This is a genomic window from Gloeobacter violaceus PCC 7421 (assembly GCF_000011385.1).
GTDB classification, from domain to species: domain Bacteria; phylum Cyanobacteriota; class Cyanobacteriia; order Gloeobacterales; family Gloeobacteraceae; genus Gloeobacter; species Gloeobacter violaceus.
In genome coordinates this window covers 3,617,949-3,675,619 of record NC_005125.1, presented here as the reverse complement: position 1 = coordinate 3,675,619, position 57,671 = coordinate 3,617,949, and the positions used below count along the sequence as shown (strand labels likewise).

At 62.9% G+C, this 57,671-nt stretch carries 47 protein-coding genes and 1 pseudogene (2 of these 48 cut by a window edge); 24 read left to right on the top strand and 24 right to left on the bottom strand.

Annotated features, from left to right (window positions below; translation table 11 throughout):
• The 3 genes from GLL_RS17875 to GLL_RS17865 form a co-directional block, all read left to right on the top strand.
• On the top strand, positions 1 to 150 hold the end of the coding sequence (locus GLL_RS17875; protein ID WP_011143455.1) for an ester cyclase. Its footprint begins 231 nt before the window's first position; only the last 150 of its 381 coding nucleotides appear in the window; its start codon lies off the left edge, out of view; the stop codon is at positions 148 to 150.
• Between the two features lie 98 nt (positions 151 to 248).
• Positions 249 to 977: a RadC family protein gene (gene radC, locus GLL_RS17870; RefSeq protein WP_011143454.1), complete on the top strand. Its 729-nt coding sequence runs from the start codon at positions 249 to 251 to the stop codon at positions 975 to 977.
• 202 nt (positions 978 to 1,179) lie between these two features.
• Positions 1,180 to 3,093, top strand: coding sequence for a transketolase C-terminal domain-containing protein (locus GLL_RS17865; protein WP_164929297.1), 1,914 nt, complete (start codon positions 1,180 to 1,182; stop codon positions 3,091 to 3,093).
• Between the two features lie 85 nt (positions 3,094 to 3,178).
• Here the strand turns inward: GLL_RS17865 and GLL_RS17860 are convergent, their stop codons facing one another.
• Positions 3,179 to 3,967 carry a Uma2 family endonuclease gene (locus tag GLL_RS17860; RefSeq protein ID WP_164929296.1) on the bottom strand — a complete coding sequence of 263 codons (789 nt, stop codon included), beginning with the start codon at positions 3,965 to 3,967 and terminating at the stop codon, positions 3,179 to 3,181.
• A 144-nt stretch (positions 3,968 to 4,111) separates the two neighbouring features.
• Here GLL_RS17860 and GLL_RS17855 point away from each other — a divergent pair, with 144 nt between their 5' ends.
• The 3 genes and pseudogenes from GLL_RS17855 (at position 4,112) to GLL_RS17845 (ending at position 6,240) form a co-directional block, all read left to right on the top strand.
• The gene (locus tag GLL_RS17855) at positions 4,112 to 4,594 is read left to right on the top strand and encodes a GNAT family N-acetyltransferase (protein WP_011143451.1); all 483 of its coding nucleotides are present in this window, start codon (positions 4,112 to 4,114) and stop codon (positions 4,592 to 4,594) included.
• Positions 4,567 to 4,932 (top strand): annotated as a pseudogene (locus GLL_RS23790) (glutathione binding-like protein); the annotation flags it as partial. The gene GLL_RS17855 and the pseudogene GLL_RS23790, both read left to right, overlap by 28 nt.
• A 228-nt stretch (positions 4,933 to 5,160) precedes the next feature.
• Entirely contained in the window at positions 5,161 to 6,240 is a 1,080-nt protein-coding gene (locus GLL_RS17845) for an aldo/keto reductase (RefSeq protein ID WP_164929295.1), read from the top strand.
• A gap of 132 nt (positions 6,241 to 6,372) precedes the next feature.
• Here GLL_RS17845 and GLL_RS17840 read toward each other — a convergent pair whose 3' ends face one another.
• A complete protein-coding gene (locus tag GLL_RS17840; RefSeq protein WP_011143448.1) occupies positions 6,373 to 7,806 on the bottom strand; it encodes a TrkA C-terminal domain-containing protein in 1,434 nt (477 codons plus the stop codon).
• A gap of 248 nt (positions 7,807 to 8,054) precedes the next feature.
• Here GLL_RS17840 and GLL_RS17835 point away from each other — a divergent pair, with 248 nt between their 5' ends.
• The 5 genes from GLL_RS17835 (at position 8,055) to GLL_RS17815 (ending at position 13,284) form a co-directional block, all read left to right on the top strand.
• Positions 8,055 to 8,555, top strand: coding sequence for a hypothetical protein (locus tag GLL_RS17835; RefSeq protein ID WP_164929294.1), 501 nt, complete (start codon positions 8,055 to 8,057; stop codon positions 8,553 to 8,555).
• Entirely contained in the window at positions 8,552 to 10,270 is a 1,719-nt protein-coding gene (locus tag GLL_RS17830; RefSeq protein WP_164929293.1) for a VWA domain-containing protein, read from the top strand. The genes GLL_RS17835 and GLL_RS17830 overlap by 4 nt, the downstream gene beginning before the upstream one ends.
• 2 nt (positions 10,271 to 10,272) lie before the next feature.
• Positions 10,273 to 12,081 (top strand): substrate-binding domain-containing protein, encoded by a 1,809-nt coding sequence (locus GLL_RS17825; RefSeq protein ID WP_011143445.1) that lies wholly within the window; start codon positions 10,273 to 10,275, stop codon positions 12,079 to 12,081.
• Positions 12,082 to 12,524: 443 nt separating this feature from the next.
• Entirely contained in the window at positions 12,525 to 13,061 is a 537-nt protein-coding gene (locus GLL_RS17820; RefSeq protein ID WP_011143443.1) for a hypothetical protein, read from the top strand.
• Between the two features lie 19 nt (positions 13,062 to 13,080).
• Entirely contained in the window at positions 13,081 to 13,284 is a 204-nt protein-coding gene (locus GLL_RS17815; RefSeq protein WP_011143442.1) for a hypothetical protein, read from the top strand.
• Positions 13,285 to 13,344: 60 nt separating this feature from the next.
• Here the strand turns inward: GLL_RS17815 and GLL_RS17810 are convergent, their stop codons facing one another.
• The gene (locus GLL_RS17810) at positions 13,345 to 15,141 is read right to left on the bottom strand and encodes a sodium:solute symporter family protein (RefSeq protein ID WP_011143441.1); all 1,797 of its coding nucleotides are present in this window, start codon (positions 15,139 to 15,141) and stop codon (positions 13,345 to 13,347) included.
• 128 nt (positions 15,142 to 15,269) lie between these two features.
• On the opposite strand from GLL_RS17810, the gene GLL_RS17805 reads away from it, so the two are divergent.
• Positions 15,270 to 15,461 carry a hypothetical protein gene (locus tag GLL_RS17805; RefSeq protein ID WP_164929292.1) on the top strand — a complete coding sequence of 64 codons (192 nt, stop codon included), beginning with the start codon at positions 15,270 to 15,272 and terminating at the stop codon, positions 15,459 to 15,461.
• A gap of 40 nt (positions 15,462 to 15,501) precedes the next feature.
• On the top strand, positions 15,502 to 16,155 hold the full coding sequence (locus GLL_RS17800) for a glutathione S-transferase family protein (RefSeq protein ID WP_011143439.1): 654 nt from the start codon (positions 15,502 to 15,504) through the stop codon (positions 16,153 to 16,155).
• A gap of 4 nt (positions 16,156 to 16,159) precedes the next feature.
• Here GLL_RS17800 and GLL_RS17795 read toward each other — a convergent pair whose 3' ends face one another.
• Together GLL_RS17795 and GLL_RS17790 are read right to left on the bottom strand one after the other, a co-directional pair.
• Positions 16,160 to 16,615 carry a VOC family protein gene (locus GLL_RS17795; RefSeq protein ID WP_164929291.1) on the bottom strand — a complete coding sequence of 152 codons (456 nt, stop codon included), beginning with the start codon at positions 16,613 to 16,615 and terminating at the stop codon, positions 16,160 to 16,162.
• Positions 16,616 to 16,699: 84 nt separating this feature from the next.
• Positions 16,700 to 17,479 carry an ABC transporter permease gene (locus GLL_RS17790; protein ID WP_011143437.1) on the bottom strand — a complete coding sequence of 260 codons (780 nt, stop codon included), beginning with the start codon at positions 17,477 to 17,479 and terminating at the stop codon, positions 16,700 to 16,702.
• A gap of 163 nt (positions 17,480 to 17,642) precedes the next feature.
• Between GLL_RS17790 and GLL_RS17785 the strand changes: the two genes are divergently transcribed.
• On the top strand, positions 17,643 to 19,919 hold the full coding sequence (locus GLL_RS17785; protein WP_164929290.1) for an FG-GAP repeat domain-containing protein: 2,277 nt from the start codon (positions 17,643 to 17,645) through the stop codon (positions 19,917 to 19,919).
• A gap of 150 nt (positions 19,920 to 20,069) precedes the next feature.
• Here GLL_RS17785 and rsgA read toward each other — a convergent pair whose 3' ends face one another.
• The 5 genes from rsgA to GLL_RS17760 all read right to left on the bottom strand — a co-directional run bounded on the left by rsgA (position 20,070) and on the right by GLL_RS17760 (position 25,577).
• The gene (rsgA, locus tag GLL_RS17780) at positions 20,070 to 21,128 is read right to left on the bottom strand and encodes a ribosome small subunit-dependent GTPase A (RefSeq protein WP_011143435.1); all 1,059 of its coding nucleotides are present in this window, start codon (positions 21,126 to 21,128) and stop codon (positions 20,070 to 20,072) included.
• A gap of 415 nt (positions 21,129 to 21,543) precedes the next feature.
• Complete coding sequence (locus GLL_RS17775) at positions 21,544 to 22,650, bottom strand: alpha/beta hydrolase family protein (protein WP_011143434.1); 1,107 nt, start codon at positions 22,648 to 22,650, stop codon at positions 21,544 to 21,546.
• Complete coding sequence (locus tag GLL_RS17770) at positions 22,647 to 23,495, bottom strand: MerR family transcriptional regulator (protein ID WP_011143433.1); 849 nt, start codon at positions 23,493 to 23,495, stop codon at positions 22,647 to 22,649. Before GLL_RS17770 ends, GLL_RS17775 begins: the two co-directional genes overlap by 4 nt.
• A gap of 260 nt (positions 23,496 to 23,755) precedes the next feature.
• Positions 23,756 to 24,544 carry an ABC transporter permease gene (locus GLL_RS17765; protein ID WP_011143432.1) on the bottom strand — a complete coding sequence of 263 codons (789 nt, stop codon included), beginning with the start codon at positions 24,542 to 24,544 and terminating at the stop codon, positions 23,756 to 23,758.
• Between the two features lie 46 nt (positions 24,545 to 24,590).
• Entirely contained in the window at positions 24,591 to 25,577 is a 987-nt protein-coding gene (locus GLL_RS17760; protein ID WP_011143431.1) for an ABC transporter ATP-binding protein, read from the bottom strand.
• Positions 25,578 to 25,695: 118 nt separating this feature from the next.
• Between GLL_RS17760 and GLL_RS17755 the strand changes: the two genes are divergently transcribed.
• Positions 25,696 to 26,613, top strand: coding sequence for a sigma-70 family RNA polymerase sigma factor (locus GLL_RS17755; protein WP_011143430.1), 918 nt, complete (start codon positions 25,696 to 25,698; stop codon positions 26,611 to 26,613).
• Positions 26,610 to 27,479 carry a hypothetical protein gene (locus GLL_RS17750; RefSeq protein ID WP_164929289.1) on the top strand — a complete coding sequence of 290 codons (870 nt, stop codon included), beginning with the start codon at positions 26,610 to 26,612 and terminating at the stop codon, positions 27,477 to 27,479. Before GLL_RS17755 ends, GLL_RS17750 begins: the two co-directional genes overlap by 4 nt.
• Before the next feature lie 59 nt (positions 27,480 to 27,538).
• Here the strand turns inward: GLL_RS17750 and psaB are convergent, their stop codons facing one another.
• Both psaB and psaA read right to left on the bottom strand, forming a co-directional pair.
• On the bottom strand, positions 27,539 to 30,157 hold the full coding sequence (gene psaB / locus GLL_RS17745; RefSeq protein WP_011143428.1) for a photosystem I core protein PsaB: 2,619 nt from the start codon (positions 30,155 to 30,157) through the stop codon (positions 27,539 to 27,541).
• A 12-nt stretch (positions 30,158 to 30,169) separates the two neighbouring features.
• Positions 30,170 to 32,521 (bottom strand): photosystem I core protein PsaA, encoded by a 2,352-nt coding sequence (psaA, locus tag GLL_RS17740; protein WP_011143427.1) that lies wholly within the window; start codon positions 32,519 to 32,521, stop codon positions 30,170 to 30,172.
• A 368-nt stretch (positions 32,522 to 32,889) separates the two neighbouring features.
• On the opposite strand from psaA, the gene GLL_RS17735 reads away from it, so the two are divergent.
• Positions 32,890 to 33,468 carry a hypothetical protein gene (locus tag GLL_RS17735; protein WP_011143426.1) on the top strand — a complete coding sequence of 193 codons (579 nt, stop codon included), beginning with the start codon at positions 32,890 to 32,892 and terminating at the stop codon, positions 33,466 to 33,468.
• Here the strand turns inward: GLL_RS17735 and GLL_RS17730 are convergent.
• Positions 33,443 to 36,388, bottom strand: a complete 2,946-nt coding sequence (locus GLL_RS17730) for an FAD-binding and (Fe-S)-binding domain-containing protein (protein WP_011143425.1) — start codon at positions 36,386 to 36,388, stop codon at positions 33,443 to 33,445. The two genes, GLL_RS17735 and GLL_RS17730, sit on opposite strands and share 26 nt — an antisense overlap.
• 113 nt (positions 36,389 to 36,501) lie before the next feature.
• Here GLL_RS17730 and GLL_RS17725 point away from each other — a divergent pair, with 113 nt between their 5' ends.
• Positions 36,502 to 37,611 (top strand): aromatic ring-hydroxylating oxygenase subunit alpha, encoded by a 1,110-nt coding sequence (locus tag GLL_RS17725; RefSeq protein ID WP_164929288.1) that lies wholly within the window; start codon positions 36,502 to 36,504, stop codon positions 37,609 to 37,611.
• Positions 37,612 to 38,216: 605 nt separating this feature from the next.
• Here the strand turns inward: GLL_RS17725 and GLL_RS17720 are convergent.
• From GLL_RS17720 to GLL_RS17710, 3 genes are read right to left on the bottom strand one after another with little or no spacing between them, the layout of a single operon-like run.
• Positions 38,217 to 40,130, bottom strand: coding sequence for a hybrid sensor histidine kinase/response regulator (locus GLL_RS17720; protein ID WP_164929287.1), 1,914 nt, complete (start codon positions 40,128 to 40,130; stop codon positions 38,217 to 38,219).
• A 5-nt stretch (positions 40,131 to 40,135) separates the two neighbouring features.
• The gene (locus GLL_RS17715; RefSeq protein WP_011143422.1) at positions 40,136 to 40,585 is read right to left on the bottom strand and encodes a response regulator; all 450 of its coding nucleotides are present in this window, start codon (positions 40,583 to 40,585) and stop codon (positions 40,136 to 40,138) included.
• Complete coding sequence (locus tag GLL_RS17710) at positions 40,582 to 42,282, bottom strand: ATP-binding protein (protein ID WP_011143421.1); 1,701 nt, start codon at positions 42,280 to 42,282, stop codon at positions 40,582 to 40,584. The genes GLL_RS17715 and GLL_RS17710 overlap by 4 nt, the downstream gene beginning before the upstream one ends.
• Positions 42,283 to 42,933: 651 nt before the next feature.
• Between GLL_RS17710 and GLL_RS17705 the strand changes: the two genes are divergently transcribed.
• The 3 genes from GLL_RS17705 (at position 42,934) to GLL_RS17695 (ending at position 45,268) form a co-directional block, all read left to right on the top strand.
• Complete coding sequence (locus GLL_RS17705) at positions 42,934 to 44,499, top strand: sulfatase family protein (RefSeq protein ID WP_011143420.1); 1,566 nt, start codon at positions 42,934 to 42,936, stop codon at positions 44,497 to 44,499.
• 106 nt (positions 44,500 to 44,605) lie between these two features.
• Positions 44,606 to 44,770, top strand: coding sequence for a metallothionein (locus GLL_RS17700; protein ID WP_011143419.1), 165 nt, complete (start codon positions 44,606 to 44,608; stop codon positions 44,768 to 44,770).
• A 120-nt stretch (positions 44,771 to 44,890) separates the two neighbouring features.
• Positions 44,891 to 45,268, top strand: a complete 378-nt coding sequence (locus GLL_RS17695) for an ArsR/SmtB family transcription factor (protein ID WP_011143418.1) — start codon at positions 44,891 to 44,893, stop codon at positions 45,266 to 45,268.
• A gap of 52 nt (positions 45,269 to 45,320) precedes the next feature.
• On the opposite strand, the gene GLL_RS17690 is transcribed toward GLL_RS17695, so the two are convergent.
• From GLL_RS17690 to GLL_RS23520, 3 genes are read right to left on the bottom strand one after another with little or no spacing between them, the layout of a single operon-like run.
• Positions 45,321 to 46,199, bottom strand: coding sequence for a 4-hydroxybenzoate solanesyltransferase (locus tag GLL_RS17690; protein WP_011143417.1), 879 nt, complete (start codon positions 46,197 to 46,199; stop codon positions 45,321 to 45,323).
• Entirely contained in the window at positions 46,196 to 49,828 is a 3,633-nt protein-coding gene (locus GLL_RS17685) for an AsmA family protein (RefSeq protein ID WP_011143416.1), read from the bottom strand. Before GLL_RS17685 ends, GLL_RS17690 begins: the two co-directional genes overlap by 4 nt.
• A gap of 50 nt (positions 49,829 to 49,878) precedes the next feature.
• Entirely contained in the window at positions 49,879 to 50,484 is a 606-nt protein-coding gene (locus GLL_RS23520) for a prepilin-type N-terminal cleavage/methylation domain-containing protein (protein ID WP_197530036.1), read from the bottom strand.
• Positions 50,485 to 50,663: 179 nt separating this feature from the next.
• Between GLL_RS23520 and mrdA the strand changes: the two genes are divergently transcribed.
• The 3 genes from mrdA (at position 50,664) to cobD (ending at position 53,959) form a co-directional block, all read left to right on the top strand.
• On the top strand, positions 50,664 to 52,457 hold the full coding sequence (gene mrdA / locus GLL_RS17675) for a penicillin-binding protein 2 (RefSeq protein ID WP_197530035.1): 1,794 nt from the start codon (positions 50,664 to 50,666) through the stop codon (positions 52,455 to 52,457).
• An 83-nt stretch (positions 52,458 to 52,540) separates the two neighbouring features.
• The gene (locus GLL_RS17670; protein ID WP_011143413.1) at positions 52,541 to 52,831 is read left to right on the top strand and encodes an HU family DNA-binding protein; all 291 of its coding nucleotides are present in this window, start codon (positions 52,541 to 52,543) and stop codon (positions 52,829 to 52,831) included.
• Entirely contained in the window at positions 52,832 to 53,959 is a 1,128-nt protein-coding gene (gene cobD, locus GLL_RS17665; protein ID WP_011143412.1) for a threonine-phosphate decarboxylase CobD, read from the top strand. It abuts the gene before it with no gap.
• Here cobD and GLL_RS17660 read toward each other — a convergent pair.
• From GLL_RS17660 to GLL_RS17640, 5 genes are all read right to left on the bottom strand, one after another.
• Positions 53,880 to 55,424: a hypothetical protein gene (locus GLL_RS17660; protein WP_011143411.1), complete on the bottom strand. Its 1,545-nt coding sequence runs from the start codon at positions 55,422 to 55,424 to the stop codon at positions 53,880 to 53,882. The two genes, cobD and GLL_RS17660, sit on opposite strands and share 80 nt — an antisense overlap.
• Positions 55,421 to 56,161, bottom strand: a complete 741-nt coding sequence (locus GLL_RS17655) for an ABC transporter ATP-binding protein (RefSeq protein ID WP_011143410.1) — start codon at positions 56,159 to 56,161, stop codon at positions 55,421 to 55,423. Before GLL_RS17655 ends, GLL_RS17660 begins: the two co-directional genes overlap by 4 nt.
• A gap of 61 nt (positions 56,162 to 56,222) precedes the next feature.
• Entirely contained in the window at positions 56,223 to 56,534 is a 312-nt protein-coding gene (locus GLL_RS17650; protein ID WP_011143409.1) for a DUF29 family protein, read from the bottom strand.
• Between the two features lie 78 nt (positions 56,535 to 56,612).
• Complete coding sequence (locus GLL_RS17645) at positions 56,613 to 56,897, bottom strand: hypothetical protein (RefSeq protein WP_164929284.1); 285 nt, start codon at positions 56,895 to 56,897, stop codon at positions 56,613 to 56,615.
• A gap of 170 nt (positions 56,898 to 57,067) precedes the next feature.
• Positions 57,068 to 57,671, bottom strand: the 3' portion of a protein-coding gene (locus tag GLL_RS17640; RefSeq protein ID WP_164929283.1) for a hypothetical protein. 17 nt of this gene lie beyond the right edge of the window; only the last 604 of its 621 coding nucleotides appear in the window; its start codon lies off the right edge, out of view; its stop codon occupies positions 57,068 to 57,070.

The following is a 57,671-nucleotide window of genomic DNA, read 5'->3' as shown; positions in this document are numbered from 1 at the left end:
GTGGCGGTGCGCTGGACGGGCAGCGGCGTGCAGGTCGGTGAGTTCGGCGGCATGCCCGCCACAGGTCAGCCGGTGGAGTTCTCGGGCATGAGCTTCTACCGGCTCGCGGATGGCAAGCTGGTAGAAACGCGCAACGCCGTCAATTTGTAATCCACCCGTGCCGCCCCCGGCAAGAACGTTCTTTTTTGATGCCGTGCGGTCTTGTGCGGCGAGGCGGGGCGGCTCGCCCGAGGTGCAGGCGGGGCAGTATGCTGCCTGCCATGCATACGCCGCGCATTGCCGAATTGCCCATTGCCGAACGCCCCCGCGAACGCCTGCTGACCCATGGCGCGCGGGGACTGGCCACCGCCGAACTGCTTGCGGTGCTCTTCGGCGGCGGCCAGGCCGCTGTGCGCTTGAGCGCTCTGGGGCTTGCCCAGCAGGTGCTGCACACCCTCGGTCGCGCCGGGGGCGAACCACTGGTGCACCTGCGCGATGTGAGCGCGGCGGAGTTGATGCTGCAGCCGGGGGTCGGTCCGGCCCGAGCGGCGGCGGTGCTTGCGGCCATCGAACTTGGGCGGCGGGTGTTCGTGGTCCGCAGCAGCGGGGAGCGACCGGTGATCGACGGGCCGCAGGCGGTGGCGGCGGTACTCGGGGGCGAACTGGCTTTTGCCCGCCAGGAGCAGTTCGCGGTGCTGCTGCTCGATGTCAAAAACCGGCTCATCGCCCACCGGATTGTGAGCGTCGGCACGATCGACGAGACCCTCGCCCATCCGCGCGAAATCTTTCGCGAGGCGATCCGTCAGGGGGCGGCGGGGATCATCGTCGCCCACAACCACCCGTCCGGGGTGACCGAACCTTCGCCAGAGGATCTGCGCCTCACCGGGCAACTGATCGAGTGCGGTCGCACCCTGCAAATTCCCGTGCTGGATCACGTCATCCTCGGCCAGGGCAACTTCACGAGCCTCCGGCGGCTCACCGCCCTGTGGCGGGCGTGAGCGGTGTGCGCACTCGCCTTGCTTTCGGCCAGTCTCTGCACTTACTATGAGCGTGACCGGGGCAAAAACTCCGTAGGCGGGGGCGCGCAGGACCGAGGTTTTCCTGGAAACCGATGCTTGATACGCGGGCGCAAATCCGCTCAGCGAGAGCATCGCAATCGTCACATCCCCGACTGACGGCACCTTAAATAGGATGTGGATCATGACAACAACCACCGTTCGCTTTCCGATCGATATCAGTGCCTACAAGCCGCTGGCGCTGGATTTTGCCAATCCGGTGCTGAGCGCCGAACAGCGCGAGACGCTCAGAGCGAATATCCAGTTTTGTCGCGATGCGATTGTGTTCTTCACCGCCACCGGGGCGGCCCGGGGAGTGGGCGGCCACACCGGCGGACCCTACGACACGGTGCCCGAGGTGATGATCCTCGAAGCGCTCTTCCGGGGCAATCCCGACAAGTTTGTGCCCATCTTTTTTGACGAAGCCGGTCACCGGGTGGCCACCCAGTACCTGATGGCGGCCCTGCACGGCGAATTGCCCTTCGAGCAACTGCTGCAGTACCGCGCCGCCGATTCGCACCTGCCCGGTCACCCCGAACTGGGGCTCACCCCCGGCGTCAAATTCAGCTCCGGACGGCTCGGGCACATGTGGCCCTACGTCAACGGCGTGGCGATGGCCAATCCCGATAAGGTCGTCTTCTGCCTGGGTTCGGACGGTTCGCAGCAGGAGGGCAACGACGCGGAAGCCGCCCGCCTTGCTGTCGCCCAAGGGCTCAACGTCAAGCTCATCGTCGACGACAACGACGTGACAATCGCCGGACACCCGTCGAAGTACCTGCCGGGCTTCAGCGTCGCCAAGACCCTGGCGGGCCACGGACTCGCCATCGATGAAGGGGACGGCGAAGATCTCGACGGGTTGTACGCCCGCATTTGTACGGCGATCACCGCCGCCGGCCCGGTCGCCGTCGTCAACAAGCGCCCCATGTGCGTGGGCATCGACGGCCTCGAGGGTTCGACCCACGGCCACGACGTCATTTCGGTGGATCTGGCGGTTGCTTATCTTGAAAAGCGCGGCCAGAGCGAGGCGGTGAAGTTCCTCAAAAACGTCGCCAAACCCAAGCAGAGCTACACTTTCCTGGGCTCAGGCACCCAGATGGGTTCCAACCGCAACGTCTTCGGCGAGGCGGTGGTGGCGGTGCTGGGCCGCATGGACGCGGCGGAGCGCAAGGCGCGGGTCATGTGCATCGACAGCGACCTCGAAGGCTCCTGCGGTCTGAAGAAGATCCACGACACTTTCCCGGAAATTTTCGTCGCCTCTGGGATCATGGAGCGGGGCAATCTTTCCGCCGCCGCCGGTTTCGGCATGGAGAAGGGCAAGCAGGGCATCTTCGGGACCTTCAGCGCCTTTTTGGAGATGTGCATTTCAGAGATCACCATGGCGCGGCTCAACTACTCGAACGTGCTGTGCCACTTCTCCCACTCCGGCATCGACGACATGGCCGACAACACCTGCCACTTCGGCCTCAACAACTTCTTTGCCGACAACGGCCTGGATGACGGCTACGAAACCCGGCTCTACTTCCCGGCGGACGCGGCCCAGATGAAAGCCTGCGTGGAGGCGGTCTTCCACCAGCCGGGTTTGCGCTTTATCTTCTCGACGCGCTCCAAGACCCCCAACATCCTGGATGCCGACGGCAAGGACCTGCACGGCGAAGGCTACACTTTTACTCCGGGTGCCGACGAGGTGGTGCGCGAGGGCACGGCGGGCTACATCGTGAGCTTCGGCGAATCGCTTTACCGGGCGCTCGATGCGGTCGAACGCCTCAAGGAGGAGGGCATCGACGTGGGTCTCATCAACAAGCCGACCCTCAACGTCATCGACGAAAAGATGCTCGCCAAAGTCGGCAGTTCCCCGATGGTGCTGGTGGTTGAATCGTTCAACCGCCGCACGGGCCTCGGTAGCCGCTTCGGCTCCTGGCTGTTGGAGCGCGGTTACGCCCCCAAATTCGCCCACCTGGGCACCCACAAAGAAGGCTGCGGCGGCCTGTGGGAGCAGTTCCCGCACCAGGGTATCGACCCGGTGGGGATCATAGCCAAGGTGAAGGAACTGGTGGGCTAGGGGACTTTTGCGAACCGATTTACTCGTGTCGCGCAAATCGGTTCGCGAATTACTCATCTCATCCAGATAGAAGGCCGACGGTAACTCAAAGGTTGTCCGGGTCGACGCCCAGAGCCCGCAACCGTTCCGCCAGTGCCGCAGCACGCTGCTCGGCCTGTTCTTTGCCCAGTCTGTCTAATTGCGCTTGTTGCCCAGCTTGTTCAGCACGTTGCTCGGCTTGCTCGGCGCGTTGCTCGGCCAGTTGTCTGGCAAGCTGCTCCTGCTCCAATCTTGCGGCGGTGGTGCGCAGCTCGACGGCCAGTTCGGTTGGGATTAGCAGCTTTTCCCCAGTATCGAGACGGTAGAAGCCGATCAGCGCTCCTTCGACCTGCAGCCGCAGTCCCAGAACCTGGGAGCAGCCATCGGTGATCGGGAGGAATATCGGCGTCAGTTCGTCGTCCACCTCGACGGTGAGGCTTCGGTAGCCCTCCAACTGCTCCGGGATCCACTCGCCCTTGGGATCGAACAACCAGTACTCCTGTACCCCCAACTGGACGTAGAGATTTTTCTTGAAGTCTTTGTCTTTTGTCCGGGTGCTGGGAGAAGTCATTTCGAAAATGACAGCCGGTACCTGTCCTTCTTCCCAGACTTTGTATTTGTCGCGTCCGCCCGGCTCGACCCCGAAGATGACCATCACATCCGGGGCGACTCTAGCGGTCGGAATGCCCTGGGAGTAGTAGAGAAACTGGTTGGCCAGCACCGTGGCCTGTTGCCCTTCAAGGTACTGCTTGAGCACTTCAAGCGTCACCAGGATGGCATAGAGATGCACATAAGTTTCGGCCACAGGTGAGCCATCTCCGCTCGGGTAGTGAATTTGTGAAACTAGCGTGGTCATCGGCGGCACAGGTAATGGGCTTTGCTGCCATTGTCTTTCAGCTCAGTTCCGTTGGGTAGTGGCCGGCAACTGGATTTTCTACACCGGAGTAATCTGGGAGCATGCCTTGAGAGGCTGTACACCGAAGTTTGTTGAGAAAACTCGATGACCAGCGATGCTTTCCTGCGGGATACGACAGAAGACGACCTCCCCATTTTCTTCGAGCAGCAACTGGATCCGGACGCCAACTATATGGCCGCCTTCACCTCCGGAGATCCGACGGACAGGGATCATTTCATGGCGCGCTGGACCAGGATTTTTGAAGACGACGCTATTGCAACACAAACCATTCTCTGCGACGGGCATGTGGCGGGCTACGTCGCGAGCTTTGAACAGTTCGGCAAACCGTCCATCAGCTACTGGCTTGGGAAGGAATACTGGGGCAAAGGATTTGCCACCAAAGCAGTTTTGGGGTTTGTGGGCCATATAAACACCCGCCCTCTTTATGCCCGTGCCGCCAAAGACAACATCGCCTCCATCCGGGTTCTGGAAAAATGTGGGTTCACAATTTGCGGCGAAGATAAGGGGTTTGCCAACGCCCGCGGCGAGCAGGTCGAAGAATTTATTATGCGACTGGGAGCGAGTTGAAGCTGGTTTTCGACCGCGTCGAGCAGGGACCGATGCCTTTTTTCGTGCGGCCGATTGCACGGGCTATCTCCAAAGGTGTCAAGAGTGCCTTCATCGACCCGCAGCTCACATAGCACCTGGATTATCTGGAGGCGGAGATCGCCAAAAGCTTGTGGTTTGCAGGTGGCGAATTTACTGCAGCCGACATTCAGATGAGCTTTCCGTTGGTGGCAGCCACCGTGCGGGCGGGTTTAAACGCAAGCCGACCCAAACTCATGTCCTTCCTCGACCGCATCCACGCGCGTCCGGCCTATCGGCGCGCACTGGAGCGAGGCGGCGAGTACAAGCCTTCGAGTTGAACATAGCGTTGCTGGAATCGAATTTTATGCGTTGGTTATGTATAATTCCCGGAAAGACACGTACAGTAATCTATAAGGCGAATATAGATGTAGAACCTGTCTGTGGTTCCTCAATCTATCCGCCTTAGGGCAGTCGCTACTCCTCACCCGGCTTCGTTAAGCTTCAGCATATCTCGCGGTCTTTGTTGTCGCGAGCAATATTTATTGATTTACCTTCAGGGGAGCGTCATGCGCTACAAATTGCTGGGTAGAAGCGGATTGCGGGTTTCGGAGCTGTGCCTGGGCACGATGACCTTTGGCGACGAGTGGGGTTGGGGCGGTTCGAGCGAGGAGAGCCGCAAAATGTTCGACATCTTTGCCAATGTCGGCGGCAACTTTATCGATACGGCCAACGCCTACACCAACGGCACCAGCGAAAAACTGGTGGGCGAATTTATCGCACCGGAGCGCGACCGGTTCGTGGTAGCCACCAAGTACACCGCCAACACCCGCCCCGGCGATCCCAATGCCGGCGGCAACGCCCGCAAGAGCCTGGTGCAGGGAATCGAGGGCAGCCTCAAGCGCCTCGGTACCGAGTATATCGACCTGTTGTGGGTGCACGCCTGGGACTTCATGACCCCGATCGAAGAGGTGATGCGCTCGCTCGACGACGCAGTGCGCCAGGGAAAAGTGCTCTACATCGGCATCTCGGACACGCCCGCGTGGATTGTCTCCCGAGCGAATACCCTCGCTCAGTGCTACGGCTGGACCCCTTTCATCGGCTTGCAGATCGAGTACAGCCTGATCGAACGCACCCCCGAACGCGACCTGGTGCCGATGGCCAACGCCCTTGAGCTCGGCATTACTCCCTGGAGCCCGCTGGCGGGCGGTGTGCTCTCGGGCAAGTACAACAAAGGCAAAGACTCGGAAGCGGCGCAAGAAGAAGGAGACGACAACGGCGGAGGCTCCAAGCGCAAGGATCAAGGCGGCATCAGCGCCGAACTCACTGAACGCAACCTTAACATCGCGGCGGAAGTTGGCAAGATCGCCGAGGAAGTGGACCGCACCGCGCCCCAGGTGGCGCTCAACTGGCTGAGGCAGCAGCCAGGCACGGTGATTCCGATTATCGGGGGGCGCAAAGCTTCGCAGATCGAAGACAACCTGGGCTGTCTGGAATTCACCCTTACCCCCGAGCAGATGCAGCGGCTCGAAGCGGTCTCCGGGATCGAACTGGGCTTTCCGCACGACTTTCTGCAAGGCGAAATGCTCAACAACTTCGTCCACGGCGGCACGCTCGATCAGATCGATCGACCGCTGCTGCGCCGTTAGTGGACCGACAAGGAGGAATGCCGCCCTTGTCGTCCCCTGGCCGTCGGTTGCACCAGAGGCTTCTCGCGCAAGGGAGCTTTGCGGTCGCCGGTCGGTGCTTGCGAGACAGCTTCGAAGTGGGGCATCAGGCTCTCACCGGGCGATATTGTGCGCCATGGCGCCCCACCACCCGTGGAAGGCATGCAGAGCCGCGGGCGAACCCTCCAGGTGGACGATGTCCCCTTGAAGTAACCGGGTCTCGGCAGTGGGGCACTCCATGAACGCGCCGCCGCGCTCGATGGCGACGACGGTCGCCCCTGTGCGGCTGCGGATGTCCGCCTCGGCCAGGGTCATGCCCACCAGCGGGCAGGCGGCCGTCAACTCTCTACAGCAACCGTCCGCGACCCGCGATTGTGCACTCAGAAGCTTGCGGAAGCCGGCCAGGGCGAGTGGGGTTCCCACCACTTCCAGGCAGTCACCGCCCAACAGCCGCGCGCGGGAGATGGGCCGCTCCAGTAGCGGCCTGCCCTTGCGTTCGACGCAGAGGACCGTGATGCCGGTGTGGGTGCGCACCCCCGCCTCCGCCAAGGTCTTGCCGACAAGAAAACAATCGTCGGGCAGCCTCAGCCGTTCATCCACCCGGGTGACCTCCGCCTCGCGATCGAGGAGTTTACGGAAGCCCGCAAGGGCGAACGGCGTGCCCATAATTTCCAGACAATCGCCCGCCAATAGCCGCGTGCGCGGGGTGGGATACTCCAGCAGTTTTCCCTCGCGGCGGATGGCCAGCACCGTCGCCCGCGTCCGGTTACGGATGTCCGCCTCGGCGAGGGTTTTGCCGACCAGCGGGCAGGCGTCGGGAAGAGCCACCCAGGCGGTGACCTGCTCGACTGCGAGCTTGCCCTCAAGAAGCCTGTGAAAGTCGGCCAGTTCCCGGGAATTCCCCGCCAGCTCCAAACTATCCCCCCGCAGCAGACGGGTCTCAGGCGGCAAAGGATCCACCGGGCCGCCAGCGCGCAACACCGCCCGGACGCTCGCCCCCGTGAGTCGGGACGCCTCCTCCAGCGTCATGCCGATGATGTAAGGGCATATATCCGGCACCGTCACGGTATCGACGCGCAGATCGCTTGCCGCTTCGGCCCCGGACCCCGGTTGCGCGAAAAGGGTGCTCAGCCGCTGCATTCGCTCGCCCTCAGCGTCGAGGTGCACTTCGAGGGATTCGGCTCCGCTCGGCTCAAGCCGGTACAGCCGCCGCCTGGCGCCCCGCCGATTGCCGGGGCGGTCTTCTCCCCAGCGCGCCTTGATGTACCCATTTGCTTCGAGCTTGTACAGCGCACCGTACAACGAACCGCTGGCAACCTCCAGACCGCATTTTTCGAGTTCTTCCTGAATGCGCAGCCCCCAAAGACCGGGTTCGCGCAACCACTCCACCTCCTGCGGCGAGCGCTGCGGTTGCGGCCGACCCTCGACGGCGTGCAGGGCCGCCTCGTAGGACCGGAGAATCGTGAGGATATACTTCTCCAAATTGGAGAGGTGGAGCGCACGGTCCGGCGCGCGTCCGGACCTCGTGTCCGCGATTTTGGAGCCCATGGAGGTATGGCACCTCGAAATTCAAATATTTAAAGCAGTACATATCATAATTTAGCTCATAAATAATAATTACTCAATAATTGAGATAATTCAAACACTGTGATAATCTGCAGGTGAGGGGAAATAACCCCCGAGGCAGGGAAGATAGAGTCGGCGAAGTAAGCAAGCCGCCGCACGTCCAAACAGGGATCTGCAGCCAAGAAGAGCCCGGTGGTCGGGTCGTGCGTTGTGTACATAAATGCGGCATTTTGGAAATCACTGAAGCAGGCAAGAAGCCCGATATTCGCCTCATCAAGGAGGAGTCATGTTCAGCCGGTTTTTGGCCTCTATTGCCAGAGGTTGCAGGCAGTGGGCTGCGCAGCGGCGCAGGCAGCAGGCTATGGAGATGGAGCTATCGCGTGGGCGTTTCGGCGCAAACCCAAACTTCGACTCAATGGACGGTTTTTTCAGAAGCAAAGGATTTGAAGCCCAGGACTCCAGCGGGGGGTTCGACGGCGGCGGCGACGGCGGCGGCGGCGATTGAGGTGCAATGCGAAAGCCGCCCCGGCATTTTTGATGAAAGAAGATACGCCTTGATTTTGCTGGTTCGATTGCAACCGCAAGAACGCCTGGCTCGAGACGTTTCCGGTTTTGGGCGTTCGCTTGCGCAACAGTCTGGGGCTTCTTTCGGCGGGTGGTTGCATGCATCGCGCATTGTGCGTCTACAAGGATACATTGCACGTTTACTTTCTCACGGGAGTTGTTCATGAGTGAGACAGCATCGACCATAAAACGATGTTTGGCTGCTTCCGGTATTCTGTTGCTTATCGGCGGCTGCGGTCGCGATTTGCCAAATGCCCCCGCCGACACTTTTTCTGGGCTGAACGTCACGGTGCACGTCGGCAGTGCCCTGGGCGGCTTCTGCCGCAAGGCGGTCGAACGGTTCAACGCTACCCGGCCCGCCCTCGCCGACGGCACGCCCTTTCGGGCGTCGTGCACCGCCGCGGGCAGCGGCGATGTGGTCGCCACGTTCGTCGATTTGAACAGGCAACTAAAAGCCGGCTCGATCCGCGCCGACGACCCGCGCTTTGCGACGGTGCTTTCGCTCGACGGTGAAATCTACCACAGCCAGCTTATCGATCAGATCGACGGGCTTTTTCCAGGTAAGGACTACATTCCCGCCATCACCGACGCGCCGCTGCTGGCGAGCAGTCCAATGGTGCTGATGACCCGCGCGGATCTGGCGGGCGGGCTGCGCGCCCAGGCCGAACCTTTCGCCGCCCTCGCCCGGGCCAAGGTGCACCGCGACCTGGCTGCGGGTGCCCCCGCCCTGCCCGTCCACTTCGTGCAGACAGCCCCCACCCGCTCCAACTCGGGCCTGCAGACGCTGGTTGCCCAGTTCGCCGCCATGGCTCGCAAGCGGCCCGAAGCTCTCGACGCGGCGGACGTGGCCCGTTACCAGGACGCAGTCAAGCAGTTGCAAAGCAAAGTGACCCGCTACGGCACCTCCACCGATTCCCTCGCCCAGGCGATGGCCCGCAACGGCCCCTACTGGGCCTCGGTCGGCTCCGTCTACGAGGCGTCGGTGATCGCTGCCAACGGCGATTTAGGCTCCGACGAACCGCGTTTCGAGGCGGTCTATCCGAAGGCGACGTTCACTTCGAACATGCGGGCGATCCTGCCCTCCGGCCCCTGGGTGAGCCCCCAGGAGCAGGCGGCAGCCGAGCAGATCCTCGCGTACCTGCGCACCCCCGAAAGCCAGAAGCTCGCGGCCGAGCATGGCCTGCGTCCGGGGGTACCGGGGGTACCCCTGGGTGAGAAATTCACAGCCCAGTACGGTGTGGATCCGAATGCGCGCTATGATTCGCTGCGGTCCCCGAAGCCGGAAGTGGTCGCGGCCATGCTCGACTCCTGGCGCTCCTACACCAAGAAGCCCTCGCTGGTCGTCCTGGTGATCGATTCCTCGGGTTCGATGAAAGGCGACAAACTGCCCGCCGTTCAGCAGACACTGCAGGCCTACATCGATGGCCTCGGCCCCAAGGAGACCATTGCCCTCATCGATTTCGACAGTGATATCCGCGATCCGATGCTTGCCGATGCCTCGCCGGCAGGACGCGAACGGGCCGAGCGCTTCATCGCCGGTCTGGAGGCCGAGGGCGGTACCAGACTGTACGACGCGGCGCTTTACGCGCGCGACTGGCTGGTGAAGCACCGCCGGGCCGGAGCGATCAACGCCGTCGTGGTCCTGACCGACGGGAAAGACGACGGTTCAACCATCGACCTCAACCGGTTGGGTGCCGAGCTGCAAAAAAGCGGATTCTCCTCGGACGAGCGCGTCGCCTTTTTCACCGTGGGCTACGGCGGAGAAGGCCAGTTCAACCCAGAGGCGCTCAAGGCCATCGCCGAATTGAATGGCGGCTATTACATCGAGGGTGAGCCCGGAACGGTCCGGCGCCTGATGGCGGATCTACAGGTGGAGTTCTAACCATGCGCCCCCTCAATCCCCTTTCGGTTCCACTGGCGGTCCTCGCCGCGGCGGTCGTCCTTGTTGGTCTGCGCTTGGCCGGTTTGAGCCCCTGGGTAGCCATCCCCCTGGGCGTGCTTGCCGCCTGGGTGTTCGCGCCCCTGCTTGCAAAGCGCCGAGGTGGGGTAAATCCTGCACTGGAACGCGAACTCGAAGCGGCCCGCACCCGCGCCAGGGAGTTGGCCCAGAAGGCGGACGGCCTGTACACCGAAGCCTTTGGGCTGCTTGCCGCCCCCGCCCAGGTGGAGGCGCTCGGGATCGTGCAGCACGCCTGCAACCGCGTGCGCGACCTGCCTGCCCGGGTCGAGCAACTGAGCGCTCGTCTGCAAGGCGAGGATTCGCTGTTGTGTGCGGAGGAACTCGAAGCGCAGTTGCGCGAAGTCGAGCGCCGGGCCGAGGGCCGCCGCGGTGCTGCCCGCGAGCAGCTCGACGGGCTCTCTGTGAGCCTGCGCCGCAATATCGGGCTGGCCCGCGAAGGCCGGGATGTGCGCCTCGGTCAGGTCGCAGCCCTCGCGACGCTGATTCTCGACACGGCCGGGGCGCTCCAGGCGATCCAGAACCGTCTACGCACCGCCGATCTCCCGCAACTGGACGACCTGCGCTCGCTCGACGAGCAGTTGAGCGCTCTGGCGCAGAATGTCGAACTGCTGGTGGCCGAGCCGGAACCGGCCACCCAACTTCAACCGAAGCAGGAGCGCCGGACTTTTCTGGTCTCAGCGGCCATCGCCGGGGCGGCTTTGGCGCTGAGCTTCGCTCCTCTGCCGGGTCCGAAGCGCACCCTGATCGTGGTGAGCGGCACCGAACTTGCAGAACCTCTGCAAGCGCTCAAAGCCGCGTTCGAGCGCGAACGCCCGGATATCGCCTTGGAGCTGAAATTCCAGGGCTCCCAGGACATCGTCAACCGCTTCATCGATGAAAAGAACACTTTCACCCCGGCCGTCTTGATCCCCGCCAACGGCGAGGTTCTCGAAGAACTGGCGGAGCGCCGGCGCGCCCAGGGGGGTGAGGAGGTCTTCTACGAACCGCCCCGGCCGGTGGCGAAGACGGTGCTGGTGGCCATCGCCTGGCCGGAGCGCGCCCGGGTGCTCTTCCCGGACGGCCGTTTCGGGTGGGATCGTCTGGAGCGGGCGCTTGCGGCGAAAAGTTGGGCGCAACTGGGGGCTCCCGCCGCCTGGGGAAGCTTCGACTTTGCGATGAGCGATCCGACCCGCTCCAGCTCCGGCCAGCTCACCCTGGCCTTGTTTGCGGCCGATAAAACAGCGATTGGCCCTGGCAGCGCGGCTGTGCAGGAGCGCGTTGCCCTTCTCAGGCGATCGGTGTACCAGCCGCCGCGCTCGACCGACGTGCTGTTGCAGGAATTTATCGCCCGCGGACCCAACGACGCCGACGTGGCCACCGTCTACGAGAGCGTTGCTCTGTACCGCTGGGAGCAGTCGGCTGCGAACCAGGGCAAGCCCTACGGGATCTTCTACCTCGATCCGACTTTTGAGACCGTCTCCACCGCCGCGATCGTCCGTCGGGACGTAGACAGCGGCGCCGCCGAGGCCGCCCGCACCTTTGTAGACTTCCTCGTCCAGCCCAAGCAGCAGGCCGTCTTCGTGCGCCATGGCTTTCGCCCGGTCGCCGGAAATCTCGATGTCGGCTCCGTGGACGGCAGCCCCTGGCGCCAGGGGATTCCCGGCGCCCAAAGCCGACTGCAGGCGCGCGTCCTTCCCCCGCCCAATTCGGCGGTTCTGGCCGAGCTTCGCCGCCTATGGGAACGGGCGCAATGACGGGTAGAACCGTCTTTACCTGTCAAGTCAATGCCGTTGCCCGAGCAGTCACTCCTCGCCCGCGAGCGGCTCGGGCAACGGCTCCGGTTCCGGCGAGAAGCCCTGGAAAGTGAGAACCAACAGCGCCCCGGCCACCAGACCCAGCGTCAGATACAAACCGCCTGCCCGCCATTCTTGAAGATCAGTCTGTCCACGCCGAACAGAACGCCGTTGACGCGACAATTTAAAAAAGATTACGCTTTGGCGATCACGTTTGAAGGAATGACAATCTTTAAACTTACTTAGATGATTATAATCGTTGTGAGCGATTGCACTCCGCGAATTTCTCTCACTAATTTCGTGTAAATTCGAGCTTACCATATAATTGCAAGCATGCTTTGTAAAGCATTACCTTGAATTTTGTCTTACCTGTATTTATATCCTGAGATCTCCAAACTGAGATCGTGGAAAGTCAAAAAGTACATAGTCTAAACATCATTGGTTATCACGGCACCAGCGTAACTGCTGCTATGTCAATTCTTGGAACGGGATTTCGCTACAGCCGCAACGAATATGACTGGCTTGGCGATGGCGTTTACTTCTTTCAAGATGCGCCTCTACGCGCTCGGGAATGGGCCACCCGGCGGTACGGTGATGACGCCGCTGTGATCGGCTCGGTCATCCGCCTCGAAGGCTGCATTGATCTGCTTGATATTGGATGGGTAGAGGTCTTGACCGAAGCATTTGAGGAATACCAGGTACAACAGCTGCAACTCCGGCAGCCACTTCCACGCCAGAGCACGGGTGCCCGTCGCCTGGATCGAGCCGTTGTCAATTATGTGGTGGATGTACTGGCTGAAGCTGGTGAAATTGTGCGCACCGTTCGGTCTACTTTTTCAGAAGGCCGCCCGATCTTTCCCGATTCCGCCTTACTCGACCGCTCCCATGTGCAGGTAGTTGTCCGTGATATGGCAGTCGTCGAGGATGTCTGGTTGATATGATCCAGAAAAGGAGTCTGTTATGCTTGATCCCCAAATAGCTCGCCAGATCCTGCACCAGCACTTTCGGGAGGTCACCCCCGAAGAGTTTTTGCAGCGGCTGTGTCGTGTCAGTCCCGAATTGCTGGGGGCAGAGTCTGATTCAGATTCTGCTCGGGATAGAGTTCAGGAAATAGCTTTATCTGAAGATCAAACACCACCGACGCCGAGCCACATCGGGGAATGACTTGGTGCATTGCCCACCAACGCGGGTCGTCGGCCGAAAAGTTATCCGTGTTGGGCAATGTCACTCCTCGCCCGCGAGCGGCTCGGGCAGCGGCTCCGGTTCCGGCGAGAAGCCCTGGAACGTGACGACCAACAGCGCTCCGGCTGCAAGACTCACCGCCAGATACAGCCCACCTGCCAGCCACTCTTTGAAGATCAATTTGCCCACGCCGAACAGCGCCCCATAGACGAGCACGACTCCGCACAGCCAGTTAAACGCCAGGGGCCACAACGAAGCGCCCGGACCGGCTCCCAACCGTTCGCGCACGACTCGCCAGCCCGGTCCTTCCGGACGCACCTGCCGGTAAAAGCGCTCCAGCACCGCCGGGGCCTCCGGTTGGGTCAAGAAAGTGACCGACAGCCAGCAGACCGTGGTGACGGCGACCGAGACCACCAGCGAAAGGGCCAGATCGTTGGGGTCATTGGTGTCAAGGCGCATCTGCACCGGCAAAAAGTAAGTGAGCACAACGTAGCTTGCGAGCGCGCACAGTTGCGCTGAGATTTCCGACCAGGCGTTGAGGCGCCACCAGTACCAGCGCAGCAGATAGACCGGTCCGGTTCCCGCACCCAGGGCCAACAGCAACTGCCAGGCGCCGCTAATCGAATTGATGTTGAGGGTAGCGATCCCGGCCAGCACCATCGCCAGCACCGTGGCAAGCCGCGCCGCCCAGACGTAGTGGCTGTCGGAAGCCTCCGGCCGCAAGAAGCGTTTGTAAAAGTCGTTGATGAGATAGGACGTACCCCAGTTGAGGTGGGTCGAAATCGTCGACATGTAGGCGGCGGCGAAGGCGGCGAGCATCAATCCCCGCCAACCGGTGGGCAATACGTCGATCATCACTTTGATGTAGCCGGTCTCAGGGTCGGCCTTCGGTTCAGTCAGCCCCGGATAAAGGGCCATCGCCACCAGCGCCACCACAATCCACGGCCAGGGCCTGAGCGCGTAATGGGCAACAGTAAACCAGAGCGTCGCCAAAAGCGAATCGCGCTCGCTGCGCGCCGAGAAAACCCGCTGGGCCACATAGCCGCCCCCTCCCGGTTCCGCTCCCGGATACCACGACGCCCACCAGCCGATACTCAGCAAAATCAAGAACGTGGCAATGGGCATCCAGGGCGAATCGACCGCCGGGGTGAGCGCCAGGATCGGATCGGCGTCGCCGAAGCGACTGCCCAGGGTCGCTTTGAGGCCGTCGATGCCCCCCACCGCCTCCAGCCCAAAGACAGCCAGGGCGATGCAACCGACCATCGCAATCACAAATTGAAAGGCGTCGGTGACCAGGATCCCCCATAACCCGGAAAGGGTTGTGTAGAGCGCCGTCACGACAAAGCACAAAATCACCGCCTGCCACTTGTCGATCCCCAAAGTCAGCCCGAGGATCTTGACCATGGCCAGGGTGACCCAGCCCATGATGATCGAGTTGATGGCGATCCCCAGATAGAGCGAGCGAAAGCCCCGCAGCAGTGCCGCCGGTTTGCCGCCGTAGCGCAACTCGGTAAATTCGATGTCGGTGAGCACCCCGGAGCGCCGCCAGAGGCGGGCAAAGAAAAAGACCGTGAGCATGCCGCCCATCACGAAGCTCCACCACAGCCAGTTGGCCGCCACGCCGTTTTTGATCACCAGACCGGCGACGGCCAGGGGGGTGTCGGCTGCGAAGGTGGTGGCCACCATCGAGGTGCCCGCAAGCCACCAGGGCACGTTGCGCCCGGAGACAAAATATTCGCTCAGGCTTTTACCGGCGCGCCCGGTGAAGGCAATCCCGATCAGCAGCGAGCCCAGAAAATACGCAGCAATAATCGCCCAGTCGATCCATTCCAGTTGCATAAACGGCGCATCAAAACTGCAGACATAATACGGGCAAACGCAGCGCCAGTGTGCTCGCCGATACCCTACTGCCGCTGCCGTCGATTCTGCAAGGGGGTACAGTGATCCTAGACCTTGCGAGGCAAGCCATGGGTCCAGCCTGGATCGCTTTGTCGCTGGTCGTCTGGGCGGCGGTCGCGGTGTATCTATTGTTTACGGGTATTCCCCTGGTGCAGGCGTTGCCCGCTATGCTGCTGGCCATCTTGCTGTATGTCATTGGTGTGGTGTGGATCTGGCTGAAGGGCCGCAAACAGTCGCCTTCCCAGGACACCCAAAAGTAAATCCCGCCTCGATTTGTAAAATCTTTGTGGAGGTGACCCGATGGCTCTTCCCCTTCTGGTGATCGGCAACAAAAACTATTCCTCCTGGTCGCTGCGCCCCTGGCTCGCCCTCAAGCAGGCCGGTTACGCCTTTGAAGAGCTGCGCATCAGCCTCGACACCGCCGAGACCCGCGCCCAGATCCTCACCCACTCGCCCTCCGGGAAGGTGCCCGTGCTCATCGACGGCGGCCTGCGCATCTGGGAATCGCTTGCCATCTGCGAGTATGTCGCCGAGCAGTTGCCCGAAGCCGGGCTGTGGCCTGCGGATCCGGCGGTGCGGGCGGTGGCGCGCTCCGTCAGCTGCGAGATGCACGCCGGTTTTGCCGCCCTGCGCGCCGGGATGCCCATGGACACCCGCGCCCGCCACACCGGTTGGCCGATGTCCCCCGCCGTCATGGACGACATCGACCGCATCGCCAATCTGTGGCGCTGTTGCCGCATGCAGTACGGCGGCGGCGGCGACTTTCTGTTCGGCCGCTTCACGATCGCCGATGCGATGTACGCGCCGGTAGTCACCCGCTTTATGACCTACGGCGTTCTGCTCGACGAAGACCTTGGACGGTACTGCCAGGCGCTGTTGGCCCTCGCCCCTTTTCAGCAATGGCTGGAGGCGGCCCGACAGGAGCCTGAGACTCTGGCCGTCCTCCGTCCCTGAGGTTTCAGGAGTGCACCCCGGCGGGCTCGGGCTTGTCGGATTTTCCGCCCGCCTGCTCGACGGTAAAGGTCACTTCCTGGCCGAAGGACAACTCCAGTGTGTGACCGTCGGGGTCGGCCAGAAACGCCCAATAGCCCACCGGCGGGCCGTAATCGTCCGGGCCGTCGCGCAGGCAGCCTTCCTCCCTGGCCTGGACGCAGAGGCGATCCACCTGCTCGCGGCTCTCGCAGGCCACCCCCAGATGGGCGGGCGGGAGCAACCGGTGCTCGACTTCCGGTTTTTGCAACAGCACGATCACAAACGGCCGCGTCTGGTCGGTGATCCAGGCCACTTCGTCGCCGCTTTTCGGGTCGCTGCGGCGGTGCACCACCTGCATGCGGGCGTAGCGGGCGTAAAAGGCGATGGTGGCATCAAGATCGCTCACGGGTAGCGCAATGTGGGTAAAACCTTGGTCGCTCATCGGTTCTCCTCGCTCGTAGACTTTCCTGGCACCACTATCCACCGGACCGTCCGGGCCGGGTTCTGCCAGCGGGAGGAACCGCAGCTAGCTGGAGGCACTGGTGTAGAAGCGCAGCGCGAAGCGCCAAAAAAATCCCGATGCGACCAGCAAGCCCGCCGCGAGCGCTCCGGCGGCAAACAGCCAGCCGACCTCGCCGCGGCCCAAAAGCGCTTCCGCCGGAATGGTGGTCAAAAACGCCACCGGGATCACGAAGGTAAAGAAGAAGCGGTAGGGGACCGGATAGGCCACCATCGGATAGCGCCCCGCCTCCAGAAGTCCGTTGAGCACCTCGGTGACGTTGTAGATTTTCACAAACCAGATGCTCGTCGCCCCGAGCATGAACCAGAGGCTGTAGAGAATCGCAAAACCGCAGGCCAGCGGCACCGCTGCAAGTAAGTAATCGAGCGGCTCGATGCCCAGTTGGGCGCCCGCGTAGAAAATCAAAAGCATCCCAAACAAGAGATCCGGCAACCCCCAGGGCGAGACGGTACGCGCCGAGAGCCAGAACTGGCTGCTGATGGGCTTAAGCAGCACAAAATCGAGGGTGCCCTGCTGCACCTGCTGCACGATCCGGTTGAGATTGGGGCTCAAAAAAGTCGCCGAAAAGCCCTGAAAAACGGTGAAGATGCCCAGCACCACCAGCGCCTCCTCCCAGCGCCAACCGGCGAAGGTGTAGTCGGCCCGATAGAACAGAAAGAGCCCAAACAGGCTCCCGGCCAGATTGCCGAGGCTGTTGACGGCGGCGAGCAAAAAGTTGGCGCGGTACTCCGCCTCGGCGGCGATAGCCGTGGACCAGAACAGCTGCAGCACGCGAACGTAGCGCATAGACCAATTATGGCGGGGTCGAGGAGCAAAATCCGACAGCTCTACAACCGCCATGCCATGCCACCCGAATATCCACGTTTCACTGCAAGTGCAAGAGAATACACGACTATTCGAAGTATGTCAGGTATGCTTCTGTCACCTTTTTAGTGAGATCGGTGTTGCCATGGAACAGATTTGCCGCTATTTCGCCAAGCTTTCCAGCCAGGTACTCGAAGAAGCCCCCCTGTCTAAGGCCCATGCCCGTCTACGACTGTCGATGTCTGTGTCGCTCGCTCGGGCTGCGGCCGTCGGTATCGGCTGGCTGGCTTTGAGCACCGGTCTTGCCCAACCGCTACCGGCCGCCATCGAATTTGCCGAAGCGCCCACCGTGGCGGTGGGCACTGCTCCTGAGGCGGTGGTCAAGGGCGATTTCGACGGCGACGGCGATCTGGATCTGGCTGTGGCCAACAACGGCTCCGATAACGTCTCGATTCTGAGCAACAACGGTCGGGGGCGGTTCAGCCGCTCGGCCACGGTGCCGGCCGGTGACGGACCGAGTGGGATCGAAGCTGCCGATCTCAACGGCGACGGCCGGGTGGAACTGGCCGTCACCAACGCCGACTCCGGCACCGTCAGCGTCCTGGTCAACAACGGCAGCGGTGGATTCAGCCCTGGGGCCACCGTCGCCGTGGGCGAATATGCGCGGGGGATCACCAGCGGCGACCTGGACGGCGACGGCGATCTGGATCTGGCGGTGACCAACCAGTTCAGCTCCAACGTTTCGATTTTGCTTAATAGCGACGGCACCCTCGCCCCGGCCGTGAACGTGAGTACCGGTCCTTATACAAATCCGAGCGACGTGGTGGCGGGCGACTTCGACGGCGACGGCGATCTCGATCTGGCCGCGATCGACAGCCCTTCTTACGACACCAGCGCCGTCCTGCTGAGCAACAACGGCGACGGCAGCTTTGCCGCCGGGGTCACCATCGCCTCGTTTTATTTCTACAATCAGGCCGAGACGCTGGTAGCCGGCGACTTCGACGGGGACAGCGATCTGGATCTGGCGGTCAACCTAGGCGGTGGTTACGCCCCCCCTTACATCGCGCTCCTGCGCAACGACGGCAGTGGCGTCTTCAGCCAGAGCCCCAAGACCGCGCAAGTCAGCAGTGGCGGCTCGGCCATCGAAAGCGGCGACTTCGATGGCGACGGCGATCTCGACCTGTTCGCCTCCGGAAGATTTTCAAATACGGTCTCGGTAATCCGCAACAACGGTACAGACTTTGCCAGTGAGGTCCGCTTCGTGGCGGGCGAAAGCGTTCAGGGACTTGCTGTCGGCGATTTCGACGCCGACGGCGACCTCGATGTCGCTGCGGCCAATTACGACAGCAACAACCTGGCAGTGCTGTTCAACTCACGCAACCAGCTGGTAGCGCCGAAAGTGGTCAAACTTCAAGGCTACAGCTCGTCAGCCGCCCTTGGCGATATCGACGGCGACGGCGACCTCGACCTGGTGACAGCAAGCTCCCGCGACTTCGATCAAGGTATCGGCATCTTCCGCAACCGGGGCAACAGCCTCTTTACTCCCTCGAAGGCCCCTATCTTCAATACCGATCCTAACGATGTCGCCCTTGCTGATTTCAATGGCGACGGTAGCCTGGATCTGATCGTCGCCGACAGTTCCTCTCTGTTCATCTTTGTCAACGATGGATCGGGTCTATTCACGGCGCCGCCGCTCTCTTCGGATGTGGGGGGGGAAGCCATTGCCACCGCCGATGTGGATGGTGACGGCGACATCGATATCGCCACGGCTTCGGGAAGTACCGTGCAGCTGTTGAGCAATCTCGGCGGCAGCTTGGCCCCGCCGGTCAGCCTCACCACCGGCGGCTCGCCGGATGATCTGGTTTTCGGCGACGTGGACGGCGACGGCGACGCGGATCTGGTGACGCGCGATCAGTCCTCGGGCACCGTCTCGGTGCTCAAGAACGCAGGCGGCGCTTTCGCGGCGCCGCTGGTCTTCAGGGTCGGCGACAACCCACAGGATTTTTCGCTGGGGGACATCGACGGCGATGGCGACCTCGATATCGGCGTCTCACGGCGCTACGACGACGTGGTGGCCCTGCTGCGCAACGACGGCACCGGCAGCTTCGGCGCTCCGACGAACCTGCCGGTGGGCGATAACCCGTCGGGCCTGTTGCTGGCGGACTTCGACAATGACGGCGATCTTGACCTGGCGACGTTCGAGAACGTTGGCATCTCTGTCCGAGAGAACCTGGGCGGTGGCAGCTTCTCGAGTGCCGCCACGACCGCCGTAACAGCGGATGGCCCCCTCAGCCCCGAGTTGCTGGCGGGCGATCTCGACGGCGACGGGGACCTCGATGTGGCGGCAGCGGCCGACTTGTTGTTCGCGGGTGTCGATACGATAACCATCCTGCGCAACACGCTGGTGCCGTCGCTGCCCTGACAAAGGTAGGCCCCAGCCGGGCGTTTACTAATATCAAATTCGTTTGAACAGTCAGGCCAGGTGCCAGGTGCCAGTAAGTTCCCACTGACATCTGACACCTGGCACCTCAGTCAAACATGACAATCCAAGCGGATCTGATACGAGACCTGTCTAGGGCTTTTGGCGCTCGCGCTGGGCTTTATGGATTCGCTTCCAGCGTTCCTTCTCGATCTGGGCGGCGCTGCGATCTTGCCTGCGCGCTTCGAAGGCCGCTTCGCGCTGGAGTTTGCGGTAGCTTTCCAGCCGCGCCGCCTCCAGTTCGCCTGTCTGCAGGGCGGCCTGCACCGCGCAGCCGGGTTCGTTGGCGTGGCTGCAATCGCGAAAGCGGCACCGGCGGGCGAGCGCTTCAACATCGGCAAAAGCCGCTTCCAGACTGTCCTCTCCCGCCAACAACTGCAACTCGCGCATGCCGGGGGTGTCGATGAGCAGGGCTCCCCCAGGCAGTTGCAGCAGTTGGCGGGCAGTCGTCGTGTGCCGGCCGCGGCTGTCGTGCTCGCGCACGCCCTGGACTGCTTGAACCGGGTTGCCCAAAAGCCGGTTGGCAATCGTCGATTTGCCCACGCCGCTGGAGCCCAAAAGGGCCACCGTCCGGCCGGGGGTAAGCCAGGAAGCGAGGCTTTCCAGGCCGCCCGCAGCGGCGCTCACCGCCACCACCGGCACCCCCGCAGCCACCCGCTCCACCGCCTGCACCCGCTTCTCAAGCTCGCTGCACACGTCGGCCTTGTTGAGGACGATCACCGGGTTGGCACCGGACTCCCAGGCGAGCACCAGATAGCGCTCGATGCGCCGCACATTGAAGTCGCCGTCCAGACCGCTCACCAGGAACAGCACTTCCACATTGGCCGCCACCAGTTGTGCCTCGCTCGGCCCGCCCGCCGCCCGCCGGGCGAACCGGCTCTTTCTGGGCAGCACCGCCTGGATCAGACCGTGCCCGGGCAACTCCCGGCGCTCAAGCACCACCCAATCGCCCACCGCCGGAAAATCCGCCGGCCCGCGCGCCGCGTGGCGCAAGCGTCCGGAGACCGCCGCCGCCACTTCCCCCATTTCTGTGGCCACCCCATAGCTGCCGCGGTGTTCGGCAATCACCCGGCCTGGAGCGTATTCATTCTCGGGATAGCCCGCGAAAGCTTGCGCGAAAAAACTATCCCAACCGAAAGGATCCAAATTCATGATTTTCCTCAAAGCGAATCTTGCTACTGCGGCAAGATCACAGAGGAAGCCGACGCATTCCGAATGCTACGAATGAGCGACAGGAACCCCTGCGGCTTACCGCCCGTCAGAGCGACCCACAGTCCCCATTTGCACAGTTCCAGCCATATTCTTTGCTCCTATCGCCTTGTATTCGGTTGCCTACATGATCTATACGTGCTCCCTGGATAGGAAAGATCACATCTTAGATGCGGGCCAACCAGGGGTATTGGACTGGACCCATCATTCGAGGCAGGGAATTAAGTTCCACCAGGTCCAGAAGCGGTTTCCACTGGCGGCTGCCAGACAGAAGGCTGCATAGGCGGAGGAGGTAGAGGTCATCTCCAGAAAAGAGGATGCGGCTTTTACCGTCAACTGCTGGTTCTGGACCGATGCTCTAGCGGGCCGGCGCTCGCACGCCTCTTTCACGCAGCCAGGCGGTCATCGACTGGACCGCGGGCCGGGCGTCGGCGCGCCCGCCGGTCGGGTGGGTCAAACCGCTCCGACCAGGGAACACCTTGAAGTGATGGTCCATGCGCGGCAGGATCTCGAAGCGCGTGAGGCTCCCAGAAGCGGCGACCGCTTCGGCGATCAGCCGTGCGGCGTCGGCGGTCTCGAACCAGTCGTACTCGCCGAGCAACACCAGCACGGGTGCGCGTACCGCGGCCCAGTCGCCCAGCACCGGCTGGCGTTGTGCCTGCTCGTGCCACACCGGCGATCGACCGAATAGAAGCTGCCCGTCTGCACCCGTCAGCCCGGACCAGGTCGCGCCGACGGCGCTGCTGGCCTGGGCTTGAGGCCGCTCGCCCGCGAGGAGCCATTGGGCGTAGAGACGGGAGGCGTCGGTCATGCGCTGGCCAAAGTGTGCCGGGTCGAACTTTTCCCAGCGCCAGGCGCGGCTCTGGAAACCGACCTGACGCTCGAACCATGTGTCGGCGCCGCCGCCCCAGGAGATGATCCCGTCGACGGGTACGCCAGCCGCCACCCGCGGTGCCATGCGCGACCCCATCGAAGCGCCAAGGAGGTAAAGTCGGTCGCGCTCGACCCAAGGATGGGCGAGGAGTTGGGCAAGGGCTTCGCGGTGGTGCCGGATCTCGGTGTCGTAATCGAGCACGGCGCAGGGCGGGCCGAGGCTGTCGCCGACGCCCGATTTATCGACGCGCGCGAATACAGCCCCGCTCTCTCGCGCCATGCGCCGGAGCATGTCCGACCAGCCGGAGGCGTCCTGTATCTCGACTGTGTCGCACGAGAGCCATTGCACGAAGTAGAGCACGGGCAGTCGGCCGGTGCTGCCGAGCGGCCGTGTAACGATCGTCCGCAACCGGCTCCCGTCGCTGGTGCGCACGACACCATACTGCGTTTCCACACCCTCGATTTGCTCGAATCCAGCCGCCTTGCGGGGCAGGTCGCCGACGACTTGGGGCTGGGCGAAGGCCCGTGGAAATGGAACAATCCAGACGGCAAGCAGGTAGATGAGCAGGCAGCTGGCGATACGGCGCGTCACAGGCGGTTGTCCTCCGCGGTGGAGGGGAACACGGCGATCGGCAGCGCGATCTCGGTGACGTACTCGGACGGGCGGGCGGCGAGCATCCACCGCGGCAGACGGTAGCCGTCCTGATCGGCACCGAAGGCGAAATAGGTCTCGCGCAGCGGACCTCCGGGAGCGGTTGCCTGAGTGGCACACCAGCTGCTCAGGCGTTCGACAATGGCATCGGCGCCGGCATAGGGTCCGCGAAAGGTGACTGCGGCGGCCTCGGCGGCGCCCTCCACCAGACCCGCCGCGCCGCCGAATTCCGCCTCCGGCCGAACCGGGACGCAAGCCTCCACATCCCAGCCACCGTCCGGACCGTCCCGTTCGTGGATGAGGAGGAACGGACTCGCCGCTGCTCGAGCGTGACGCGCACTGTGTTCGAGGTCCTCGAACAGGTGAGTGATCTCGCCACCCGGCCCGCGCACACGCGCACGTGCGCTCAACGCCCAGACCGGTTCGATGCGACGGATCACAACGTCTCCGCCGGCCCGCTCGGCAAGTGCGGCGCGCAGGGTGTCGAGGCGTCGGAGCCGCGCCCTGTCGGCGGCGATCGCCTGCTCCAGCTCCCGGCGCCGGATTGCCAGCGCTGTGTCCAGGGTGTCCGGCTCGTTCAGGCTTCGAGCGATCGCCGCGAGCGGCAGGCCGAGTTCTTTGAGCTGCAGGATGCGCGCAAGCGTGACCAGTTGCGCGGCGGCATAGAAGCGATAGCCCGACTGCCTGTCGATGTGGCTGGGCCTGAGCAAGCCGATCTCGTCGTAGTGCCGAAGCGTCTTAACCGATACGCGCCCGAGTCTGGCAAATTGCCCGATCTGCAACATGGCTTACCCCTCCTACGGCAAGCAATATGCTGCAGTCTCCCCCAGGGGACGAGTCAAGGGCACTGGTCTTGACCCAAGAAGCTGGGCCAGTTTTTAGGGACAAGGCCAGCTGCCGCTCAGGCTCCGGTGTCGCCCGACTGGCCGCGACCTATACGCTGATGAAAACCAGGCCGGAAACTCACAGTATCAGTGGCTTACTGTTTGGGACAGGTCAAGACAATTCTCAATCGCTGCGGATTCTTGCAATAAGCAGACTTGCTTCAGGCGCCCATCCCCGAGTACTGCTTGAGCCCACGCCGCCACAGCCAGCGGTTCAGGACAAAAAATAGCCCTCCCCAAACGGCCATCACCAACAAGCCGCGCGGCAAATCCACCGGCAGGCCGACCAGAATGCCGGCGGGGAAGTGCACCAGATACGGAAAAGGCGTCCACAGCGCCACCTCCCGCACCAGCGGCGGAAAAACCTCCAGAGGCGCGATGAGCCCCGAAAGAAACAAGTAGCACAAAAACCACAATTCCTCGATCGCTGAGGCGCGTTCGGTCCAAAAAGCGAGCAGCGCCAGGGTGTATTGAATCAAAAAGCGCAGCGCAAAGACCAGAACAACCAAACCGACGAACAACAGCGCGTCGGTCCAGCGGGGTAGCCAGAACGCCTGGGGATAGAGCAAGAAAAATAAACCGACCAAGATCACGATGAAGGGCATCCGGGCGAATCTTTCGCTGATGTGACCCGCCACATGACGCCATACCGGGTCGATGGGCTGCAGCAACAGCGGCGAGAGTTTGCCCTCCACTACCTCGCGCTCGAACTCCCAGATCACCCAGACGACCGTGAGTTGGCGGACGACGAATACGGCCAAAAAGTAGCGGGCAAAGTCGAGGGGACCGAGACCGAAGCGTCCCCCCTGGGCCGCCTGGATCCACACCCCCATCAAGATAATCGGCAGCGACCCCGAGAGCGCCCACAGCAACAGCTCCGCCCGGTATTCGAGCATGTAGGCGTACTGCACCGCAAGCAGCGTGCGGGCTTTGACGAATAGATCATGCATGCCGGTCCCCTGAGCGCATCGGGTTCGATCTCTGTTTGCATGGCACCTAGGCCACGGAGCCTGTCAAAAACACCTTGCCGATCACCTCTTCGATGGGCGGATCGCTCACTTCGAGGTCCACCACCTGCAATTCAGCGAGCATACGACCGACGGTGTGCACCAGTTCGTCGCGCTCGACTAAAAAGCGCGCCTCGCACTCGGCCAACATTTCGACTTCACCGTAGGGGGCCAGTTCCTCGCGGCTATAAGCGCGGCCGAATTCGGCGCGTACTTCCCGGTAAGGCGCGAAGCGGTTGAGCAGGCCGTCCAGGCTGCCGTCGTAGATGAGTTTGCCGAGGTGAATGAGCAGCACCCGCTCGCACAGGGCGGTGATGTCGGCCATGTAGTGGCTGGTGAGCAATACCGTCGCTCCGTAGCGGGTGTTGTACTCTTTCAAGAACGCCCGCACCGCCGTCTGGGCATTGACATCGAGGCCGAGAGTCGGCTCGTCGAGAAACAGAACCTGCGGCCGGTGCAACAACGCCGCGAGTAACTCCGCCTTCATCCGCTCGCCCAGCGAGAGCTTGCGCACCGGCTGGTTGAGCTTGTCGCCCAGGGCAAGCATCTCGGCCAATTCGCCCACGCGCCGCGCCGCCTCGGCGTCACTGAGGCCGTAGACGGCGGCGTTGACCCGCAGCGAATCGAGGGCGGGCAGATCCCAGATGAGCTGCTGCTTCTGACCCATCACCAGGGTGATCTTGTTCAAAAAGTCCCGCTCCCGGCGAAAAGGCACGAACCCCGCCACCGCCACCGTCCCCGCCGAAGGGTAAATCAGCCCCGTGAGCATCTTGAGGGTGGTCGTCTTGCCCGCGCCGTTGGCGCCCAAAAAACCGACCACCGCCCCCGGCTCGATCTCGAAAGAGACCTGTTGCACCGCTTCGATGAGCTTGTACTGGCGGCGAAAAAAATGGCGCAGCGTCCCGACCAGACCCGGCTCTTTGTCGGCGACCGGATAGACCTTGCTGAGATTCTGGACGTGGATAATGGGCGGCATACCCTTCACTGTAGCCCTTCGTCTGCGGTGCTCTGTGGGGGCGGTTTTGGAGGACGCATTGCATAAAATCGTCAACTGGACCCTTAATTGAAGTGAGGGAGCGGCCCATGTACTTGACATGAAACAAGCGCAAGAACAGGCCGGCTCCTGGGAGTGGATCAACAGCACGGGTGGAGCATGGATGAATAACGCCGCACCTCTGTTTTCCCTGGGGGAAAGCAGACCTTCGCTCGCCGACGCCACCCATGCCCTGGTCCTGCAGCTGCAGCCGATCTTGCGCGAACGGCAGCGTCTGTGCGCAGATACGTCCATCGGCACCGAGCGACGCGCCCAGAACCTGCGCATTCTGGAGCGCGAAGCCCAGCGCCAGGGTCTGGTGCAGCTGCACCAACGCCTCGCGCTGATTTGCCGCAACTACGTGGCGCGCAAGGGCACCGGTGGCCCCGAATGCCTCGATATCGAATCGTTCGTCGAAGAGGTGATCCTGCTCACCCACGCGCGCCTGCCGGAATTCAACCCCGACAAAGCCCGCTTTTCCACCTGGTTCGGTTCCCATATTCTCAGACAGGTCTATACCGATATGCAGCGCCGCATCGATCCCAGTTGGCAGCGTCCCGAACCGACGACGGCGGCAGGACGGGCCGAGCGCCAGATCGCCCGCCGCATCGCCCGTCCCGACTCCCTCGACCGCCCGGTGCGGCTGAGCGCGGGGGGTGACGAATCGACCAGCCAGGCCGAACTGGTCAGTGTCTCCTACCCTTGCGTGGAGGACGGTCTGATTGAAGAAGATTGCCGGGAGCGCTTCGTCGAAGCCCTTGAGCAGCTTGGTGAGGCCGATAAAGTCCTGCTCACCCGCCTCTATTTGCTGGGTGAGACCCAAAAAGAGATCGCCGCTTCGCTGGGGCGCACCCCGGCGCGCATTTCCCAAAGACTGCGCCAGATCTGCACCCGGCTTGCGGCGGCACTGGGAAGCGGCTTTCAGGAGGACTGCATCGACACCCAGTTTTGCGAAGCCCTGCGGAGGTGCGTGCCGTGATCGATCCTGAGCGGCTGGAGCGAATCCTAGGCGATCTGATCCGCCGCTCCGGCTGGCCGGGAGCGGTCCTGCCGCAACCGGCGGCGGCCCCGCCTGAGGAGGAACGGCTGTGGCAGGAGGCGATGGCCGGTCCGGACCTGCGTCGAAAGTGGTCCCCCTGGCTTCTGGGAACTTCAGCCCTGGCCGTTGCCGCCGCAGTGCTCGTCATGTTTGCCAGTACCCGCCTTCTGCGGGAGCGCCCCCCTTCTCAACCCTCCCCCAGCAACTCCGACCCGGTGACCATCACCGCAGCAAAGCCCCGCGAAGCACCCGCACTACCCCGACCCGCGGCGCAGCCCCAAACTGCTTCCCCCCCCCAATCCCCCCGTCCAACGGTTTTAATCCCGGCAACTCCGCCCCCTGCCAAGCCGCGCCGCCCTGCTGCACCTCCCCCCCCGCCACCGACTCTGCTCGCCGATGCCCCTCCCACCACCCAACCGGGCTCCCCGCCGGTGCTCACCCGCAGTGGCGAACCCGACCGCCCCGCCCCTTCCTCTGCACAGGCGAACGCCTCCGAACTGTATGCGACCAGCCTTTGCTTCGCGCTCAGCAACACTATCGACTTTCCAGAACCGGGCACAGGACTGTCTATTTTCGAGGTGGCGCTCACCGTCGAAGGCGGGCGCGCTTCACTCAAAGAGCCGCCCCAGACCATCACCTCCGGTGGCGAAGCCCTCGACGCGGCGGCCCGCACCGCCCTCGAAGCGCTGCCATTGCCCAGTTGGCCGCGCCCCGAAAACCTGTCCGTCCGCTACCTACTGGTCTTCGACGCCGATCAGCAAAAGGTGACCTGCAAACAGACCCGTCCTTACCCGGACACGCCCTGACGGCAAGCTATTAAAAAAGCCCCCGGATATCCGGGGGCTTTTTTGTTGTTTGGAGGAAATCAGCTGACCGGGACCACTTCGGTCTTGATCAAGATCTCCACCCGGCGGTTCTGCTGACGACCGTCGGGGTTATCCGAACCGTCCGGCTTGGCGTTGGGGGCGACCGGCTTGGTCTCGCCGTAGCCCTTGGCGGTCAGCCGCTCGGCTTCGATGCCCTTTTTCTCGAAGAAGGCCTTCACAGCACTGGCCCGCTCTTCGGAGAGTTTCTGGTTGTAGGCATCTTCACCCAGGCTGTCGGTGTGGCCCAGGATTTCGACCGGCTCGCTGCCGTAGAACTGGATGACCCCGACGACCCGGTTGAGGGCCGGATCCGCATCCAACTTGACGCTGGATTTGTCGAAGTCAAAGACGATGTTCTCAGGCAGAAGCAGCATCACCCCACCGGGCACCGGCTTGGCCTTGAACTCCGAGAGCACACCTTTGGCCTGCTCCGCGGAGATGGCCGGGGTAAAGGCCGCCGGACCGTTGGGATAGAGCGCCGCCGTCGAGGCGATCAAGAACGCCGCGTAGGTCAGGATGTACCCAATTGTAAAGTGAGCAAGACCCACCAGACGGCCCTGAACGATCGACATCGCCACGGGCTTGTCTTTCCAGCGCACCAGGTTGGCCAGGGGCGTGCGCTCGTGCGCCCACACCAGCGTCTCGATCAGCTCCTGCCAGTAGCCGCGCCAGGCGATCAGGAACATGAAGCCCGTCGCCCACACCAGATGGCCGAACAGGAACATCCAGGCCCAGACCGACAGGGCGTTGGTGCCGCCCGAGGGCGAGTAACCGCCGATCAAGGGAGCCGAGTTGGCCCACAGGTAGTCGCGCAACCATCCCATCAGGTAGGTGGAACTGGCGTTGAACTGGGCGACGTTGTCCCCCCAGATCGAAATCCACTTCCAGTGCCAGTAGAAGGTCACCCAACCGATCGTGTTGAGCATCCAGAAGACCGCCAGGTAAAAGGCATCCCAGGCGGAGATGTCGCAGGTGCCGCCGCGGCCGGGGCCGTCGCACGGGAAGGCAAAGCCGAAGTCCTTTTTGTCGGGCATCAGCTTGGAGCCGCGCGCGTCGAGCGCACCTTTGACCAGGATGAGCGTGGTGGTGTGCAGACCCAGGGCGATGGCGTGGTGCACCAAGAAATCGCCGGGGCCGATGGGCAGGAAGATGGGCGAGTTGTTGGCGTTGACCGAACCCAACCAGCCGGTCAGGAATTCACCCGGAGCCGTGACACCGGGGCCGCCGAACAAGGCCGGAATGCCCTCGATGATCTTGCCCGACTGCACCTGGACGAACTGGGCGAAGACCGGTTCAATGAGCAACTGGTCCTCAGGCCGACCGAAGGCCAGCATCACATCGTTGTGGACGTAAAGGCCCAGGGTGTGGAAGCCCAGGAACAACGACACCCAGCTCAGGTGCGAGATGAGTGCCTCTTTGTGCTCGAGCATGCGGGCGAGCACGTTGTTCTCGTTCGCCTTCGGGTCGTAGTCGCGCACGAAGAAGATCGCACCGTGGGCAAAGGCGCCGACCATCAAAAATCCAGCGATGTACTGGTGATGGGTGTAAAGCGCCGCCATCGTGGTGTGATCTTGCGGCATGTAGAAGTACGCCGGCAGGGCGTAGGTGTGCTGCGCCACCAGCGAGGTGACGACGCCCAGGCTAGCCAGGGCCAGACCGAGCTGGAAGTGCAGCGAGTTGTTGATCGTGTCGTAGAGGCCGCGGTGCCCTTCACCGGTGAGCGGACCCTTGTGGGCATCGAGGATCTCTTTGATCGAGTGGCCGATGCCGAAGTTGGTCCGGTACATGTGACCCGCGATGATGAAGATCACCGCGATGGCCAGATGGTGATGGGCGATGTCCGTGAGCCAGAGCGTCCCCGTGGCCGGGTTGAGGCCGCCGATAAAAGTCAGAATCGGCGGACCCGCCTGCGGGTCGGCGTACACTCCCCAGTTGCCGGTGAAAAAGGGCGCCAGGCCCGCCGGGTGGGGAAGGGTGTTCAGGAAGTTGCTCCAGTCGACGCGCTGGCCGCGGGCGGCCGGGATGGCGACGTGGATCATGTGGCCCGCGAAGGCCAGAGAGGAGACCCCGAACAGCGCCGAGAGGTGGTGGTTGAGGCGCGACTCGGCGTTCTTGAACCAGGCGAGGGACGGCCGGAAGCGGGGCTGCAAATGCAGCCAGCCCGCGATCAAGAAGACGGTCGCCAGCACCATCAAGAAGATCGAACCCTGGTAGAGGTCCGAATTGAAGCGCATCCCGAGGGTGTAGTAGAGGTAATACAGCCCCGAGTAGGCGGCGTTGACCGGGCCTGCGCCCCCTTCGGGGGTGAAGGCTTCGACCGCACCCTTGCCGAAGTGGGGGTCCCAGATGGCGTGGGCGATGGGCACCACACCGGTGGGGTTGGAGACCCACTGCTCGAAGTTGCCCTGCCAGGCGATGTGAAACAGGTTGCCCGAAGACCACAAAAAGATGATCGCCAGGTGGCCGAAGTGGGTGGCGAAGAGTTTCTGGTAGAGAGACTCTTCGGTCATCCCGTCGTGACTTTCAAAGTCGTGGGCGGTGGCGATGCCATACCAGATACGGCGCGTGGTCGGGTCCTGCGCAAGGTCCTGGCTGAATTTTGGAAAACGAGTTGCCATTGCTGTCACTCCCTATGGCAAGGCCAGGAATCGGGCCAGGAAGAACGCCCACGTCGTGGCGATCCCTCCTAGCAGGTAGTGGGCCACGCCGACCGCCCGACCCTGGGTGATGCTCAGGGCGCGCGGTTGAATGGCGGGGGCTACCTTCAGCTTGTTGTGGGCCCAGACGATCGACTCGATGAGCTCCTGCCAGTAGCCGCGGCCGCTAAACAGGAACATCAGCGAGAAGGCCCAGATGAAGTGGGCGCCCAGGAACATCAGGCCGTAGGCCGAGAGCGGGCCACCGTAGGAGTTGATGACCGCCGAGGACTGCGCCCACAAAAAGTCGCGCAGCCAGCCGTTGATGTTGATGGAACTCGCCGCGTACTGCGAAAGGGCCACCGTCTGGCCACCAAGCAACACGTCGGTATTGCCGATGATGTGGTTGACCGCTCCGGTGGAGCGATCGACCGTCCCCCAGACGTCCGACTGCATTTTCCAGCTGAAGTGGAAGATCACCACCGAGATGGTGTTGTACATCCAGAACAGACCGAGAAACACATGATCCCAGGCGGAGGACTGGCAGGTGCCGCCGCGGCCGGGGCCGTCGCAGGGGAAGCGGAAACCGAGGTTGGCTTTGTCGGGAATGAGCCGCGAGGAGCGGGCAAACAGCACGCCCTTCAGCAAAATCAGCACCGTGACGTGGATGCACAGGGCAAAGATGTGGTGGACCATGAAGTCCGCCGTGCCCAGGTGGATCGGCGAAATTGAGATTTTGTCGTTGGCCAGGGCCAACACCTGATTCGCCTGGAGCGTCGCGGCGCTCGAGAGCGCGCCGGTGTACCAGGTAGGGCTGGTGCCGCCAACCCAGGGAGCGGTCGCACCGCCGGGGGCCGCCGCGTGGATGTTTTGAATCCACTGGGCGAATACCGGCTGCAGCGGAATCGCGAAGTCGGCAAACATGTCGCGCGGGCGACCGAGGGCCTGCATCGTGTCGTTGTGGACGTAGAGTCCGAACGAATGGAAGCCCAGGAACAGCGTCACCCAGTTGAGGTGCGAGATGATCGCGTCGCGGTGGCGCAGCACCCGATCCAGCAGGTTGTTCTGATTGGTGACCGGGTCGTAGTCGCGGACCATGAAAATCGCCGCGTGCGCACCGGCGCCCACGATCAAGAAGCCGCCGATCCACATGTGGTGCGTGAACAGCGAAATCTGGGTCGCGTAGTCCGTGCCCATGTAGGGGTACGGGTTCATCGCGTACATGTGATGGGCGACGATGATCGTGATCGAACCGGCCATCGCGAGGTTGATGGCCAGTTGCGCGTGCCAGGAGGTGGTGAGCACCTCGTAGAGGCCGCGGTGCCCTTCACCGGTGAGGGGACCTTTGTGGGCTTCGAGCATCTCTTTGATCGAGTGGCCGATGCCCCAGTTGGTCCGGTACATGTGGCCCGCGATGATGAACAGTGTCGCGATGGCCAGATGGTGATGGGCGATGTCGGTGAGGTACAGCGCACCGGTGGCCGGTTCCAGACCGCCTTTGAAGGTCAAAAAGTCGGTGAACTGGCCCCAGTTGAGGGTAAAGAACGCCCCCAGACCGCCGTTGGGACCAAAGCCCTTCGGGAAGTACTGGCCCATCAACCCGTAGTCCAGGCCCGCGAACGGGTTGACCTGGGCTGGGGCGATACCGGCGTCGAGCTGCGCTTTGACCGGCAGGGCCACGTGAATCAGGTGGCCGGTCCAGAACAAAGAGCCCAGACCGAAGAGCCCCGCCAGATGGTGGTTGAGCATCGACTCGACGTTCTGGAACCACTCGAGCTTGGGAGCGCGCTTGTGGTAGTGGAACCAACCCGCAAACAAAAATAGCGCCGCGATAATGAGCATCGCGATCGACATCGCCGCAAGCTGGCCGGTGGTCGTAAACCCGACCGCGCGCCACAGGTGGAAAAGCCCCGAGGTGATCACGATACCGCCCTGCTCGAAGCCCTTGGCGACGGTGGACGGATCGTTGAGAATCTCCTGGCCGAAGACCGGCCAGACGGTCTGGGCGCTCGGTTTGAGCCCCAGCGGGTTTTCCATCCAGGCTGTGAAGTTGGAGAAGTACGCGCCGTGCCAGAACATGCCGCTCAGCCACACGCAGACCACCGCGAGGTGGCCGAAGTGGGCCGAGAAGATTTTGCGGGAGATTTCTTCCTTGTCGGAGGTATGGGTTTCAAAGTCATGAGCCAGAGCGTGCAGATCCCAGATCCAGGTGGTCGTCTTGGGACCGCGCGCCAGGTTCCGCTCGAACCAGCCCGGCTTGCCCCACTTTTCGGTGGAAGTCGGAACTGGATCGTTGTCTACGAGAACCCTGACGGGCTTCTCTCGCTCCTGCGGCGTTGTAGACATTGAGGATCTCCTTGCTGACGCACCGCCGACGGAGTCGTCGATGCTCGGTTTCGGAACGAGAACCACAACGTACGCTCTCTCGGTATCTGATGAAGCAGATGATGATGGCGGAAATCCACCCAAGAGCATACGCAGTTACGCTGCATTATAGGCCAGCCCGAGGGCACAAACGGCGCACTTAACAATTTTTAAAAAGCCTGAAATCATTACTGGATCTGGATTTGAGCGTTATGGCCTCCGGCCGGTTCGTCACAGTAGGTTGCCGATAATTGCAAAACCGTTGCTTTTGGCCGCCGAGGGACGTACCCCGGGGGAGGGAGCGGTTTCGGTTGGAGTGATATGATACGGAAGTTTTGAGGAACCTCCCGATGCGTAGACTCTCCCAGGTGGGGACGTGCTTGGCGGTTTTGGCCCTGCTGACGGCGGCGGGTGCGGGAGCGCAACAGGCAGGCCCTCTCAAGCAAAACCCGACTACGACTACCGCTTCGGAGCCGACCGCCCCGATAATCCCTGACGCTTCCAAATATCGGCAGCTGGAGCAGGAGAGCAGCGTCCTGAGCGTCGCCGGGACCGATCAGATGCTCAAAGCGGCCCAGCAGATGGCCAAGGACGGCAAATTCGTCGACGCGGTCGCCCGCAACCAGGAGGCGATCACGATGCTCAACCAGATGTCCACGCTGCACTCGCAGCTGTCCAAAGCGTTTGCCGGCATCGACAACCGCATCGCCGATCAAGAGAAGCAAGTGGCGCTGCAGGCAGCCATCCGCCGCGACGAAGCGACCTATCAACTGGCGCTCATCCACCGCGCCCAGGGCAAACCCGAACTGGCGGTGCCGCTGCTGGTGCGCATCACCACCAGCCAGAACCCGACGCGGGATCTGGGCCAAAAGGCTTACCAGCAGCTCTTTGAAATCGGCTTCGTCAAGAGCCAGTATCCAAGGCAGTAGATCCCCCCTGGCCCCCCTTAGTGTAAGGGGGGAGCGTTACCGAGAGCGCTTCTACCAGGTGTTTGGCCTGCCTGCCGGTGGCGTGGGCGATTTGCTGGCGGCAGGAGACGCCGTCCGCCACCAGAACAGTTTCGGGCGTAGATTGCTCGATTGCTGGAAACAGACGCTGGGAACCGATCGCCAGCGACAGGTCGTAGTGCTCCTGCTCATAACCGAAGGCACCGGCCATCCCGCAGCAGCCCGAGGGGATCTCGTGGGCGTCGAAGGCCAGTTTGAGCAATTCCAGCGTCGGCCGGGTGCCCACCATCGCCTTCTGGTGGCAGTGGCCGTGCAGCAGCGCCGGGAGCGCCGATTTGGCAAATTCAAGGTTGAGTTCGCCCCGCCGGTGTAGATCGAATAGAAATTCGTCGATGGTGAGGCTGTGGGCAGCCACGTCCTTGGCGTCGCCGCCAGAAACCAGATCCAGGTACTCGTCGCGCAGGGTGAGGATGCAACTGGGCTCGCAGCCCAGGATCGGTATACCCGCCCGGGCGTAGGGCAACAGCTGCTCGACGTTGTAGCGGGCAGTGGCCTGGGCCTCGGCCAGCAGCCCTTTTGAGATCATCGGCCGACCGCAGCAGCGCCGGGTGGGCAGGATCACTTCGTAGCCCAGCTGTTCCAACAACTTCACCGCCGCCCGGCCAATCTCGGGGGTGTTGTATTCCATATAGGTGTCGTGGAAGAGCACCACCGGACCCCGGCGCCCCGTGCCCAGGGGCTTCGAGGAGCGGGTGGAAAACCAGCGGCTGAAGGTCTGGGGGGCAAAGGCGGGCAGGGTGCGCTCGGGGGCAAAGCCCAACAGGCGTTTGCCCAGCACTCCCAGGGGACTTTTGATCAGCCAGTTTGAGAGCGGAGCGGTAGCCGCGCCGAGCCGGTTGACGAGCGCGATGTGACCGACCACCCGGTCGCGCCAGGGCGTGCCGTGCTCGCGGTGATAATGGCTCAAAAATTCCGCTTTGAGCTTGGCCATGTTGACGCTAGAGGGGCATTCGGTCTGGCAGGCTTTGCACGAAAGACAGAGGTCCATGACCTCGTAAAGGCCCCTACCCGTGAAACTTTCCGAGCCCGCCTGGCCCGCCAGCACCGAGCGCAGGGCGTTGGCCCGGCCGCGGGTCGAGTGCTTTTCATCGAGAGTCGCCTGGTAGGAAGGACACATCGTGCCCACGTCCTGCTTGCGGCAGTTGCCGTTGCCGTTGCACATCTCGGCCGCGCGGGCAAAGCCGAATTCGCGGCTGAAGTCGAAGGTGGTGGCCAGCTCCTGGGTGCGGTAGCCGGGGCCGTAGCGCAGGTGAGCGTCCGGCGGCGGCCCGTCGACCACTTTGCCGGGGTTCATGCGGTTCTCGAAGTCGAAGGTGCGCTTGACCGTTTGAAATGCGCCGTACAGCCGCGGGCCGAACATCTTTTCGTTGAGCCAGCTGCGCGCCAGACCGTCGCCGTGCTCGCCGCTCATCGAACCACCCAAAGCGCGGGTGAGGTCGCTCACCTCGTGCAGCATGGCGTTCAGGCGCTCGATGTCGCCAGGATCTTTGAGATTGAGGGCGGGGCGGATGTGCAGGCAGCCCACCGAGGCGTGGCCGTAGTAACCGGCGTGGGTGCCGTGGGCAGCGACGATGCGCTGAAATTCGCGCACAAATTCGCCCAGCCGCTCGACCGGTACGGCCGGATCTTCGACGAAGGCGAGGGGTTTGCGCTCCGCGCGGGTGCTCATCAGCATCCCCAACCCGGCCTTGCGCAGATTCCAGACATCCGCCTGGGCGGTCTGATCGCGCACACTCACCGTGGCGTAGCCCAGGTGCGCTCGCACCAGGCGGTCGCGCAGGGCCTCCAGCCGCTCCGCCACCTCGTGTTCGTTCTCGCCGTGAAATTCGACCAGGAGCACAGCGCGCGGGTCACCTTCGATAAAACCGACCCGATCTTGAAAGGCCCGCGAGCGCATCGCGGGAGCGAGGATCTGATCGTCGACCAGTTCGACTGCAGCCGGGGCGAGTTCGAGAATTATTGCCACCGCGTCGATGGCTGCGTTGAGCTCACCAAAGTGCACCACGCCCACGGCCGTCGCCTTCGGCAGCGGGATAAGCCGCACCTTCAAGGCACTCAGCACCGCCAATGTCCCTTCCGAACCCACCAGCAACTTGGCGAGGTTGAAGCGGCGATCCGGGTCCGGTAGGGGCGAGGGATCCGGATAGTCGGCGAGCAGTGCGTCGAGGTTGTAGCCGCTCACCCGCCGCAGCAAACGCGGGAAACCGTTCAATATATCCTCGCGGTGCTGGGCAATCAGGCGCGGAATCTGCCGGTAGAGCTGGGCTTCGAGGCTGCTGCCCTGGGCTTTTGCCGCCAATTCAGTCTCGTTGAGCGGTCCGAAGTGGCACACCGAACCGTCCGCGAGCACTGCCCGGCATTCGAGGATGTGATCGACCGTTTTGCCGTAGAGAATCGAGCGCGCCCCGGCGGAGTTGTTGGCAGCCATACCCCCCAGGGTGGCGCGGCTCGCCGTGGCGGTCTCCGGGCCAAATTGCAGACCGTAGGGCCGCAAATGCTGCTTGAAAACATCCTGCACCACTCCCGGTTCGACCCAGGCGGTGCCCTCCTCGGGGTTGACCTCGATGACCCGGTGCATATACTTCGAAAAATCGAGCACCACCGCCTGGCCCACCGCCTGGCCCGAGACGCTCGTGCCGCCGCCGCGGGCCAGCACCGGCAATTTTGCCGCCCGGGTAGCCTGAACGGTCGCCACCACATCGGCTTGCGAGCGGGGGATCACCACACCGATAGGCGGGATGCGATAGAAACTGGCATCGGTACTATAGAGGGCGCGGTCGAGCTCGCTAAAACGCACCTCACCTTCGATCTGCCGTGCGAGATCCTGTACGAACGTTTTCACCGGGTCGCATCCTGAACGGGCTTTCTATATTTCCACTGTACGCCCGCCCAAAGCGGTCGCAGGTGAGTCGGCTGCGGGGCATCTAGACTGGGAGCGCACGCGGAGTGACACCCATGACCACGTTCGAGAAAGCCCGCCTCCAGTCCAGCGAACGCACCCTGCCGGGCCGTTACTACACCGACCCTGCGATCTTTGATCAAGAGCAACGCGAAATCTTTGCGCGTCGATGGGTCTGTATCGGGCGCGCCGAGCAGGCGCACAGTCCCGGAGAATACTTCCTGACACAGGTGGCGGGCGAGAGCCTGATCGTCATCCGCGACCACCGGGGCGTGCTGGGGGCATTTCATAACCTCTGCCGCCACCGGGGAACCCGGCTATGCAGCGAAACAGCGGGCCGCTTCACCGCTCTGGTGCGCTGCCCCTACCACGCCTGGAGCTATCGCCTGGACGGCAGCCTGGCTGCCGCCCCCAACATGGATCAAGCCCCGGACTTCGACCTGGCGGACTACCCGCTCCACCGCTGCCGCCTTGCCGAGTGGGAGGGCTTCGTCTGGCTCAACCTGGATCCCCAACCGACACCGTTCGAGTCGGTCTTCGCCCCGCTGATCGGCCGCTTCACCGGCTGGCGACTTCCGGCCCTCAGGCTTGGGGCGCGCGTCACCTACGACCTGCGTGCCAACTGGAAGCTGGTTTTCGAGAACTACAACGAGTGTTGTCACTGCCCACCCATCCACCCGCGCCTGGCGCAGCTGTCCCCCTCCGACAGCGGCCGAAACGACCTGATGGAAGGGCCGTTTCTGGGGGGCTACATGGGCATCCATCCGGGCATGGCTCTGACTGCCAGCGGCAGCCGTTCGCGCCCGCCGCTGGGTACCGTCGCGGGCGAGGATTTGCAGCGCGCCTACTACTACACACTATTTCCCAACCTGCTATTTAGCCTCCACCCCGACTACGCGATGGTGCATTTTCTGGTACCCCTGGCCCCTGATTCTACCCGGATTGTCTGCGAGTGGTATTTCGACCCGACCCAAATCATCCAGCCCGGCTTCGACCCGACCGACGCAGTGGCCCTGTGGGACGAAATCAACCGCCAGGATTGGCAGGTCTGCGAATGGACCCAGCAGGGCACAGCTTCCCGAGCCTACACCCCCGGCCCCTACGCCCACTCCGAGGGTCTGTGCGCCGCCTTTGACCGGGAGTATTTGAAAGCATTGGGTTGTTGACAGGTGCCAGGTGACAGGGAAGACCGCTGCCTATCAGATTATGTACAGCGTTCGAATTGCTTCACTTTCAAAGACCGCTGCAACCCAACGACAAGCCATCCCCTTCGTCGCAGTCGACACGCGTCGTGCAGGCCCTAAAAGAATAAACCGATCCCACCCACACAGTCTCGTTCCCACCCTGCCGCTAAGTCCGGGGGGTGTCGGGGGGGTGGCACCCCCTCGACGCGGGGAGGTTGGAGAGCGCGAGAGGGGAACCCGAAGGGGGTTCCGCCTCTCGCTCCACAGACCCTCGTGCCAAACCAACCACCAAACGCCAAAATTTTAGGCAGTCTGCCCGAATCTGGGCAACCGTCACAACTCGCCAGGATCCAGCCCCTGCCGGCGGAGATACTCGATGAGCCGATTAAAGCGTTGTTCAAGTTGTAGTACCCTTGCCATCCGCACGACAGAGGTGGTGACCATCGATGTGTGCCCCGGTCCATTGTTTTATAAGTAGCGCACTTAAGAAGGTATCAGGTGCCAGGTTTCAGGTGTCAAGGAAAAAACGTTGCATTGAGCTGCCCCACAGCCGACCGCCGGCTGGGCAAACCCGAGTCCAACAGCGCTCAGGCAGCCGAACGACCATGGATAGCCTCATGGATCGCAAGGAGCAGCTCAGGCACGGTGAACGGTTTGGTCAAAAAAGCCCGCTGGGTGGAGTGGAGGGCTTTGGGCCGCTCGGCGTGAGCAATGCCGCTCATCGCAACCACCGGCAGGTGCGGGTCGATGTCCTGCAGAGCAAAAATTGCCGCCGGGCCGTCCATGGCGGGCATCATCATGTCGATCAGCACCACCTGCGGGGAGTGGCGTAAAGCGGCGATCGCCTCCAGACCGTTGCCGGCACCCACCACACGGTAGTTGTGGCTTTCGAGCGCCGTGCGGATCACCTCCAGAATGGCCGCCTCGTCGTCAACCACCAGTACCAGTTCGCCGCAGCCCTCAGGCAGTTCCGCTTGCGCCTCCGGCTCGACTTCGCTCCCCGCCGCCGCCGGCAAATGGACCCGAAATTCGGTGCCCCGGCCCGGTTCACTGTAGACCCCAACAAAACCGCCGTGGTGCTTGACGATGCCCAGCACCGTCGAAAGCCCGAGGCCGGTACCCTTGCCCAACTCCTTGGTCGTAAAAAACGGTTCAAAAATCTTCTCGACAATCTCAGGCGTGATGCCCGTGCCCGTGTCGCTGACGGTGACCACCACGTAGGCACCGGCCGCGGCATCCGGGATCAGCCGGGCGTAATGCTCGTCCACAATCAAGTTGCGGGCGGTGAGGGTGAGCACGCCGCCTGCGGGCATCGCATCGCGGGCATTGACGCACAGATTCATAAATACCTGGTGCATCTGGGTGGCGTCCGCCTGGATAGTCCAGAGATCTTGCGCCGACGCATCGATGCGAATCTCGATCGACTTGGGGAACGTCTGCCGGACAATCTGCCCCACCTCCCCAAGCAGGTGACGAATCTGTAAAATCGTGCGCCGACCCTCCATACCCCGGGCAAACGAGAGAATCTGGGTGACCAGATGGCTGCCGCGGCGCGAATTTTCTTCGAGCATTCTGAGCAGGCGCAAGTCCTGCTGGTCGAGGTCCGTCAGCCGCAAAGGCAGCAGTTGGGCCGCTGCGACGATGGGCGTCAGGATGTTGTTGAGATCGTGGGCGATACCGCCCGCGAGGGTGCCCAGGCTCTCCAGGCGCTGGGCGCGCAGAAATTTTGCCTCGAGCTGTTTTTTTTCGGTGATGTCGGTATCGACGGTGAGAATCGACTTGGGACGGCCCTGCTCGTCGCGCACCAGCGTCCAGCGGCTCTGGGCAATCAGTTTTTTGCCCGAGCGGGTGAATTTGGTCAACTCGCCCTGCCATTCACCGCGCACCACGACGGTTGCGAAGACCTCCTCAGCAGCAAGTCGGGCTTCATCGGCTCCGACCAGCCCGCGCCCGTAGAGAAGATCGGCCGCGGTTTGGCCCAACACTTGAGCCGCACTCCAGCCGTAGAGCCGCTCGGCCCCTTGGTTCCAGAACACAACCCGGTTATCGAGATCCCTCAGCAAAATCGCGTCGGTGGCGACATCGAGCAGGGCCGCCTGCTCGTGGATCTTTTGCTCGGCGCGCTGTCTTTCGATGGCGTAGCGGATCGAGCGCACCAGGAGCGAACCGGTCACCTGCCCTTTGACCAGATAATCCTGGGCACCCAGTTGCATCGCCCCGGTGGCCAGGGCCTCGTCGTCGAAGCCGGTGAGCACGACAATCGGCAAGGCGGCGGCAAAGGGCTTGAGGGCGATGAGGCTGTCGAGGCCGCGGCTGTCCGGCAGCGAGAGATCGAGCAACACCACGTCGAAGTGCTCGTGGGCCAAAGCGGCGACGGCTTCCTGAAGCCGCCCGGCCGCGCGCCACTCGAAGCGCGCGGCCGGGGCGTCCTTTAAGATTTCGCGCAGCAGCCGGACGTCGCTGGGGTTGTCTTCGATTAACAGAATTTTGATCGCCGCCATCGCCCTCACCTCGGGGGAAGCTTGACGACCGTGAACCAAAAATCCTCGATCGACCGCACGATTTTGAGGAACTCACCGAAATCGACGGGCTTGGTAATGTAACAGTTGGCCGCGTCGTTGTAGGCTCTGAGGATATCCTCCTCCGCCTGGGAAGTGGTGAGGATCACCACCGGAATGCACCTGAGGGAGGTGTCGGATTTGATCTGGGCGAGCACCTCCCGGCCGTCTTTTTTGGGCAGATTCAAATCGAGCAATACCAGGTCCGGGCGGCGGGCGCGGACGTACTTGCCCTGCTTCTCGAGGTACGCCAGGGCCTCGGCGCCGTCCTCGACGACTTGCAGACGCACGGGGATCAGACCTTCGGCGAGGGCAATGCGGGTCAAGCGCACATCGCCGGGATTATCCTCGACCAGCAGCACTTCGATGGGACGGTTCGGGGCGGCGGCACTGCTCATAGATCACCTGTGGGCTCCGGAACGGTAAAGAAAAATGTCGATCCGCGGCCGGGCTGCGACTCGACCCAGATGCGCCCGCCGTGGCGCTCGACAATTTTTTTGCAGATAGCCAGGCCGATGCCGGTGCCGGCGTAGCCGCCGCGGGGGTGCAGCCGCCGAAAGACGGCAAAGATGCGCTCGCGGTAAGGCGCTTCGATGCCGATGCCGTTGTCGGCCACCGAGAAGACCCACTCCCCTGCAGCGGGCGCCGCGCCGATGTGTATCTGCGGCGGCTCGGGGCCATGGAACTTGAGCGCATTGCCCACCAGATTCTGGAAGACCTGGGCAAGCTGGGTGGCATCGGCGATCACCTTGGGCAGCGCTTCGCGGCTGACGGTGGCGCCGCTATTTTCGATGGTTGGTTTTAAGTTGGCCAGGGCGTTCTCGAGAACGGCGCTCGCGTCGATGCGGCCGGGTGGTGCGGCGCGGATGCCGACGCGCGAGTAGGCCAGCAGATCGTTGATGAGCGTCTGCATCCAGCGCGCCCCATCGACGGCGTAGCCGATGAATTCCTGGGCATCCGGATCGAGCTTGTCCTGGTAGCGCTGCTCCAACAGTTGCAGGTAGCTGCCGATCATCCGCAAGGGCTCCTGCAGATCGTGGGAGGCGACGTAGGCGAACTGCTCGAGGTCGGTGTTGGAGCGGGCCAGCTCCCGGCGCTGCTGGGTCTCTTGCTCCAACAGTTGCGCCTGGGCGAGGGCGATGCCCATCTGGTCGGCCAACTGCAACAGCAACTCCGTCTCAAAAGTGCTCCACTGGCGGGGGGCGCTGCACTGGTGGGCGATGAGCAGACCCCACAGCTGCTCGCGCTGCAAAATGGGCACCACCAGATTGGCGCGCACCGCGAAGCGCCGCAAAAAATCGGCATGGCAGGGCTGGATGGGCGCCGTCTCGATGTCGGCGATGGCGCCGATGCGCCCCCGGCGGTACTGCTCCTGGTAACCGTCTCGAAAGCACGGATCGAGGATGTTCTGCCCGAGCGCCGCCGGCCAGCTCTCCAGCACCGCCTCCTGCACCACCTTGCCGGTGCCGTCCGCCCACAGCCGGAAGATGAGCACCCGGTCGGCAGCCAGCAGCTTTTGCACCTCGTCGACGGACGTGCGCAGGATGTCCTCCAGTTGTAAAGACTGGCGAATTTTCAGGGCAATGTCCGAGAAAAGGCGGATGCGCCGGTTCTGCCGCTGCAACTCCGCCTCGGTCCGCCGTCGTTCGGTGATGTCCGCCACGATGCCGAGCACTCGCACCACCGCACCGTCGTCGCCAAAGACCAGCCGGCCCTGGGCTGCCAGCCAGCGCACCTCACCCACCGGGTGGACGACCCGAAATTCGCCGTGCGGCTCCCGCTTTTGGGCAAGCACCGCGGCAATCCCAGCCGCGACGGGAGCGCGGTCTTCCGGGTGCACGCAGGCGAGAAACGCTTCGAGGGTGCCTGCAAATGTGCCCGCAGCCAGACCCAACATCCGCTCAACGTTATCGGAACAAAACACCGTATTTTCTTGGGCATTCCAATCCCAAACACCCAGGTGGGCGGCCTCCATTGCAAAATGCAGATGCTTTGCGTTGGGGCATAGTCGCTCTTGAGCTTCCTGGTCCATCCTCGACTCTATTAGCTGTCTGTGCACAATGGACTGGCGAAGGCGGCCCGACGTGCAAAACATGCCCCGATATCAAGATAAGACAAATACGATTCCGTTGGGAACCTTAAGCTTACCGTAACTTTTCACTACCAGCCACGCCGACAGCCTGATCCATGCGATCACTTCACCACCCATCCAAAAACGTGGCCGGGCAGGCTGCGGCCGCTTTTTTGTCACATCGGGGCTACCTTTGCCGACACAAGCACCCCGTTGACTCAGACACTTTCTAAGGGTTGCACCCGACACAAAAACCGGTCAAGGGGTCGATGCAAATTGACTCTTTTGCTAGAAATATTGTTGCCAAAAAAATACGAATAAAATCTATATAGGATGATAATTATGCGATTAGGGTAGCCGGTATTTTTACCGATTGAATCTGTCAAATATTTGACTAAAATAGGGAACCAAATTGGTTCGCATACACGTGCTCCTTCGGTTGAAGATCTGCTCTTCGGCGATTTTTGACATTGGTGTATGCCCTTGTGCTTTGAGATGAAATCGGGCAGAAAATTAGCCTTTGCTTAACAGAATGTCCCAACACTCTGTGCCCGAGCTTCGGTGTTAATTCCTTCTGTGTTCATGGGTTCTTCCGCACGGTTGTGCGGAGCATATTTTCGCGGCTGCCGGAAGCTGTTATGCTCCCCCGGCGGCGATGCGAACGAGGAGTCAATCATGAAAAAAATTGCCCCCCTTCCGGTAAAACTCGGCACCCTCGCCCTGGTGGGTTTGGTACTCGCCGCCGCCTTGCTCCCGACGCCGGGGGGCTTTGCCCGGCGCGGCCAGGCCGCGGCGGCGGTGAAGCCCAGCATCGTCGTGGTCACCGCCGACGATCTCTCGACGATGGAATTGAACGACGGCCTCGAGCGGGGCCTGCTGCCGGCTATCCAAAACCGCCTGGTGGAAGAAGGCACCGTCTTCGCCAACTCCTTCGTCTCCTATTCGCTGTGCTGCCCTTCGCGCTCCACCTTTCTGACCGGGCAGTACAGCCATAACCACGGCGTGCAGGGCAACGGCCCGCCCATCGGCGGCGCGGTGGCTTTGCGGGACGATTCGACTTTGGCGACCTGGCTTGACGATGCAGGCTACGTCACGGGTTTTCTGGGCAAGTACCTCAATGGCTACGGGGCGAACAAAGACAAAAGTTCGCCCCGCGACGACGCGACCTACGTTCCGCCGGGTTGGGATGTCTGGCAGGGTCTGGTCGATCCGACCACCTACCAGGTCTACAACTTCAAAATCAACGAGAACGGCCGGGTGGCCAACTACGGCACCGACCAGGCTGAGCCGCCCGAGGAGTATCAGACCGATGTGCTGAGCGCGCGGGCGGTGAACTTCGTCGAGCAGTACGGCAGTGGCGACGCGCCGTTTTTTCTGTGGGTCAACCCGATCGCCCCCCACTTCGAACTGCGCGGTACCCGGCGCTGCACCGTCAACCCGCGACCGCAAAACAGCATTCGCCCTGCTCCCCGCCACGCCGGCAGCGCCGCCGCCGTTCCCCTGCCGCGCGGCCCCGCCTTCAACGAGCAGGATGTCTCAGACAAACCCACCTGGGTGCAGCAAAATCCGGCGATGAGCGAGCGGACTATCGACTGTCTGCAAAACCTTTACCGCAACCGCCTGGAGGCGATGCGCGCCGTGGACGATCTGGTGGCGGCGCTGTTCGACGCCCTGGAACGCACCGGCGCGCTGGGCGACACGATCGTGCTGTTGACCTCCGACAACGGTTATCTGCTCGGGCAGCACCGGCTGACCGCCAAAGTCCTGCCCTACGAGGAGTCGATCCGGGTGCCGCTTCTGGTGCGGGTGCCCGATGCCGGTGCCCCCGGGCGCGTCGATGAACTGGTGATCAACAACGACCTTGCCCCGACGATTGCCGCGTGGGCGGGAGTCACCCCGGATCTGGCCGTCGACGGCCGCTCGCTGGTGCCGCTGTTGGCCGATTCCACCCCGGCGCAGTGGCGCAAACGCTTGCTGGTCGGGCACATCGGTACCACCAACGCCAACGAACCGTCCAACCACGCAGTACTGCGCACCGGCGCGCGCGACAGCGCCCGCCCCAACCGCGCCTACGTCGAATACACGGCCCATTCGCCGGAACTCTACGACCTCAACAGCGATCCCGCACAGCTGACCAGTTTGCACGCCCAGCGCCCCGAGGAGGTTGGCGCGCTGAGCGCCCAGCTTGCAGGACTGAAAACCTGCGCCGGGAGCACCTGCCGGACCCTCGAAGACCAGTAGTTTCCACCCCAACGCCCCGGCGGCCCTTCGCCGGGGCACTTTAAACAAATACTTGAGCAATCGTTTGTTTTCAGTTACGATAGGGCCATTGCGATAGGGAATAGCGATGACCACTGTGACTCAGATGAAGTGCGCCTGCGAAGCATGCCTGTGCGTCGTCACCTTGAGTGAGGCGCTCGAGAAGGACGGCAAGTATTTTTGCAGCGGCCCGTGCGCCAACGGCCACCCGGATGGTTCCGGCTGCGGCCACACGGGCTGCGAGTGCAACTGAGGCAGCTGCAGTAGATTGTCTGTTCATCGATACCCCGGTTCGCAAAGTTGGAACCGGGGTTTGTTGGCGGAAGCGCTCCGAAATATCCACGCGGCCACCGCGTTGGGCAAGGAAGTTGTTATGGAAGTCTCAAAAATCGACGCCGGGCGTGACGAGACCTGCGAGCACACCGGATTGCACCCGGAGGCGGTGGCGCGGGCGGCAGCGCGCGTCGGGGCACTGGCGCACATCAATGAACTGGCGCAGCTGTTCGCAGCCTTCGGCGACCCAACCCGGTTGCGCATCCTCACAGCCCTGCGTAGCGGCGATCTGTGCGTGTGCGATCTGACGGCGGTGCTTGGGATGACCGCTTCGGCGGTTTCCCACCAGTTGCGGCTGTTGCGCAATTTGCGGCTGGTGCGCTCGCGCAAAGTCGGTCGGGTCGTCTACTACCACCTCGACGACGAGCATGTGCTCAATTTGCTGGCCCAGGGCGAAGCCCATATCCGCCATGATTAGTCGCAGTTAGAAACTACCCACCCGGTTCAGTTCGCTGCCGGACCTTTTGCACTCAGATCAACGTCCCGCCGATGAGCCCCGTCAGGATGACAAAACCGACGGTGACGTTTTCATTGAAGATGCGGTTAAAGCGGGCCGGATCGTCGCCGGTCACCAGCGAGCGGTACTCGCGCCACCAGAAGAGGGTGGCGACGATCAAACACACATAAAAAATCGATCCCAGTTCCAGCTGGTAGCCTACCACCGCCAGGCACAGAGCGGCCCCGGCAAAAAATGCGGCGATCGCCTCGGGGGTGAAGCGGCCAAAAAAGATAGCACTCGAGTTGATCCCGATTTTGAGGTCGTCCTCGCGGTCCGAAAGGGCATAGACCGTGTCAAAGCCAAGGGTCCACAGCACCGTCGCTCCCCATAGCCACCAGGCGGGGGTCTCCAGGCCGCCGGTCACTGCCGACCAGGAGATGAGCGCGGCAAACCCCCAGGCCAGCGAGAGGACCAGTTGCGGCACCGGGAAGACGCGCTTGGCCCCCGGATAGAGGGCAATCACCGGCACGGCGGCAACGCACAACCAGAAGGTGAAGGGGTTGAGAAAAAAGGTCAGCCCCCAGGCGCACAGCAGCGAGACCGCGAAAGTGACCACCGCTACCGGCACGGCCAGTTCGCGGCTGGCGAGGGGCCGAGCGCGGGTGCGCTCGACGAGCGGATCGATGTCGCGATCCCACAGGTCGTTGATGACGCAACCGGCGGCACTGGTGGCGATGGTGCCTACTACCATCACCAGCACCAACAGCGGCGAGGGGGAACCCCCGGCGGCGGCGAAGACTCCCCAGAGCGCGGGGATCATCAAGATAAGCCGGCCGGCCGGTTTGTCCCAGCGCAATAGGCGGAAGACAGCGTCGGCTTTGGCGCGCCAGTCGGTGGGGGCGGTACTCATGGTGTCGAGGCGGGGCGCTCTTCGATGGGTGCCGGTTCGTCGACCCAACGCAAATCGCGCAGCGAGCCGGTCTGGTTGACGGGTCCCGCCACCTCGAAGGCAAAGAGGCTGCGGCCATTGCCGCCACCCGGGCGGCGCGGCGGGTTCTGCCCGTTGGTGCGCTCAAATTCACCCTGCACCTGGAGGTTGGCGGTGCGATCGAGCAGCACCAGGCTGCCGGCCGGGCGCAACTGTATCCCCGGGGAGAGGTACAACATGTTTTCGGTGGTCGCGGTGCCGCCTGCGAGGTTAAAGCTGCCCTCCAACCGGTCGAAGCGGCCGGTCGTCAGGGTGCGCACCGCTCCCGACGCCCCGGCGAAGTTGCCGCCCGCCGCCCCAAAAAGAGGACCGAGCAAGTCGTTGGCGGCCAAGCGGCCATTTTGTACCAGCAGCGTTCCATTGCCGGAGAGCGCCCCCAAAAAAGCGTCTGGGTCGGCACCCTGGGACTGGAACTTGACCTGCAAGTCCCCTTCACCAAAGATCTGGTCCCCCAGACCTAGAAGCACTGTGGCCAGCAGGTTGATGTCGGTGCCCCGAAAAGCGAGATCGCCGCTGAACTGGGGAATGGTCGAACGCACATCGGCCCCGAGGGCGCCCGTCATCCGCCCGCCCGCGGCGGCAAGATTGATCTGCGAGAGGTTCCACAAACCGCGATCGAGCCGCGCCCGGGCGCTGAGGTCCGTAAAGGTCAGCCGGCTGAGCAGGCCTCTGTCGATCTGGACTGTACCCTCGCCGCGCAGACCCTTCAGCAAGCTCCCGCCCTCGGTCGCAGCGCTCGAGGCGACCAGTTCGTCGAGGTCGAGCCGGTCGAAGCGCGCCTCAAAATCGAGCTGCGGGTCGCGAAAATCGGTGAGCGACCCGCCGATGCGGCCGGTGGCGGCGCCGCCCAGGCGAAAGTTCATCCCCGGTGTGCTCACCCGGTTGCCGTCGAAGTTGAGCGGGCCGCTCAGATCTTCGATGCCCCCCAGCAAGTTCGGCAGGTTCACCCCGGCAAGCTCCAGATTGCCGCGCAGACCGGGGGCGCTTACAGGACCCACCAGGGCCAGATCGAAGTTGCCGGTCGAACCGGCGGTGGCCCCGAGGTTGGCGAACGGCACCACGTAGCGACCGAGTTCGGCCATCGTCATCGGCGCGTCGGAGCGCACCCGCAGGTCGTAGCGCCGGCTTTTGGCATCGAGGTTGCCGAGCGAGCCCGCCAGATTCAAAGTGCGCTCGCCCTCCAGCCTGGACGCCTCGCCCACCAGCAGCGATCTGGGGGTGAGGGTGCTCACCAGCACCAGACGGCGAGCCGGAGCCAGGCGCAGGAGATTGCCGAGGGTGAGTTCCGAGACCGCCGTCAGATCGGCGCTCAATTGCAAAGCGCGCGCCTGGGGGCCGCCGCTGAGCGCAAAACTGAGCGGCGCGCTGCCGGTGGCGCGCACGCCGTCGCGGCTACTCGCGGGCACCAGCGAGAGCGCCCGGGGAAAGTTGAGGGTGCCGTTGCCGCTCAGCTGCATTTCGCCGTCGCGGCCGACAGTACCTTTGAGGTTGACGGGGGAGCCCGCCGCGACGGCGCGCAGCTGCTCGATGGTGGTCCCCCGCTCGCCCAGGGCCACGGTACCCACGGCCTCTTCGAGCGGAGCGGCCAGGCCCACCAGGGCGAGGGTGGCGCCGCGCAGGTCGATGGTGCCGGTGCTCAGGGCGCCGTCGACCTTCAGCTCGACGCCCGCGCTGCCCGCAAGCCCCCTGAAAGTCGAGCGCAAGGCCCTGCGAAAGCCGCCTTCAAACAGGTCCGAGACCAGAATCGGGTAGGCGGCCTTGAGGTCGAGGCCGCTGCTGCTGATGGTCAGTTGCGGGTTGGGGGCAGCGCTGCCGTAGCCTTCGAGCACCCCGTCGACGCTCAACGAGGAATTGCCCAGATCCGCCTCTAGGTTGGCCAGGGTGATCTTGGTCGCTTCGAAGACGACCTCGCCGCGCAGGTTCTTGAGCGGCTGCACCCAGCCCTCGCGCAGCAGCAAAGCACCCGCCAGTTCGGCCCGGCCCAGAATTTGGGGGGCATCGAGGGTGCCGGTGAAGGTGAGGTCGACGTCGCCCCGGCCGCCCAGCAGCCCCAGCCGACCGCCCCCCAGGTTGCTGAAGATGCTCAGATCGCCGCCGGTGCCCACGGCCTTGAGATCGATAGCTCCCTCGCGGCTACGGGCGATGGTGCCGGTGAAGGTCGTCTGTTGGCCGGGAGCGCCGACGCGCAGATCCTCGAGCGCCAGCGCGGCTTCGCTGAGTACCAGCTTGCCGTTGAGCGCGTCGATCGGACTGCGCAGGCGCGGGTTGCTCAATTTAAAGTTCTGAAATTCGAAGCTGCCGCCGGTGGTGGCCGTGTCGAGGGGACCGCGCACCACCAGCTCGGTGCGCAGCCGGCCGCTGCCTTTGCTGGTGGCGATCCACTCGCGCCAGGGTTCGGCGACCAGTTGCAAAGGCGCATTGGCGCGCACGGCGAAGGGATCGATAAAGCCGGTTTTGACGGTCAGGTCCAGCAAGGGACTTGGCGACTCGCCGGTCGGACGCCGGACGCTGCCCTGGATATCGGCGTCGAAGCCCTCGCCGCTCAGGCGAAGCCGCTCGGCCCTCACCCCGGCGCTACTGACGCCCATGGCCGTGTCGACTTTGACTTTGCGCGCCAGCCAGGGCCGGCCGCCAAACAACAGCGGCCAATCCCAGCGCAACAGCCGCGTGCCGCAGGTGCCCTCCAGGCGAGATTCGCCCCCCAGCGCGCCCTTCCAGACAAAATCGAGGTCAAAAACCCCCGTGAGCCCCGCCAGGCTCGGGATATCGCGGGTATAGGCCGACAGATAGCGCGGCCGAAATTTTTCGGCCAGAATGCGCAGATTGCCGGTCAGTTTTTGCCAGTCGCCATCCTCGGGCCAGGCCAGGGTGCCGTCGAGGGTGAGCGCCGTCGCCACCGGTTTGTCGCGCAGGGCGTTGACGATGCGGCCCTGCAGATTGATGGGCAACTCGGCGCGGTCGAACTTTTGCACCTTCAAACTCAGTGCGCTCGCCAGGAAGCGCTGGGGAGGCTGCACCCCTTCATCGTCGAAGCGCACAGTGCTGTCAAAGAGCGTCAGCCCGGTACCCGCAAGATTGACCGGCCCCTCACCGGCCCCCTGCCCGTCGCCTAAATCCGCAACGTTCCAGCGCCCGTCGCGAAAGCGCTTGAGATAGATTTCCGCACCGTCTATCTCGATATTGCGCACTTCGATCTGGCGGACCAACAGCGGCAGCAGCGCCAGTTCGACGAAGGCGCCCCGCGCCTGTAGTTCGCTGGTGCCCTCGCGGTTGACCACGCGCACCTGCTCGGTGCGCAGACCAATGCCCCCCAGGGTGCGCAACTCGACGCGCCCGAGGAGCACATCGCGGCCCAGCGAGCGTGAAAGCGCTTCTTGCAGGGGCTTGCGAAAGCTCTCGCCATCGACAAACAGCGGCACGAGCGCCAGCCCCGCGAAGCTCGCCAGCCCCACGCCGGCCGCACCGATGAGCGTGCGCTGCAGCCACAGCGGCAGCGCAGACCTGGGTGGAGGAGGTGAGCTTTTGCCGGGGGCAGGGACCGCTTCAGACATGCCCGGACCACGCGCCGAGAGAGGTTCTCAGCCAGTGTATCAGCCGCGACTTACTGCCGTTTGGCATCGAGCAGCGTGCGGTTCTGGCTGTGGACGATCTGGGCGCCGAGGCGGGCGGTCTCGTTGGTGCCGTCCAGGCCCTTGGCAATCGCCACGTAGTCCTGGGCGGTGCCGCCCTCGCCGCTGGCCGCTCCAGACGGCACCAGCACATCGCCTTCGGGATTGAAGACACTGGCGTGGCCGGCGGTGGCAAAGTTCCAGCGCGCCCCGGCGGTCCCCTGACCGACGGAGATACCGAGAATCTGCTGGAACTCGGTCTGCTCCTGTTCGGTATTGGGGGTGGCGGGATTGCCCAGGTCGGTTTCAGAAGTGATGTAGTCGGTCTTCTTGGCCGGCACGCGGGTCTGGCCCGCCGCGGTGGGCTGGCCGATGGTCACAAATTCACCCGGATGCTTGAAGTTGTATTCGGCCTGACCGTTTTTGATGCTGGCGAGCACCGCCGTCGCCTCGGTGGTGCGGGCCTTGTCCGTCTGGCCGATCAGATTCGGCGCCGCGACGGCGGCCAGAATGCCCACGATCACCACGACCACCAGCAGTTCGATGAGCGTAAAACCCTTCGCTGCGCCCGCCTGCCGACGCCCTGTCCAATTACCCATACGACTTACCTTCCCAAGCACAAAAACGATTGCCATCATGACGTACCGACGCCGCTCCGGGTGCCCGGCTCCCGGAGCGCCGACTTCTGCGGTTCACCCTAGCACATCGAAGTGCCGGCGCTTCGATGGTGCTTCGATATGCTACAAGTGCACCAGAATCCGCAAGGGGAGCAAGTCTCGTGCAACTGCAGGCAGAGCGGCGCGACAAACGCACCAGCGGCGGCGACAACCGGGGATTGGTGCTGGCGGGGGTGGCGGCCCTGCTGTTGGGGGGTGTCGGGTTGCGGCTGACCTATCTGCAGGTCATCCAGGGTCCACATCACCGCGAACTGGCCGAGAACAACCGCATCCGCCTGGTGCCCATTCGCCCGCCCCGCGGCCGTATCCTCGATCGTTACGGTCGGGTGCTCGCCACCAACCGGCTTTCTTTTTCGGTGTTTCTAGAACCGATGCAGCTCAAGCCCAAGGAATGGCCCGCCGCACTGGCGCGTTTGAGCCTTTTTATCAAAGTGCCCGCCGACAAGCTCGAAGAAAAGCTCAAAGCCGCCGGGTACAACTCGCCCTATCCCGTGCGCGTCTTGCAAAACGTCGAACCGCAGCTGGTGACCGTTTTGCGCGAGCACATCCAGGAGTTGCCGGGGGTCAAAGTCGACGTCGAGTGGATGCGCTTCTACCCGAACGGTCCAGTCGCGAGCCATCTGCTGGGCTACACCGGTGAAATTTCAGAGCAGCAGCTGGCCGAACGCAAGGAGCAGGGCTACCGCCTGGGGGACATCATCGGCAAAGCCGGTGTCGAGCGGCTGCTGGAGGAGAAATTGCACGGCGAGTGGGGCGGCGAACAGGTCGAGGTGGACGCCGCCGGACAGGTGGTGCGCGTCATCGGCGAAGTGCAGCCCAAAGCCGGGCAGGACGTGCGCCTTTCGATCGACCTGGCGCTGCAAAAGACCGCCGAGGCCGCCCTCAACTCCCGCAAGAAGCGCGGAGCGGTGGTGGCGATGGACCCGCGCAACGGCCAGGTTCTCGCCATCGCCTCCGCCCCCTCCTACGACGCCAACATTCTCTCGGGCCGAATTTCCGAGCAGGACTGGCGGCGCTTGCAGACCCCCGATCGGCCCCTGCTCAACCGGGCGGTGCGGCCTTACCCCACGGCGAGCACCTTCAAGATCATCATGACCGCCGCCGCGCTCGAAAGCGGCAAGTTCAACCCCAACAGCCGCCTGGCCACCTTCGGGGGACTGCGCATCGGCGGGCGCGTCTTTCGCGATCACAACGGCCGCGGCTTCGGCACGATCGGTTTTATCCGTGCCCTCTCCCAAAGCAGCGACACGTTTTACTATCAAGTGGGCCTGCGCATCGGTCCCGACGAGATTGCCAAGTGGTCGCGCAATTTTGGCTTCGGCAGCCGCACCGACATCGGCCTGCAAAGCGAATCGCGCGGCCTAGTGCCCACCCCCGAGTGGCTGAAGCGCCGCTTCGGGCGCCAGTGGTTCGGAGGGGACACCGCCAACACCTCGATCGGCCAGGGTATGGTGCTCTCGACCCCACTGCAAAACGCGGTCATGGTCGGCGCCATCGCCAACGGCGGTTTCCGCGTGCAGCCCCATCTGGTGCTCGACAGCCGCCCGGGGCTCTCGCCGGTGGGGCTCTCCCCCACCACCCTCGCCACGATCCGCCAGGGCCTCAGCGAGGTGGTCCGCAGCGGCACCGCCCGCCGCGCTCTGTCGATGCCCGATTTGCCCAACGCCGGTAAGACCGGCACTGCCGAACATGGTGCGCGCAAGGGCGGCCGCACCCACGCCCTCTACGTCGGCTACGCCCCCACCCCCGCCCCTGAGATTGCTGTATCCGTTTTGCTCGAGAACGGCGGCCATGGCGGCTCCGACGCCGCCCCGATTGCAAAGAAAATTTACCAGACTTACTTCGTCGCCAGGGGTAAAAAAAGTGCTGCGCTCTCTCCAAAGCATGTAGAATAAGCGATTGAAATTCAGGCCCAAAGGCACTTCCAGCGATTCGCCCACCTGCTTTTGGACCTGATATTGCACGGTGAGGAGTTTTTATGAACAAAGGTGAATTAGTGGACGCCGTCGCCAAGAAAGCCAAGCTGGCCAAAAAGGACGTCGATGCGATCGTGGGTGCGGCCTTCGATGTGATTGTCGAAGCGGTCTCGCGGGGCGACAAAGTCACCCTGGTGGGTTTCGGTTCGTTTGAACCGCGCAAGCGCGCCGCCCGCGAAGGCCGCAATCCCAAGACCCGCGAGAAGATGACCATCGCCGCGACGACCGTGCCGGCTTTTTCGGCGGGCAAGCAGTTTCGAGAAGCCGTCTCCGGTTCTGCCCAAGCGGACTAAGTGATTCAAACACCCCTTCCTGCCCACGGCGGCGACCGCCAATGGGCGGCACGGATCGCCCGCTGCCGCATCGAAGAACTTGTGGATTTCTCTGCCAGCATCAACCCCCTCGGTCCCCCCCCTGGGGTACAGGCCGCCTACGGCGAGGGTTTTGCCGATCTATTGCATTACCCCGCTCCCCACGGCAGCGACCTGCAATCGGCCCTCGCCGCCCGCCTGGGAATCGAGCCCGAGCGCATCGTCTGCGGCAACGGGGCGGCGGAACTGCTCACCTGGGCGGGCCGCGAGTGCGCCCGCGCCGGACGGACCGTGCTACCGATACCCGCTTTTGGCGATTACCGCCGCGCCCTCGCCGCCTTTGACGCCCCGTATATTTCTGTACCACTCGCAGCCGATTTTTCACTGCCAAAGACACTGCCGCCGGGCGATGCGGTGATGCTCGCCAATCCCCACAATCCCTCCGGCTATCTCTACTCCCCGACCGCCCTCGCAGCGTTGTTCGACCGCTTCAAGCTGCTTATCTTCGACGAAGCGTTCATCGATTTTCTCGACGACCCGGCGGCATTTTCGGCGCTTTGCGGCCCCGCGCACCCGGGGCTGATCGTGATTCGCTCGCTCACCAAATTCTATAGTTTGCCGGGGTTACGGCTGGGCTACGCCGTGCTGCCGGTGGCGATGGCGGCGCGCTGGCAAGCCTGGCGCGATCCATGGCCTGTCAATGCCCTTGCCCAACACCTGGGAGTAGCGGCCCTGGCGGATCTCGATTTCGAGCGGCGCACCCGCGCCTGGCTTGGCCCGGCCCGCTCCCGCCTCGCCGCGGGCCTTGCGCTCCTGCCGGGGCTGACGGTCCTGCCGGGGGCGGCCAACTTCTTGCTGGTGCAGAGCGCCGCCTCGGCGGTGCACCTGCAGGCCGAATTACTGCGCCGCCATCGCCTGCTCATCCGCCACTGCACCAGCTACGACGGTCTTGGCGAGCGTTATTTTCGGGTGGCGGTGCGCGGCGAATCCGAGAATGATCTGCTCACTGGCGCTCTAGCCGAGATTCTTGCTAAAACCCCAGCGACGAGCCGAGTCGACGGCTGCGCCAGTAGCCCGCCGCCATCAACAGACCCAGTGCATCCAGAGTAAGCAGCGTCGCGGCCCAGTCGTCCCGGGCGGCCAGCAAGCTCACCCCGCCCCACCCCAGCAGCGAGACGAATTCTAAAATCCCGAGCATCGGATCTCCGCCCCCTGCCGCGCGGCTTTTGAACATCTCCGCAAGCGCAATGGGCCGCGAGTTCCACAGGCGCAGAGTGGCAGCGGCGACGGTTGCCGCCAGAAAAACGCCCAAAGGCACCAGCCAGGGTTCTCTGCGCACCAGCAGGATCCCAAATAGCGGCAAGAGCAGCACCCACACCGGGATTAAGGCTGCAAGCAGCTTCAGGCGGACTAGTTTCGTCCGCTCGGTCGGGCAGGAACGCAGCAAATCCGGGGCTTCTTCCCCCGAGACCCCGATGCGCGTGAGCGTATAGACCAGGCTGCTGCCCACCACCGTGGCCGCCGTCGCCACAAGAGTGCCGGCGCCTCCGAGCGGCCCCCCTCCGTTCTGCAACAGCACAACCATCCCCGGGATCAAAAACACCACCTGCAAAAAAGTCTGCGAGAGCAGATACGGATTGCGCAAGATAAGCCGCCATTCTTTGAGCAGCACAGCCCGCCCGAGGCCGCCGTGCCAGCGGGGCTCACCGCTATACCGCCGTTTTGGGCTCTCTGTGACACTCTGTTGGGTACCGGCGATAAACGCGCGGTAGAGCAGCTCAGTGGCAAGCCAGCCCAGGGCGCCGCCGCCGCCTAGCGTCCACAGCATCGCCACCGGATCGGCAAAGACCGCCCGCGCCGGGGTCCACAACCAACTTTGGGCACCGAGCGGACCGCCTTCGGCAAACAGCACCCGCCAACCTTCCCAAACCACCCCGGCCCCCGGCCCGCTCCCGGCAAGCCAGTTGGGCAACTGCGAAGCAACAAAGAACACCGCAGCCAATAGGGCACTGACCACCTGGGCAGCGGTGCGCGCCCGCCGCGCCCCCAATAGACGCACCAGCCCCAGCGTAACGAGCATCGCGAGGCTGGTGGCGGCGAGCACCATGCCAATCAGGGCCGGGAACACCCCCAGCAGCCTCGGCACCCCCGCGAGCACTGCAAGGGCGCCCGCAGGCACAACAACCACGCAGAAGCTCAAGAAAATTTCAACAGCCACCCCCAACAAGCGGCTTGCGAAGATCACCTTGGTCGAGATGGGCGAGGAGACCAACAAATCGAGATCTCCTCGATCGAAAAGGGCGACGATGCTCTGCTCGATCGCCTGATAAAACGCATAAAAAAAACCAAAAAGCCACAGCACCACCGCGATCCACAAAGCCGGTTCCGGGATAGCACCTTCGACCGACAGCCCCCCGCGCACCTCGGCAAAGACGAACCACAGCCAGACCAGCAAAGCCGCGACCGACAGCCCCAGCACCGCGAAGATGGTCTTAGCAGTCGGCTTTGTGGTGATCTCACGCCACCACAGGCGCAACTCGCAGCCCAAAAGCCAGGGGAGCGTGCCGGTTTTCATCCATCCTGCCTATCGACCAGTTCCAGAAAGACCGACTCCAGCGTGCCGTCCACCTCGCCGCTGCGCAAGCGCAACTGTTCGAGCGTTCCCTCGGCCACCAGCCGCCCGCGGTTGATAATCCCGATGCGCTGCGCCAGACGTTCGGCCACTTCCATGATGTGGGTGGTGAGGATCACCGTGTTGCCCTGGGCGACGTGTTCGGCAAGCATATCCTTGACCAAGCGGGCGGCAGCCGCATCCAGACCGGTGAGCGGCTCATCGAGGACAATCACTCGCGGCCGGTGCACAAAGGCACCGGCGAGGGCAAGTTTTTGTTTCATGCCCCGCGAGAACGTCTCGACCAACTGCCCGCACACTTCCCACAGACCCAGTTGCTTGAGCAGCTCGCGGGCGCGGGGCTCAGCCTCGATAGCCGGAACATCCCACAGGCCGCAGACAAATTCCAGATACTCCATCGGCCGCAGTTTGCCGTACAGCAGCGGATCATCCGGCAAGTAGGCGAGCGCCTGCTTCGCAGCGGCCGGCTCCCGGGTGATGCTGTGGCCCAGGATCAGTGCCTCGCCGCTGTCGGGAGCGAGCAATCCCGCGACCATCCTGAGAGTCGTCGTTTTGCCCGCACCGTTGGGTCCCAGCAGCGCGTAGAACATTCCCTCGGGAATCTGCAGGCTCAAACCGTCGACCGCTCGCTGCGAGCCGTAGCGCTTGGTGAGGGCAACCAGTTCCAGAGCAATGGCCATGCCTCCAGACTAGCGGCTGTGCGGCGGGGCGGGAGGGGTGGAGATCCCCCCTGGTCCCCCCTTAAGGAAGATCCTGTGTCGGCTGTTGTGACTTGACAGATAACTTCGCCAAATGGATGGCCTCCTGCCAGAGGCTCTCGTAGGAGGCGCCAGAGTCAATTCCGACTGGTAAATAGCCTGAATCGAAAACCTCTTCAAGCGAGAAGGGGCGCAGTTCTGCAAACATTGCCAGTGGAAGTCCGGTCTCCGCCGCGGCAAGCTCGCGCGCCAGAGCATACTCCTCACCCTGGACCTGCTGTGGGTAGTTATTGAGACTGGGACTCATCTCCAGTGTCTTTGAACAGCATAGGGTTTCGCGATGCGAGCGTGCCAATATAGTGCTGCAATCGGCAATGCTCTTCTTGCACCCAGGTCATCGGAGGTCATCAATATCCGAGTGTTGCACATCTGCTTAGGTAGTGCCCATCACGCGATTGGATAACTGAAGTCGACCTGAAGGACTGAGCCGGGTGTTTAGGAGCCGAGTCGTAGTGGGCACAGAACGTTTTACAGTCCGGCGTTGCTGTTCGAGCGTGATGTACCAGTTGATGAGCCTTTGTGCATAATATTCGGCCGACTCGGGACTTGGCAGGCAAATATATGGTTCGTCGAGTTCCTTGCCGTCGGGGTCGACGAGAATTGCCAAGAAGCCTACGTTTGCCCGCTGGGTAGTGATGGTCCAATCTTTGTATTTCATGGAGTGCACAGTTGGTGTTTTCTTTTGAGAATACCGATAATCGATTCTGACTATTCCTGCCAGGACTTGGCTCAAGCGCGATGTCTAACCCAGTCCCGACAGTAGCAAGGAATGCAAGTTATCTTCTAGCTGGGCTGCCTCGGTTCTCCAAAGCTGCAATCTTCTGTCTATTAGTGAAGCTTGGGCTTATTTAGCGGTCTGGGGTCCGGTATCCCAAACTTGGCCCTGAAGTCGTGCTGCTTTTGCCGCTCGTCGACCAGAACCAGTTCATCGGGTACAGGAGGCAATAGCGCGGCCGGCACAGGCTCAGGACCGTATATTTTCGCCAGCTCTACCAGCGTTGCTTTGTAGGTCGACATACGGCATGTTCTTGAAACCTTGTCTTTTAGTGACTCTCTGCCGTCCTTCTGAGTATGTTTCTCTTCTTCAATAGCCTGGGCGGATTGTGCTCTATTTGCTATGACCGCAGCCAATTCTTCTCTGCGCAAGTAGGCCATCACCCTGCGTTCTTCATGGCCAACCCAAGTGTCAGACGATACACCGTATTGGCTCACACCTTTGTGCTGCGTGTTCTCTTGGGATTTTTGTTTGGGTTGGCCTGCCTTTATTGAAGCTGATTCAAGTTTTTTGCTCAAGTAGCATACAGGCCCACTACGCTTTTGAGGCTTGTGCAAGTTCATTAGTTCAACAAGCTTTTGTTCTAGATAGTCTTCGCGAAGCGAAGCCAATTCAGCAGTGCGTGGCGAGTCTACCTTGTCTGCTTCAGCAGCCAAT

Coding starts and splice junctions, on each gene's coding strand:
- radC (WP_011143454.1), top strand. CDS start 249: ATGCTGCCTGCCATGCATACGCCGCGCATTGCCGAATTGCCCATTGCC.
- GLL_RS17865 (WP_164929297.1), top strand. CDS start 1,180: ATGACAACAACCACCGTTCGCTTTCCGATCGATATCAGTGCCTACAAG.
- GLL_RS17860 (WP_164929296.1), bottom strand. CDS start 3,967: ATGACCACGCTAGTTTCACAAATTCACTACCCGAGCGGAGATGGCTCA.
- GLL_RS17855 (WP_011143451.1), top strand. CDS start 4,112: ATGACCAGCGATGCTTTCCTGCGGGATACGACAGAAGACGACCTCCCC.
- GLL_RS17845 (WP_164929295.1), top strand. CDS start 5,161: ATGCGCTACAAATTGCTGGGTAGAAGCGGATTGCGGGTTTCGGAGCTG.
- GLL_RS17840 (WP_011143448.1), bottom strand. CDS start 7,806: ATGGGCTCCAAAATCGCGGACACGAGGTCCGGACGCGCGCCGGACCGT.
- GLL_RS17830 (WP_164929293.1), top strand. CDS start 8,552: ATGAGTGAGACAGCATCGACCATAAAACGATGTTTGGCTGCTTCCGGT.
- GLL_RS17825 (WP_011143445.1), top strand. CDS start 10,273: ATGCGCCCCCTCAATCCCCTTTCGGTTCCACTGGCGGTCCTCGCCGCG.
- GLL_RS17815 (WP_011143442.1), top strand. CDS start 13,081: ATGCTTGATCCCCAAATAGCTCGCCAGATCCTGCACCAGCACTTTCGG.
- GLL_RS17810 (WP_011143441.1), bottom strand. CDS start 15,141: ATGCAACTGGAATGGATCGACTGGGCGATTATTGCTGCGTATTTTCTG.
- GLL_RS17805 (WP_164929292.1), top strand. CDS start 15,270: ATGGGTCCAGCCTGGATCGCTTTGTCGCTGGTCGTCTGGGCGGCGGTC.
- GLL_RS17800 (WP_011143439.1), top strand. CDS start 15,502: ATGGCTCTTCCCCTTCTGGTGATCGGCAACAAAAACTATTCCTCCTGG.
- GLL_RS17795 (WP_164929291.1), bottom strand. CDS start 16,615: ATGAGCGACCAAGGTTTTACCCACATTGCGCTACCCGTGAGCGATCTT.
- GLL_RS17790 (WP_011143437.1), bottom strand. CDS start 17,479: ATGCGCTACGTTCGCGTGCTGCAGCTGTTCTGGTCCACGGCTATCGCC.
- GLL_RS17785 (WP_164929290.1), top strand. CDS start 17,643: ATGGAACAGATTTGCCGCTATTTCGCCAAGCTTTCCAGCCAGGTACTC.
- rsgA (WP_011143435.1), bottom strand. CDS start 21,128: ATGAATTTGGATCCTTTCGGTTGGGATAGTTTTTTCGCGCAAGCTTTC.
- GLL_RS17770 (WP_011143433.1), bottom strand. CDS start 23,495: ATGTTGCAGATCGGGCAATTTGCCAGACTCGGGCGCGTATCGGTTAAG.
- GLL_RS17765 (WP_011143432.1), bottom strand. CDS start 24,544: ATGCATGATCTATTCGTCAAAGCCCGCACGCTGCTTGCGGTGCAGTAC.
- GLL_RS17760 (WP_011143431.1), bottom strand. CDS start 25,577: ATGCCGCCCATTATCCACGTCCAGAATCTCAGCAAGGTCTATCCGGTC.
- GLL_RS17755 (WP_011143430.1), top strand. CDS start 25,696: ATGAAACAAGCGCAAGAACAGGCCGGCTCCTGGGAGTGGATCAACAGC.
- psaB (WP_011143428.1), bottom strand. CDS start 30,157: ATGGCAACTCGTTTTCCAAAATTCAGCCAGGACCTTGCGCAGGACCCG.
- psaA (WP_011143427.1), bottom strand. CDS start 32,521: ATGTCTACAACGCCGCAGGAGCGAGAGAAGCCCGTCAGGGTTCTCGTA.
- GLL_RS17735 (WP_011143426.1), top strand. CDS start 32,890: ATGCGTAGACTCTCCCAGGTGGGGACGTGCTTGGCGGTTTTGGCCCTG.
- GLL_RS17725 (WP_164929288.1), top strand. CDS start 36,502: ATGACCACGTTCGAGAAAGCCCGCCTCCAGTCCAGCGAACGCACCCTG.
- GLL_RS17720 (WP_164929287.1), bottom strand. CDS start 40,130: ATGGCGGCGATCAAAATTCTGTTAATCGAAGACAACCCCAGCGACGTC.
- GLL_RS17715 (WP_011143422.1), bottom strand. CDS start 40,585: ATGAGCAGTGCCGCCGCCCCGAACCGTCCCATCGAAGTGCTGCTGGTC.
- GLL_RS17710 (WP_011143421.1), bottom strand. CDS start 42,282: ATGTTTTGCACGTCGGGCCGCCTTCGCCAGTCCATTGTGCACAGACAG.
- GLL_RS17705 (WP_011143420.1), top strand. CDS start 42,934: ATGAAAAAAATTGCCCCCCTTCCGGTAAAACTCGGCACCCTCGCCCTG.
- GLL_RS17700 (WP_011143419.1), top strand. CDS start 44,606: ATGACCACTGTGACTCAGATGAAGTGCGCCTGCGAAGCATGCCTGTGC.
- GLL_RS17695 (WP_011143418.1), top strand. CDS start 44,891: ATGGAAGTCTCAAAAATCGACGCCGGGCGTGACGAGACCTGCGAGCAC.
- GLL_RS17690 (WP_011143417.1), bottom strand. CDS start 46,199: ATGAGTACCGCCCCCACCGACTGGCGCGCCAAAGCCGACGCTGTCTTC.
- GLL_RS17685 (WP_011143416.1), bottom strand. CDS start 49,828: ATGTCTGAAGCGGTCCCTGCCCCCGGCAAAAGCTCACCTCCTCCACCC.
- GLL_RS23520 (WP_197530036.1), bottom strand. CDS start 50,484: ATGGGTAATTGGACAGGGCGTCGGCAGGCGGGCGCAGCGAAGGGTTTT.
- GLL_RS17670 (WP_011143413.1), top strand. CDS start 52,541: ATGAACAAAGGTGAATTAGTGGACGCCGTCGCCAAGAAAGCCAAGCTG.
- GLL_RS17660 (WP_011143411.1), bottom strand. CDS start 55,424: ATGAAAACCGGCACGCTCCCCTGGCTTTTGGGCTGCGAGTTGCGCCTG.
- GLL_RS17655 (WP_011143410.1), bottom strand. CDS start 56,161: ATGGCCATTGCTCTGGAACTGGTTGCCCTCACCAAGCGCTACGGCTCG.
- GLL_RS17645 (WP_164929284.1), bottom strand. CDS start 56,897: ATGAAATACAAAGATTGGACCATCACTACCCAGCGGGCAAACGTAGGC.